Raw genomic sequence first — 57160 nt, 5'->3', positions numbered from 1 at the left:
TACCTTCTTTACGGAAGATATATTCGCCTTCATACTTGATACCCTTGCCTTTGTATGGCTCAGGCTTACGATATTCGCGGATTTTCGCCGCTGTCTGACCGACTTTCTGTTTATCGATACCAGAGATAACGATAGTAGTCTGATCAGGCGTTTCGATCTTGATGCCTTCCGGCACCGGAAAATCGACATCATGCGAGAAACCCAGCTGCAGATTAAGGGAAGAACCCTTCATCTGTGCACGATAACCAACACCGTTGATTTCAAGCTTTCTCGTGTAGCCAGTGGTAACACCCTCAATAAGGTTGCTTACCATTGTGCGCTGCATACCCCACATAGAGCGGGCACGTTTTGTTTCACCAACAGGAGAAACTGCGATCTCGTTGTCCTGGTGAGTAACCTCAACCTCAGGAACAAAGGTCATAGCCAGTTCACCCTTAGGGCCTTTAACCGTCAAGTCAGAGCCATTAAGGGTAACGGTTACGCCTGACGGGATCTGTACAGGTTTTTTACCGATACGGGACATTTGTTTTCCCTTCCTTTAACGACTTAGAATACGGTGCAGAGGATTTCGCCGCCCACATTGCCTTCACGTGCTTCTGCATCAGACAGAACACCTTTTGGCGTGGAAACGATGGAAATACCCAGACCGTTGTGAACACGAGGCAGATCAGAAACTGAGCTGTACACGCGACGACCAGGCTTCGATACGCGATTAAGCGTACGAATAACAGGCTCGCCTTCATTGTACTTCAGCTCGATGCTGAGTTCTGCTTTGTTACCTTCAAGCTCAAGACGCTCATAGCCACGGATGTAGCCTTCGCGCTGCAGCACATCAAGAATGCGCTGGCGAGCTTTGGAAGCCGGTGAACGAACGCTAGATTTGCCAGCTTGCAAACCGTTGCGGATTCTTGTCAGCATATCGCCGATAGGATCAGTCATAGACATGAACGTTCTCCCTTACCAGCTTGACTTGACAATGCCTGGCACCAGACCAGCGGAACCGAGTTCACGCAGGGCGATACGAGACATTTTGAATTTACGGTAGTAACCACGAGGGCGACCAGTTACTTCGCAACGATTGCGAAGACGAGTAGCGGCACCGTTCCGTGGCAGTTTAGCGAGTTCCAGGTTCGCGAACCAACGCTCCTCATCAGGAAGGCTCTTGTCGTTTGCCTTCGCTTTCAGAGCAGCGCGCTTGTCGGCGTACTTGGCAACAAGACGCTCACGGCGCTTGTTTTTCTCCATGGCGCTGATTTTAGCCATTCTAAATCTCCTTGCGAGCCATTACTGCTTGAACGGCATATCGAAACAACGCAGCAGCTCACGCGCTTCGTCGTCGGTCTTAGCCGTCGTACAGATAATGATGTCCATCCCTCTGATCGTATCTACTTTGTCGTAGTTGATCTCTGGGAAGATCAGTTGTTCCTTGATACCCATTGCATAGTTACCACGGCCGTCGAATGACTTAGGGCTAACACCCTGGAAGTCACGAACGCGTGGAAGTGCAATTGTTACCAGGCGGTCCAGGAATTCGTACATGCGGTCAGCACGCAGTGTTACTTTCACACCGATCGGCATACCATCACGAAGCTTAAACGTCGCGATAGACTTACGGGCTTTAGTAACTACAGGCTTCTGACCAGCGATCGCAGTGATTTCTTCAACCACTTTATCGACCTTTTTCTTGTCCGCAACTGCTTCGCCAACACCAACGTTGATAACGATTTTGTCGAGCTTTGGAACCTGCATAGGATTTTTGTAGCCGAACTTCTCAACCAGAGAAGAGCGCACTGTTTCGTCGTAATGCTTACGCAGACGTGCAACTGCCTTAGCCATCAATCACCTCCCCGGATTTCTTGGCAAAACGAACTTTTTTGCCATCTTCGAGAGTTTTGAAACCTACGCGAGTCGGGTTACCATCCTTGTCTTCATAAGCAAGGTTAGAAAGCTGGATTGCAGCTTCTTTGGTTTCGATACCACCCGCACTAACCTGACTTGGGCGGTTGTGCTTCTTGATCAGGTTAACACCTGATACGATTGCACGGCCTTCTGCAGTCAGAATCCTTGTGATTTCGCCACGCTTGCCCTTGTCCTTACCAGCAAGCACAACGACCTTGTCACCTTTTTTAAGCTTAGCGGCCATTGTTACAGTACCTCCGGAGCAAGAGAGATGATTTTCATGTGGTTCTTGGCACGAAGCTCACGAACAACCGGCCCGAAAATACGAGTACCGATTGGCTCGTGGTTTTTGTTAACCAGAACCGCAGCATTGCGGTCGAAACGGATGGTAGTACCATCGTTACGACGAACTTCTTTAGCTGTGCGAACGATGACGGCACGGTGCACATCACCCTTCTTAACACGACCCCGTGGGATCGCCTCTTTCACTGAGACGACGATAATGTCGCCAACTCCAGCAGTTTTACGCTTGGAACCTCCAAGCACTTTAATGCACTGCACCCTCTTGGCACCGGAGTTGTCTGCCACATCGAGGTTGGTTTGCATTTGGATCATGGGTTCAACCCTTCTTTATAACTAAACAAATAGTCGGTATGTGAGGCCTAAGCCTCACCACCAACTACACGCCAGCTCTTAAGTTTTGAGATAGGACGACATTCTTCAATACGAACAACATCGCCAACCTGATACTGGTTACTCTCATCATGAGCGTGGTACTTCTTAGAGCGTCGAATAATTTTGTCAAGCAATGGATGCTTAATTCTGCGTTCTACACGCACAACGACAGTTTTATCGTTCGCACTTGAAACCACTACACCTTGTAATATGCGCTTTGGCATGGGCTTTTCTCCTTACGCCTCAGCTGATTCAGCAATGATCGTCTGGATGCGAGCAATGTCGCGACGAACCTGACGAACACGGGCTGTATTTTCCAACTGTCCGGACGCTGCCTGAAAGCGCAGGTTAAACTGCTCTTTCTTCAAGCCTTCCAGCTCATCACGGAGCTCGTCCTTGGACTTACCACGAAGATCAGTAGCCTTCATTTTATGGTGCTCCTTTTCTATGCCATCCGCTGCACGATGCGAGTCTGAACAGCTAGCTTCGCAGCAGCCCGCTCAAATGCACCACGTGCAACTTCTTCTGATACACCGTCAATTTCAAACATGATGCGGCCTGGTTTAACACGCGCACACCAGTAATCAGGTGAACCTTTACCTTTACCCATCCGAACTTCTGTCGGCTTAGACGTCACAACAACGTCTGGGAAGATGCGAATCCACACCTTACCGGAACGTTTCATGTGACGGTTCATCGCACGACGAGCAGCTTCGATTTGACGAGCTGTTACACGGCCAGGAGTAAGGGCTTTAAGACCAAACTGACCGAAGTTAAGTGCTGTTCCGCCCTTGGCATTGCCGTGGATGCGGCCCTTATGGTGCCGCCGGAACTTTGTACGCTTTGGTTGCAACATTGTGTGTCGCTCCTATGCTTAGCGCTGAGGCCGTGAAGGACGTGATGGTCCACCAGACTGCTGAGCTTCATTCGCCCGGCGCTCGTGAGCCATTGGATCATGTTCCATGATCTCGCCCTTGAAGACCCAAACCTTCATACCAATGATACCGTATGCAGTCAGACCTTCGGCTGTACCGTAATCGATATCAGCACGCAGAGTGTGCAGAGGCACACGACCTTCGCGGTACCATTCAGTCCGTGCGATTTCTGCACCGCCCAGACGACCAGCACAGTTGATACGAATACCAAGTGCACCCAGACGCATGGCGCTAGAAACAGAACGCTTCATAGCGCGACGGAAAGAAACCCGACGCTCAAGCTGCTGAGCAATGCTTTCAGCAATAAGCTGGGCATCAATCTCAGGCTTGCGGACTTCAACGATATTCAGGCTTACTTCTGCCGATGTCAGCTTCGCGATTTTAGCGCGAAGCTTTTCGATATCAGCACCTTTTTTACCGATGATCACACCAGGACGTGCACTGTAAATAGTTACACGACACTTTTTGGCAGGACGCTCGATGACAACTTTAGAAATACCAGCCTGCGGCAATTCCTTTTTCACGAACTCCCGAATTTTCAGGTCTTCGTGAAGAAGCGTGCCATATTCGCCGGCATCAGCATACCATCGCGAATTCCAGGTGCGGTTTACACCCAGACGCAGACCAACGGGACTAACTTTCTGACCCATTATACAGTCTCCTCTACTTCGCGCACAACGATGCGCAGACGGCTGAACGGCTTCACGATCTTGGCAGCGCGCCCACGAGCACGGGCACGGAAACGCTTCATAACAAGCGCCTTACCCACTGTCGCTTCTGCAACCACCAGGTTGTCAACGTCCAGATTGTGATTGTTTTCTGCGTTCGCTACTGCGGACTCCAGAACCTTTTTAACATCGATGGCTGCGCGGCGACGGTTAAACGACAAAGTCGTAATAGCCTTCTCCACTTTCATACCACGGATGCTGGCTGCTACCAGATTCAGCTTCTGGGCAGAGCCGCGAAGCATAGTAGCAGTTGCTACCGCCTCATTATCCGCCACACGGCGTTTTGCTGCTTGCTTACCCATGATTACTTCCTCTTAGCTTTCTTGTCCGCTGCGTGACCCCAATAGGTACGCGTTGGAGCAAATTCGCCAAGCTTGTGGCCTACCATTTCCTCTGTCACATAAACAGGGATGAACTTATGCCCGTTGTATACGTTGAACGTAAGACCAACGAATTGTGGCATAATAGTCGAACGACGTGACCAAGTCTGGATTGTCGCCGAAGATTTACCACTGTCGAGAGCCGTTTCCACCTTTTTGAGAAGGTGCATGTCAACGAAAGGGCCTTTCCATACAGAACGTGCCATGATGGAAACTCCTTAGCGTTTCTTGCGCTCGTGGCGCGACCGGATGATAAACTTGTCGGACGATTTATTCGAACGAGTACGTTTACCCTTCGTTGGTTTACCCCATGGTGTAACAGGATGACGGCCACCAGAGGTACGACCTTCACCACCACCGTGTGGGTGATCGACCGGGTTCATGGCAACACCACGAACATTCGGACGACGACCTAACCAACGATTTCGGCCCGCTTTAGAGAGCTTTTGGTTTTGATTATCAGGGTTTGAAACGGCGCCGACTGTTGCGATACACTCACCGCGCACCAGGCGAACTTCGCCAGATGACAGACGGATCTGCGCATAACCACGGTCACGGCCAATCAACTGCGCATAAGCACCAGCTGAACGTGCGATCTGACCACCCTTACCTGCCTTCATCTCCACATTGTGGATGATTGTACCAATTGGCATGTTTGCCAAAGGCATCGCGTTACCAGGCTGAACGTCAACCTTGTTACCTGCGATCACAGTGTCACCAGGCGCTAGGCGCTGCGGTGCCAGGATGTAAGCAAGTTCGCCGTCTTCATACTTCAGAAGTGCAATGAATGCTGTACGGTTTGGATCGTATTCAAGACGTTCCACCGTTGCAACCATATCCCACTTCGTACGCTTGAAGTCGATCAAACGGTAAGTGCGCTTATGACCACCACCACGACGACGTGATGTAATACGTCCTGTGTTGTTGCGGCCACCAGATTTAGTAAGACCCTCAGTCAGCGCTTTAACCGGCTTGCCTTTGTGCAGACCTTCACGGTCAACAAGAACAAGACCACGCTGGCCTGGAGTATTTGGTTTATATTGCTTGAGTGCCATCGGTTATGCTCCCGTTGTCACGTCGATGCTGTCGCCTTCAGCAAGTGTAACCATGGCTTTTTTGTATTCGGCACGCTTGCCGACTACACCACGGAAACGCTTTACCTTGCCTTCCTGGCGGAGCGTATTGACCTTAGTAACCTTAACACCAAAGATACCTTCAACAGCAGCCTTGATCTGAGGTTTGGTCGCATCGATGGCAACTTTGAAAGTCACCTGATTGTTTTCCGAGCCCATTGTCGCCTTCTCGGTGATAACTGGGCTAACGATCACGTCATACTTATTGAGCGCGCTCATTTCAGTCTCTCCTCGAGGTTGGCAACAGCAGCCTTAGTCAGAACGAGCGTATCACGACGCAGAATGTCGTATACGTTAGCGCCCTGGCTAGGCAGCACGTCGATGTTAGGAAGGTTGCTAGCAGCACGCAGGAAATTTGCGTTTACTTCTGCACCATCAACAAACAAAGCGTTAGTAAGGTTTAGCTTTTCAAGCTTTGCCTTCAGCTCTTTTGTTTTACCTTCTTTCAGCTCAGCTACGTCAAGAACGATCAGCTTGCCTTCAGCTTGCTTAGCAGACAAAGCTGCGCGCAGGCCAAGCTTGCGAACTTTCTTAGGCAGATCAAAACCGTGATCCCGTGGGATAGGACCGAACGCGCGGCCACCACCAACGAAGATGTTTGAACGGCGTGAACCGTGACGTGCTGTACCACCACCCTTCTGGCGACCAAGACGAGCACCAGTACGAGCGATGTCAGAGCGGAATTTAACAGCGTGCGTGCCAGCACGACGCTTGGCAAGCTGCCAATTAACAACTCGGTGCAGAATGTCTGCACGCGGAGCAATGCCAAAGATAGCGTCGTTCAGATCAACGTCGCCAGCTTTTTTCGCATCCAGTGTAAGAACATTTGTCTTCATGATGCTTATTCCTCGTTACCTTCGGCAGGCGCTTTTGGAGCTTCCGCTTCAGCAGGAGCAGCTTCAACAGGAGCAGCTTCTTCTTTAGCAGGCAGCTTGAACGCAGCCGGTGTAGGGACGTTTTCAGGAAGAGCTTTCTTTACTGCGTCAGAAACGAGAACCCAGCCATTTTTGGCACCAGGTACACCGCCACGAACGAGCAGAAGGCCTTCGCTTGCGCGTGCCTCTACGATTTCCAGGTTCTGGACAGTGGTACGGGCATCACCAAGGTGACCAGCCATCTTCTTACCTTTGAATACACGACCAGGATCTTGACACTGACCCGTGGAACCGTGTGAACGGTGAGAGATAGAGACACCGTGCGAAGCACGAAGACCGCCGAAGTTGTGACGCTTCATGGCACCGGCAAAGCCTTTACCTTTAGACGTACCCACAACATCAACATACTGACCAGGGATAAAGTGATCTGCAGTGATTTCTGCGCCAACATCTACGAGAGCATCGTCGCTCACGCGGAATTCAGCGACCTTTGCTTTTGGCTCTACTTCAGCCTTGGCAAAGTGACCACGCTGGCCTTTTGTCACATTCTTCACTTTACGAGTACCAGCACCAAGCTGCAGTGCTGTATAGCCATCTTTTTCAACTGTGCGCTGCGCAACAACCTGAAGATTTTCAAGCTGGAGTACAGTCACAGGAACGTGGTGACCGTTATCATTAAAGATACGAGTCATCCCGAGTTTCTTTGCTATCAAACCTGTACGCATGGGACTTATCCTTGCAGTTTGATTTCAACATCAACACCAGCAGACAGATCGAGCTTCATAAGAGCGTCAACAGTTTGTGGTGTTGGATCTACGATATCGAGCAGACGTTTGTGCGTACGCATTTCAAACTGCTCACGGGACTTTTTATTTACGTGTGGGCCACGAAGAACCGTAAACTTTTCAATGCGAGTTGGCAGTGGAATAGGACCACGTACCAGAGCGCCTGTACGCTTGGCTGTGTTAGCAATTTCACCAGTCGCCTGATCAAGCACGCGGTGGTCGAAAGCCTTCAGCCGGATGCGAATATTTTGCGCGTCCATTGTAATTCACCTTAAAAGACGGCGTCACACCGAAGCGTGACGCCCATTAAAACTATTCGATGATTTTTGCTACGACGCCGGCGCCGACAGTACGGCCGCCTTCGCGGATTGCAAAACGCAGACCTTCGTCCATCGCGATAGGCGCGATCAGATTAACTGTCAGGTTCACGTTATCACCAGGCATAACCATCTCAGTGCCTTCTGGCAGCTCAACGTTACCAGTCACGTCAGTTGTACGGAAGTAGAACTGTGGACGGTAGTTCGCGAAGAATGGTGTATGACGACCGCCTTCTTCCTTGGTCAGGATGTAAGTCTCGGCAGTGAACTTCGTGTGCGGCTTGATCGAACCAACGTGTGCCAGAACCTGACCACGCTCGATATCGTCACGTGCAACACCACGCAGCAGTGCACCAATGTTATCGCCTGCTTCACCCTGATCCAGGAGCTTGCGGAACATCTCAACACCAGTAACCGTAGTCTTGGTAGTGTCTTTGATACCAACGATCTCGATCTCTTCACCAACCTTAACGATACCACGCTCAACACGGCCAGTCGCAACTGTACCACGACCAGAGATGGAGAATACGTCCTCAACAGGCATCAGGAAGGCACCATCAACAGCACGCTCTGGCTGTGGAATGTACTCGTCAACAGCAGCCATCAGCTCAAGAATCTTCTCTTTACCAATGTTGTCGTCACGGCCTTCAAGGGCTGCAAGCGCAGAACCCGCGATGATCGGAATATCGTCACCTGGGAAATCATACTCTGACAGAAGCTCGCGGATTTCCATCTCAACAAGCTCAAGAAGCTCTTCGTCGTCAACCTGGTCAACTTTGTTCAGGAATACAACAAGGGCTGGAACACCAACCTGACGTGCAAGCAGGATGTGCTCACGTGTCTGTGGCATTGGGCCATCAGCTGCGTTCACAACCAGAATAGCACCGTCCATCTGTGCAGCACCCGTGATCATGTTCTTCACATAGTCAGCGTGACCTGGGCAGTCAACGTGCGCATAGTGACGTGCGTCTGTCTCATACTCAATGTGAGCCGTAGAGATCGTGATACCACGCTCACGCTCCTCTGGAGCCTTGTCAATGTTCGCAAAATCTACTGCAGCGCTACCCTGTGCGTCTGCAAGTACCTTAGAAATCGCAGCTGTAAGTGTTGTCTTACCATGGTCAACGTGACCAATCGTGCCAACGTTACAGTGCGGCTTATTACGCTCAAACTTTTCTTTAGCCATTGCCCGTACACCTTTGCAAGCAATGACGCCCAGCCAGCCAGGCCAAAAGGCGCCTTTAATTAATGTCCCGGCAAGGTCACCCTTGCCCGTGATTATCGCATGCCCACCTGTATACGCAGGCATAAATTTGGAGCGGGTGAAGGGAATCGAACCCTCGTCGTAAGCTTGGAAGGCTTCTGCTCTACCATTGAGCTACACCCGCGCACTTTGCCTACCACCAAAAGGGTAAGCCCTCGAAACAACTAAACCTCTCCGCACACCAGTCGTGGGAAGAGGTTTAAGTGGTGGAGGGGACAGGATTCGAACCTGTGTACGCATACGCGGCCAGATTTACAGTCTGGTGCCTTTAACCACTCGGCCACCCCTCCGTACTATGTCTACCGGATGAAGGATTTTCAGAAGCTGAAAACATCACCGCGGTGAGGCCGCAATATGCGCATATCTAACCCTATGTCAACAGCTTCTTGACTACGATTTAATTTTTTTTGTTTTTTGCCCTCTAAATCTAAACCTGATAGGTTCACACCAGCAGAGTGAACAATACAGGAAACAGACGTGGCGAAAGCTTCCAATAAAAAAAATAACAAGCATTCTAAAGGGAAAGCCCCATTGCGCAGACCCGGGAAAAATACATTCAAACCAGAAGGAACCCACCGCGGAACGTCTGTAAATGCTGCACCGAATCCAACAACTAAAGAACCATCTGTCACTGCGCTTCGACCTTTAAAGGCGGACAGTTTTTTTCTGCACGGCAGACATGCTGTACTGGCTGCACTACAGAATAAAAAGCGCGAATGCATTAGGTTGATCGGCACGGAAAAAGCCTTATCAGATAATACTCTGCGCAACGCTCGTCCCGACATTAAAACACAAATCACAGATGGTCGGACAATCGATCAGAGTTTAATGAGCGATTCTCCTCATCAGGGTATTATCCTTGAAGTACGCCCCCTGCCCGCACTGGATCTGAATGACGTTGAAGCTATGCACCATGAAGCGGCTACCGTACTTATACTGGACCAGGTAACTGACCCCCATAATGTTGGGGCGTGCCTCAGGTCCGCGGCCGCACTTGGTGCCTGCGCGGTTGTCACCATGGATAAGAATAGCCCAAAAGAGTCAGGTGTACTTGCCCGGTCTGCATCGGGGGCATTGGATAGCATTCCGTGGATTCGCGTAACGAACCTGTCACAAGCACTCGACACACTCGCAGAGTTTGGATTCTGGCGTCTTGGCCTTGACGGCGCAACAGACAAAGAAATTGGGGCACTGAAGATGGGCAGCAAAGTAGCTATCGTGATGGGCTCCGAAGGAAAAGGACTGCGCCCACTGGTAAAGAAACACTGTGACGTTCTGGGTAAAATTCCTATGACAGGGAAGGTAGAAAGCCTGAATGTTTCGAACGCAGCCGCCATCGCTTTATTTCAATATGGCACTATAGGTTCAGAATAAAAGCTGTTATATTGTCACGCAGGACAAAAGAGTTAGGATGCGCCATGGAAATGGATGAGGTAATCAGAACCCTGAATTTGGCCCCCCACCCAGAAGGCGGGTATTACAGGCGTACACATCTGGTTGAAAGCCCAGATCAGGATCGTGGTTTAATGTCCTCTATCTATTATCTTCTACCTAGTGGGCTGAGAAACGCCTGGCATCTTATTGATGTGCATGAACTGTGGGTCTGGTGCGGCGGTGCTCCTATGGAAATCGCGATTCGAAAGGCCCCTGCCTTACCTAATGAATCAGTAATCATTGGCCCTGACCTGGATGCAGGACAGGAACCACAGTTTATGATCCCCGCTGATTATTGGCAAATTGCCCGTTCTGTTGGTGACTGGTCGCTTGTTACCTGTGTCGTAAGCCCTGAATTTAAATTCTCGGGACATATACTGGCTGACGGGGATTGGGATACCGGCCCTCTCGACATTAAGACCTAAGACGAACACCCTCCTATAAGCTATGCTCCATGCTTAAGGGGCAGTACTCTCGTGCCCCCATAAAAGATTGAACATCCTTTAAAGCCTGTGGTCTGCGATCAATCCTGCCACACCACTCCCCTACGCGCGCTCTTCTAGCCTCTCACTACAATTTGCATCTGCACCCGCGCCCAGCTCAGAGCGCAGCATTATCTGTGCACCACCCCAGAATACTAAACAGCGCCCTTGACAGATACCTAATCTACCCTATATATAACCTCAAGGTTACATAATGTAACATTATTTACCATGACTCTAAGTAGGAAGACTGTGATGCGATTACCTTCGCAAAATATAAAAAAGATCAATCTGCCCGAGTTTCAAGAACAGTTCCTGACGCGAACAGCTATCGGTGTATTCATTGTCGCCCTATCCTATGGCCTTGGTATAGGACAACATTTTGCAGATGCAGCAACCACTGCATATCTAAGCACAGCCAAAACTGTCTTGAGTGTCCTCGTCCTACTTTTACTGTTGCCGTCTTTTCTGCGTTTACTTTGGTTGCGGTATAACCACAGGGCGGAATTTAACAGCACCGAAAGCTATATCGCGGCTGTTGCGAAAAACGCGGGCATGATGACTTTCTCTCTGACCTTTGTTTTTTTGATTGCCCTCGAAGCCGCAAGTCAATCGTATCTGCCGCAGTTACAGCTTGACATGCCACCGTCTTTATACCTGAAAGCCGTACTGTGCTTTTCCCTACTCGTCTTCAGCCTGACCTTCTTCATAGAGGCACGCAAAGCAAATTCTGAGGATGATTAAAATGTCAGGAAAACTAAACAATAGAATACGAGTTTTCCGCGCTGAGCATCATATGAGCCAAGCAGATCTAGCGGAAAAGATCGGCGTTACTCGAAAAACCATCAATACTATTGAGGGAGGAAAATTCATTCCTTCAACGGTTATCGCCTTAAAAATCGCTCAGTTCTTTCAAGTTCCGGTAGAAGAGATTTTCTCTCTTGCCGCCGAATAATCACCACACATCAACGAGGAGTAAGCATAATGAAAAAAGAAACACCAAAAGGTCGGATCATCAATGCAGTAGCATGGGCAACAAGTATGATAGTCGTTGCCGTAATTATTAGCGGCAGTGTCGATAAAAGTACTGCGGGTTTTGTCATACTGATGCAGATAGTTTGTTGGCTGATAGCAGACATGAGCATAACGCGCACAACAGGCGACATGACCTGTAAAAGCCCTTCAAGGGGCTAAATTTGCACTGAAAAGCGCCGGGCAATCGAAAAACTGATTGCCTATGCGGTCACATAAATCGACATAAACGAAAAAAATATTGTCAATTAATCCATATAGTCGATTTATGTGATTAATCTAATCCATTTCCCCATGCAGCAAGTTTGTGGCAGGGTCTCTCTCAGAAACAATTCACTACCGAGAGGAAATATGATGCCAAACGTTCCAGCAACTGTCCCTACTACAATTTTCAAGACCCGTGTGCGCAATGAAGCCCTTGGCGGTCCAAATCCTTTTGAATGGAAAGACCTAAGCACGGATGAGATCTTCAAAGGCAAGAAAGTCGTTCTCTTTTCCCTGCCAGGTGCCTTTACACCAACTTGCTCAACAAGCCATTTGCCACGGTACGAAGAGCTATATGAAGAGTTCAAATCACTCGGTGTGGACGCAGTAGTATGCCTTTCTGTGAATGATGCCTTTGTTATGTATCAGTGGGGCAAATCACAAAATGCCAAGAACGTCTTCCTGCTGCCAGACGGCAGCGGTGAATTCACTCGCCAGATGGGAATGCTGGTGAAGAAAGATAACCTTGGTTTCGGTATGCGTAGCTGGCGCTACTCCATGTTTGTTGATGATGGCAAAATCGAAAAAATGTTCATCGAACCCGGTTTTGCCGATGATTGCCCTACAGACCCATTTGAAGTTTCAGACGCGGATACGATGCTTGCGTATCTGAAATCTAAATAAAATCTTTTTCAAAGATATCAGCTTTCAGAAGAAACAAGTGAATCTAAAACTTACAGAATGACCTGGCAGTGAGGTTACACAAAGGAAAAGGGGCGGCGCCAATGGCACCGCCCCTTTTCAGTTTTGCCATAGATAGAAAACCTAGATAGCAATACTCATTGTATCCATATCGGACAGGGTAATGCCTTCAAGGAAGACAGTGCCGCCACCTGTGTCAATCAACAGACCATCTGTGTCGTCAATTGTTGTCTCGGTTGCAGCAGCTTTAACATCCTCAAGGGACGCAAATTCTGCCACAGCCTTCTCCAGATACAGTGTATCGTCTTCCAGATTGAAGTCCGTCACAACATCATCGCCGTGCTCTTCACCGAAGAAGAAAGTATCCTCTCCCTCGCCGCCGGTTAGTTCATCGTTACCGAGACCACCGAACAAACGATCATGACCTTTGCCGCCGCTAATTGTGTCATCACCAGCGCCGCCAAACACAGTATCGTGTCCGTCACCGCCTTCGATTTGGTCATTACCGGATGATGCATAGACTTTATCATGGCCTTTGCCTGCATCAATCACGTCATTACCGGCACCACCGCCAAGTGTATCTTCAGCGTCTGCACCGACAGCCGTGTCATCGCCTTCACCAGCCCAGACAATATCAGCATGTGCACCGCCGCTTGCTTCGCCTTCGTCGAATTCACCGTCACCATCAAGGTCATCCCAGTCACCCGACACAATCACATCATGTCCCTGGCCACCGAAGAGAGTGTCGCTACCTTCAACACCGTCTTCATCATCAGGAGCACGATCACCTACGATGAAGTCATGACCCTGACCACCACCGATCTTGTCATTACCGCCACCACCAGAGAAGTAGTCATGACCCTGATCACCTTCGCCTGCAAAGATCTCGTCATCATCGTCACCACCGTGAATAGTGTCATCACCGGCACCACCGGTCATGAAGTCGTCACCGCCACGACCGTGGAATTTGTCGTTACCACCATTGCCCTTCAATTTGTTTTTGTCTTCGTCGCCTTCATACTCATCATCATCGTCATCACCGTTGAAATCGCTGTCTTCGAAGTCAAAATATTCGGCACTCAGATCAGCTAGCGTCACACCCAAAAGTGTCAGCGTAGCTGGGTCGTCATCATCGTCATCATCGTCATCATCGTCGTCATCATCCAGGGAAATTACGACATTGCCGTCTACCTCAGTTGCAGCCGCCAGGATATCTTCGAAAGATTCAAACCGATCATCATCATCAAGTTCAATGGTGTCGCCTTCTGCACCGTTGAAGTCTGTGATAGTGAAGGAGCCATTGTCATCCAGACCAAATTCATCTGCGCCGGCACCGCCTGTCAGCGTATCATCTCCACGACCGCCTTTCAGCTCGTCATCGCCGTCACCACCATTGAGGATGTCAGATCCGTTTCCACCTTCAAGTTCATCATTACCAGCGCCGCCAAACAGCGAATCACCACCGTTACCGCCTTCAAGCTCATCATCACCGTCGCCACCGTTCAGGGTGTCTACGCCGTTGCCGCCTTCCAGTTCATCGTTTCCAGCCATGCCGTTCAGCAGGTCATCCCCCTGAAAACCATAAATTTCGTCATCCAGCTCCGTACCGTCCAGAACGTCGCCCTGATTTGTTCCAAGTACTTCTGTCATTACTCTCTCCTTGGTGCCTATGTTTCAAAGCTTTTTTATCATAGAGTTAATAGCCTATCCAGAAATGTGGACAAATTGAGATCAATTTGAGGCAACCTTATGCGCCCACAGTGCAGTTGTAAGACTACCAAGAAAGATTAGCGCTGTAAAATAGAGCGTGCGATCCACGCCCCTTGCGATAAACAAGCGGTAAGCAAATAGCCACCGGTTGGTGCTTCCCAATCCAGCATTTCACCTGCGACATATACATGCGGTAACTTATGCAGCATCAGATTTTCATCCAGCTCGGATAGCGCTACCCCGCCCGCCGAACTTATTGCCTCTTCAAGGGGGCGCATACCCTCCAGGATTACAGGCAGCCCTTTTATCGCCTTTGACAGCGCAGAAATGTCTGACATGACTGAACTGTCAACACACTCATACAATAATGCCAGTTTAACGGCATCCAGCTTCAACACACGTTTCAAGTGCGTGGATAACGATTTCTTCCCTCGTGGTTTTCCAAGTGCTTTTGCTATTTTCCCCTGGCTCCAATCTGGCATCAGATCCACCAGCAGCGATGTCCGGGTTGAAGCCTTCAGTGCAACCCGCAAGTCACGGGAAAGGCGGTAAACTGTGCTGCCTTCAATACCGTAGGCAGAGATAACAAAGTCCCCTTTTTTCGACGCAGTCCCAGCCAGCAATCGTACATTTTTCACGACCTTACCGAAAAAGGTTTGCATTTTAGGTGACCAGTTAACAGTAAAACCGCAATTGGACGGCTCAAACTCATTACATGACACACCTTTTTCCGTAAGTAATGGCACCCAATCCGCATTGCTGCCCAGTCGCGGCCAAGTGGCGCCACCCAGCGCAAGGATAACTGCATCTGCGCTTTTAACAATGGAGCCCTGCGGACCAAGCAAATGGACGGATGAGCCGTCAAGGCCTACGAATTGATGCCGCGGATAAAAAGCGCACCCCTGTTGCTTTAATCTAGCGATCCATGCCCGCAGTAAGGGTGATCCTTTCATCGCCTTTGGAAAAACCATGCCCGAACTGCCAACGAATGTTTCAGCACCTAGCTCGTCAGCCCACCGACAGACCTCCGCAGGGCCAAATGCGTGCAGAAGCCGCTTCATAAAATCCGCCGCCTCAAAATACCGGCTATTAAATGCCTGTAAATCTTCACTGTGGGTAAGATTCAAGCCGCTTTTACCGGCCATAAGGAACTTACGGCCAACCGTAGGCATTTTTTCAAAAATATTCACCGCACAGCCAGCAGCAGAAAGTATATCAGCCGCCATCAAACCGGCTGGCCCTCCTCCCACTATCGAAATGGTTACATTTTTGCCTGTCATTGCCTGCCTGCAACTTTAAAACGGATACCGGAAATAAACACAGGCCCAACCGGTCTTACCCCGTCAGGCCTGTACCCATGGTTAAATCTTTATCCGAATTAAAAGGCTACACCAACTGAAAACATGACTGTTGCATCTGCTTCGCGAAAATTCTGGTCAGTATCAAGATAGCCAAGTCGCAAGCCAATGCCCTGCCACTCGGTACTGATACCCACAGTCCATTCGAGCTTATCATGCGCAAAGGCACCATCCTCAAAGGCGACATAGCCATCAAGTGTAAACGGGCTGGACCCAAGGAGGTGTTCTGCCCCCATCCAAACATAGATATTGTCCCGATTACCGCTATTTTCCTGTGACCACACATAGTTTACACCGACCGAGGCAGCCCCCTGTCCGAGCGGCATAGCATACGTGGAAAATGCCTCCCAGTAATTCACATCATTACCGCCCGGGTAGGTATACCAGATAAGCCCCACGTCAACGGTTCTACCCTCACCTAAGTCATGACTATATCCGGTGATAATATCTATCTCGACATCAGCACCTGCAATATCGTCGACTGTACTGCCCCACGCTGAAACATAAAAACCTGAGCCGTGCTCTAGTGACAGGGCAGCCTGCAACGCCGGATCTTTGTCAGATAAGCTCACACCGCGAAAACGATAGTCATTTACAAGTGTAAGTTCACCACTGACAGACAAGTCCCCTATCTCGGCTGCGTGGACAGCCTGCGGACACAGATAGGCGGCCGTCATAAAGCCAGACATAACCAGACCAAAGTACTTCATAGTCTTTCTCCTCATATGTATCGAACTTTATTCAGTGGTAAGAACCCTGACATCTGATACAAATTTTTCGATCAAATTATTCAGCTTGGTTGAGTTTTGAGCCAACTCTCTTGACGCAGCCTGCACTTGCCCCGAAGCTTCTTTGGTTTCTGACACGCCTTGGGATACACCAATGATGCTGCTACTAACTTGCTGCGTGCCTGTGGCAGCATCCGCTACATTACGGGCAATCTCATTGGTTGCGGCCTGCTGTTCTTCAACCGCTGCTGCAACAGCCGCTGCCAGGGCAGAGGTTTCATCAATTGATTTGCGAATTTCGTGCATCGCAGCCGCCGCATTCTTTGACTGAAGCTGAACGTCATCGATTTGCTGTCTGATCTGCTCTGTAGCTTTCGCGGTCTGACTGGCAAGAGATTTCACCTCACTGGCAACCACGGCAAAGCCTTTGCCGGCATCGCCCGCACGCGCTGCCTCAATCGTCGCGTTCAGCGCAAGCAGATTAGTTTGCTCTGCAATATCATTGATCAGGCTAACGACCTCAGAAATGGCGTTGGAAGATTCCTCCAGACTGCTCATAACTTCTACAGTTGCGCTGGAACGGTCAGCCACATCACGAGTAGCCCGGTTGGACCGCTCCATCTGCTGACCAATTTCGCTGATAGAAGCACCCAGTTCCTCTGACGCACTGGCAACTGTTTGAACGTTTGCAGTAGCCTCTTCTGCGGCAGAGGCAACATTCGCAGCCTGATGATCAGACTCGTCCGCAGTAGCAGACATTGAGCGAGAGGTTGATTCAAGTTCTACGGTTGCCGACGTCACAGCACCCAACATTTGACTGACCTGATTATCAAACTCAAGGATAAGCGCGGTCATTTCGTCTGCTTTTTTCTGGCGCCTCTCTGCCTCGGCTCGCTCGCGCTCAAGCTCTAACCGTTCCTGCTCTTCTTTCTCAAGCCGTTGCGCTTCTTCGGCAGCACGCATTTGCTCTTCATGCTTGCGTGCCTCTTCGCGCTGGCGCTCGCCTTCAATCATGCTTTCTTTAAAGAAATCAACAGCTTTGGAAATCTCACCGATTTCATCACCGCGATCCTGATACGGAATTGTGACCGATGTATCCCCTTTTGCAAGGACGCCCATCAGATCAACCATCTTGCTGAGCGGGTTGGTAATGCCGCGCGCTACAAAGAACATACCGGCTGACAGTATAACGGTAATCCCCACAGCTATGGAAAGCATGGTAAAGCCCATCGACATGATTGGTCGATTAATTTCTTCCATATCTTTTTCGACAATAACGCCCCATTTTGTGCCCAAAAAGTCTAGTGATGAATATGCTGACAACACTTCTACCCCTCGATAGTCTTCGATATTCATCAGACCATCCTGCCCTTTCATAGCAAGATTGGCAGATTCGGTATCAACTCTGGTTTTCAGAATTGACGTCTCCCCTTCACCGTTGAAACGGGAGTCTGAGCGCATAAAGAGATCATCACCAACAAGATAACTTTCACCTGTCTCGCCCATGCCGTCTGATTTCTGCATAATCTGATTGATCCGCGCGATTGGCATCTGAAAGATCAAAGCACCAATCCTGGCACCACTCTCGTCATAAACAGGCGTTGCAATAAAACTGGCCGGGGCACCATTACTAGGCTCATAAGGTGCGAAATCCAGGAAATACTGCTGACCACGATTACCTGTCATTGCAGCACGATAAATTTTACCAAGGTCACTGTCTTTCCACTGTCCAGAATTCAGATTGGTTGCATAGTCAGCTTCTTTAAAAACCGAATACACTAGACTGCCCTGCGCGTTTACCAGAAATACATCATAGTATCCGCGCGTTTGCTGAAGATTATGAAACCACGGATGATGGGTGCTGTGCGCCTGACTGTAGAGAGAGCCGTCGCCTGCATCATATCGTTTGTCCATTTCTGAACTGATATAGAGCGACTGGGCAGCTTCTTGAGGATTTCCATCAAAAGCAGACCATCCTGCCTCAAAATCTTTCAAGGCTGTTGCTACATAAGGATTAGCCGATACCAGCTTCAAATCTTCTTCAATAGTTGCAAGGTATGCGTTCAATTCTGACTTTCTTGAAGACAAGACAGCCGTTAACTTTTCAGAAGTATCTTTATCAATTTGTGATTGTGCAGTCCTAAAACCGGATAGCCCTACACCAACGGCGAGGATCAGAAGTGCTGCGACAACTAGTAAAGGGAGTTTTATTGCAATCTTCAGGTTCTGGTACATCGAAATCATTACTCTATTCCTTAAAACGATGTTTTGACCCCGTGCGCTCATATTTTCGCGCCAAACCTTTAACATCGCCCTAACGAACTGGGGACATATTCATAATACCTAAAAAAACATTCAAACCGAATATCCCCCCTCCTGCAGAAGGCATGTCCCCAAAAAGCAAAAAGCCTCCACAAAGGGAGGCTTTTCATTTCTTTATTATAGGGTTTTAATTATCTGGCCGTCTTTAAATCGCACGCTTGCGCAGCTCAATAGCACCGTAGATAAACAAACCAGACAAGACAACTCCTGACCAGAATGAGAGGTCCGTTACCGACATCACGACCATGTCCCAAAGTGGCATTTCGTGAATACGTGAGAACAGTTCCTTGGGACCATCAACATCACCTTCAAAATGGCGCCAATCAACTCCATCGAGCCATCCCAGGATATGAGTACCAATCCAGTGTGCAATGCGCGCAGTTCCAAACAGCATTTCCTCAAGAATGATCAGAACGACCGGTGGCAGCACAGCATACATAAAAGTCATACGGGGTGCGTAAGCCGATACAATCATCAACCATGAAAAGATCGGCAGCGCCCATAATGCCAGGAGGAAATAGTGCGGAATTGCATGTATCCAGCCCTGTACCATGTAGGAAACTGGCCACATATCCAGCATATTGCCGCCCTGTACCAAAACAGTCAGTCCAAGGATCAGTGCCAGTGCAATTTCAAGCACAATGGTAACACCCAGATAGATGAAGAATACACCGATGACACTCATAAAGAGCTTTGCCAGGACTTCTTGCACATCAGATGTTGGCATAGACTTCCAAAACAGGATTGACCGGTCCCGACGTTCCTCATAGAGACTCCCCAACAAGGAGAAGAACACAACAAAAGGAAATGCAACCCAAACCAGTATTCCAAGTCCCCAGTAAAGGATAGCAACCGCAGCGGGAAGATCCTCTGCTTCTTTGCTGGACTTAACGTGCTCGATCATCTCTGCAAGATTATACTTACCAGCCTCCTGGCCATCGACCATAACACCATTTATTTCCAGAATATGACCTGAACCCAACACTGCAATCGTCGTAATACCTAGCATCAAGAGCGCTAAGATTACCGGCACATATAAATATCCGTTTTTACCATCCAGATATTCACGTTTCACAAGGGCTTTAAACGTATTCATTACCCTTCTCCCTGCATTGTAACCACGAAAATGTCTGCTAGTCCTAACCGGCGTGTTTCACCAAGCGACTTAAGCATTTCGCGATCAACATTCTGATAAACAAAGGTAGACTTGCCAAAACTGGATCCTTTTTTGATCGGACCAAGTGCTTCGGCCTCTTCCTCTTTGCCGGATGTAACCATGACCTCAATGAACTGTTCGGTCAGATTTTCCATGTCAGCAGTCAGAACAATTCTTCCATCACGGATAAACACCACATCTGTCAGAATATTCTCGATTTCCTCGACCTGGTGCGTTGTAATCACAACAGTTCGTTCTTCATCGAAATATTCTTCCAACAAGGCGGCATAGAATTTCTTACGAAAGATTACATCCAGGCCCAAAGTAGGTTCATCCAAAACCAGAAGCTTGGCATCAATTGACATAACTACAGCCAGATGGACCTGAACGATCATGCCTTTTGACAAAGCGCGCACCTTTTTATCCATCGGGACATTGGTTCGGGCAATAAAGTCTTCTGCCTTTGCGCGATCAAACTTGGGATGAATATCTTCCACATAATCAAAGACATCGCTTACCTTCATCCATTTAGGCAGCGTCGCAACATCAGAGATAAAACATACATCCTGCATGAGTTTGGCACGATCTTTCGACGGGTCCAGCCCCAGCACATGTAGGTCACCCTGATAGGAAGACAGGCCAAGAATAGCATTCAGCATGGTTGTTTTCCCGGCGCCATTTGCACCGATCACACCGACAATGCGTCCCAAGGGGATATCAAGATCCACACCTTTAAGCGCCTGAAAGGCACCAAAACTCTTGGAAAGGTTTCTTGCTTCTACAACATTTTCCATTGGTGAAACCTCCCTTTAATTAGAAAGACCACGTTTCAGAAGATCTTCGACGTCAAAATTAAGACGACGAATAGTCTCCAGAACCAGTGGCCATTCTTCTTCTAAAAATTTAGCGCGCTGGGCTTCCATCAACTTGTCACGCGCCCCGTCAATCACGAACATTCCCAGCCCGCGACGCTTTTCAACCAAACCTTCCATAACCAGCTCCTGATAGGCTTTTGATGCAGTAATCGGATTAATTTGCAGGTCAACGGCGACACTGCGAACCGAGGGAAGAGCCTCTCCTTCTTTGAGGGCTCCTTCCATTATCGCATGAACTACCTTATCTCTGAGCTGCCGGTAGATCGGCTGATTGTCCGTCCATTCCGGCGTCATGAACCCAACCTCCTATTCAAAAGTGGCTGCAAAACGCGCAAGTGACGTTGCTTTGGCAGCTTTACGGCTGCGACGAATGGCACGTTTTGACTTTTTGTAACTTGTTGTGAACATTTTGGTTCTCCTCGCTTTATTGTTATCGTTATTGGGACATTCGCCCTTTTTGTCTGTCGTGTAGAGGCTTTGCCTCTTGTTATATGCCGTATCGGCTTTTTAGTAAGTCTGTTAGGGACCACGGCATTTTTGCTCTTGTACCAGTCCCTTCCAGACATTGTTTGCCCTGTTGGGCGTTCCTCGCTTTTTGGCATCTTGTTGATGCTCTATTCTAGTGTGACCGATTGGTCCTCGCTGTCGTGACGGGCTTGTTTTTTCTTTCTCGCCACTTTGCTGTCGTACTCGTTTTTCCTCGCTTTTTGCAGCTGGTATTTTCTACTCTTTGCTGCTGACCGGTCCGTGCCTTTTTATTTTGACTTCTCTCCATACTGCCTCGCCGCAGCGTGGGAGACGAACTGTATTGGCGTTTATCGTCTCGGTGTATTAGTTATGTAGTACACCCAACCTGTGTGTGCAAGTATATTTTTGCACCATAACGACAAAAACAGTTTAACATATTGATTTTAATGAAAATATTTTAACAATTCCAAGGAAGACGTACACAGTACACTGCACTATCAGGTGTGCTACCTGCAGGAAAAACAGTCAGAATCATGTAGCGGCAAGTTGGTCTGATATCAGGCTGACACATGATTTGATATCAAGCTACACCTCGATATTAGCCCGGAAATTTGCGTATTTATAGGTCCGTTTTTGCCCTAATAAATCGCCTCATAAGCGTCACTGTAAGCCCCCATAAAACCCCAGACACTGAACCTACGCAAACCAAATACTCACATAAATTGTTTTTTGTAAATTTTTGGTTGCTCATCTAAAAATAGGAGATATTCTCCTATTCGTCGCTGTAAGCAAGGACTTGGAGTTTGAGAGACCCACACAGAGCCGTGTGGGCTTCTCAATACCGACCAGGCTGTGGACCTGAGTTCAGAGTAAACTACCACCCTGCCCTTACGGGATAGGGTTTTTACAAGTGCTAATCCAAGCTGCCAGTGTAATTCAGAGCGTGTCAGAAGAATCACTGCACCATGAACTGTTAATTTTGTGCGGCGATCAGCTTTCAGCAGGGCTATCAGTTATCTTAGTACTCACACCAGAGCGAAGGAAAACATGGGGGAAAATCATGTCAGAGGCTAACGAACAAAGTCGGCAAATGAAAAGAATTGAGCGCCGCAAAATGGCAACGAAGAAAAGACAAAAAAACCAACTGATAATGGCTGGTGTTATTTTAGGGATTGCGGTCGTGTATTTTGCATATGCTCAAACCCAAAAGCCTCGAAAATTGACCCGAAACTCGATTGCAACGCTAGCCAGCTACTATGACACCTGGAAGCACCCTTCATGGCGGCTGGAAGATGCAAGACAAAGGGGTTTTGAAGTCATCATCCGAGTGACAAAAACGGCACGTCAATCAACAACAGATTACTGGTCTGAAAACAATCTGGAATTGCCTGAAATTTGCCCAAAACGAAACTGGAAATATTGGTCAGAATTGCCGGATAATCGCTATTATCTAAAGGTCTATTTAGGGCAGATAAAAACCGCCTATAAATGCCCAAAAAAATAGCCGTATTCAGTGTCCCACTTAGCCAATTTGTGTTTTTTTTGCCAAACACTCGGAATAGCGCAGAAAATATAGATATAGCGTTAAGTGGGACTCGTTATCAAACCAACTGTCCAGCGACCTCCCGGACCATGTCTAACTTTATGGCTATTGTAAACAGGACATACTTTCGCCCGAAGCCGTTGTCTTCCCTAGCATTCGATGCGTCACCCTCCGTCCCATTATATCCCGTATAATCCCGGCATATCCCGGATACCGGTGTGATCAAATCATCTGTCCCCTTACAAGAAGGGGGTCATACTCAACATATAACACCCTCATCATGTCTAAACTCGATTTAAATTAAATTTACATGGTTATCCCGCGTCGCACGCGAACATTCTCTGCATCTTGTTCTACAATTGCCTCATACACCTCAGGGCAGATCTTCAGCGCACCGCTTTCATCTAGCTGCTTAATTGTTTCAATCGCTTCAAGAGGGTTCTCGAAATTGATCTGTTTATATATATCCTCTTCCAAAAGGTCATATTGCCACCACTGAGACTTGAGTAGTGCCTCGCGCACTTCTTCATCAAAGCGGTATTTGATCAGTTTCGCAGGGTTCCCACCGACAATAGCATAGGGCGGCACATCCTTTGTCACTACACTTCCTGCTGCGACAACCGCGCCTGTTCCAATAGTAACACCACCTGTGATTATTACCCCAGCCCCCATCCATACATCATGTCCGATAAATGTTGTCTTTGGCTCATCGGCAAAATAGCGTTTAAACCCAATATCTTCTGGGGCATTAGGTCCGCCCTCGTACATTATTCCAGAAGTGGTTAGCCATTCTTTGGGGTGATTTGTCAGGCCAATCAGGCTTCGATGGCCAATGGAATTATAACGTCCTAATTTCACGCAGTGCAGCTGTGTACTTGGTGCGATATAGCTATGCAGTCCTATTTGTACTTTATTGATAGAAACAGCATTCCATATGCTGACACCTGGTTCAAAATAAAGCGGTCCTTGCAAAATAAAGGGCTTGCAAGACAGTGTCGTACGCTCACCTAGTTTCGCAGCCAATGTACTACTAATAAACATATAATAACTCACCCGGACGCTAATTATCATCTAGAGCGCAAGGTACCAACAATTCGCTGGAAAACAATGGAATTATCAACAACATGTGGCGCTCGCACGTGATCAACACACAGTATAATAGTCTAAAGGCCAGACAGTTACCTGCCCGGCCTTCTTCTTCTAAAACTCAAATATAGCGTTTACTCTGGCTTCACAAACTTCAGCGTCATCCGATCACTTTCGCCAATCGCCAAATATTTGTCCCGGTTTTCATCACCAGCTGCCAAACGCGGCGGCAGTGTCCAAACACCCTTTGGGTGATCTGCCGTATCTTTCGGATTTGCATTTACTTCGCTCTGATCCATAAGTTTCAGACCAGCAGCCTCCGCCAACTTGATAACATCTTCAACGGCTACATAGCCACCGCCAGTAGCGCCCTTTGCCCGGTGCTCAACAACACCCAGAACACCGCCAGGCTTCAATGCTTTCGCAAATGCCTTGAACGCATCTTCGGCAAACGGATTGTCGCCTGACATCCAGTTATGCACATTGCGGAATGTCAGAACCACATCAGCAGACCCTGCTGGTGCGATATCATATTTCCCTTTTGCAAAAACGGTTGTTTTCACCGCGCCAAATGCTGACGGATTAGAAGCCAGCTTTTCCGCGAAAGCCTTGGCGCCATTTTGCTGGTACGTACTGTCACTGTCACCGTCATAGCTTGCAGCATAATATGTACCGCTGTCTTTTAGATACGGCGCCAGAATTTCCATGTACCAGCCACTGCTGCCTGGCGAGATTTCGACCACAGTCATATCCGGCTTCACGCCCATAAATTTCAGCGTTTCATATGGATGACGATATTGATCGCGTGCTTTGTTTGCGTCGCTTCTGGCTGGCCCTTCAACGGCCGCCTTTAGCCCATCACCGTGATTATCTGCCTGCACACTACCGATGCTAAAAATAGCTGCAGCGAGCGCCCCAGCAACAAATGTTTTTGTTGCTGCTTTTTGAATAAGTGTCTTCATTAGACATCTCCCCTATGTCACTAAGTTTCAGGCACGGAATCCCCTCCCGCGCCTTTTTGATTATTCAGCAGCAATTCCCTGCTGCTGGTTTTGCGTTTGCGATGCCTTGGCGTCTGCCCATAGTCGCCGAAGGGCATGTGGCAGATTACGTCTTGTACTGGACAAGTAAAGCTCTGGATTAGGAAGTTCGTTCACAAGTTCGCGATAACATTTGCCTAATTCGTGATATGGCATGCTCGGAAACAGATGGTGTGTCGCATGAAACCGCAACCCGACCGGCGCCCACAAAGCATCCAAAGACGTACCTGGGATATCTACCGAATCCAGAAATTCCTCTACGCGCCCCATCGGCTTGTCACCCGGATTTCTGTAAGCATGGGCACCCAGGGTACGCAGTGCATTTAAGATCAACGTCAACACTACAATGGTGTACCAGACATAAAACACAGTGATCGGCAACACACCGCCTGCAATCAAACCAACGATGGTCGCAACATACACAAAGGTGAAAAATTCCTGATACCGCCAGTCAGGATCATCCTGCTTGGACGGCTTTGACCGAACATAACTCATATCAATCGTCAAGGAAGATGCCCGCTCCCACAAAAGCTTGCGCATAGGCCAAATAACATAGGAAAGCGGCGTCAAGATCAGATGTCTGATCACTAATAAAAGAGGCAGATAAATTCCTTCAAGGACATAAGCCGGTATCTTCCATGTCGGTCCGGCGCCAAGCGGCAGATATTCTCCATCAATCTTAAGGCCGTAAACCTTGGGCTTGTGATGATCAATATGTACGCCGGTATAAAAATAACTCGGCACCATCATGGCAAAGCCACAGGAAAAATTCCAGAAAAGGCGGAACCATTTAAACGTTCCACGTTTCAAATGCGCTAACTCGTGAATGAAAATCAATGCACGATAAAAAGTAAACACCGCAACTGTTACACCTGCGACCTGCAGCCACGAGAAGGGGGCCGCAGTAACCGCCATATAAAAAGCGGCCCAGGCCAACACAATATGAAAGGAGAAATCCAGCCAGTAAATGTGCGGCTTTGGCTTGGAGAATCGTTTTGCGATTTCTCGTGCTTCTTTCATTGGGAATGCTGCCGCTTTTTCCGCAAGCGTCATCCGAGAGGTATCTAAAGCCATGTTTGTCTCGTTTCTCTTTGTTTGACTGCTTATACCGCCTGGGCCCCTGCCCGGCAAGAAATAGCCTGAACCCGCGACGAAATATCCCAGAAATACGGGCTAAAATGTGTCCTTTTTCATTTGATGTAAAAAAAATGAAAAAACAGGCTTGCACTGGAAAAATTTTGTGATAGAACAGCGCTCGCACACGGCAATCGCGCCGATGCTGCCCTCGAAGACGAAACGTCTGAAAGTGCCGGTATAGCTCAGTTGGTAGAGCAGTTGATTTGTAATCATCAGGTCCCGAGTTCGAATCTTGGTGCCGGCACCACTTTCCCTAATAATTTCAATAAATTACAAGATGTACCCACCTAGGGTATACTGATATATTTTTGCACCGGAAGCATGGCGGAAGCAGATAAACTCACTTTTTCCATCCAGATTGTTAAAGCACAGCGAGCTATTGCATTTCCTCAAGAGTAAACCTCTGTTGCGCTGCCCACTTGAAGTCGGGCTTAGGCTCCACCAACACAAACTTGTTTGCTTTCACATCGTACGAAATAATCACAAGCTTAGAAAACTGCCTTTTTGCCAACATTTTCTTCTTAAAGGCTGCGCTCAACCTATTTTTCTGCAAACACTGTAGAAATTTCACTAACTGGTCGGAGACTTGCTCAACTTCTTCCAAGTTAAGATTCTCTTCAATAAATGAGAATTTAACTGTTCCGATCCCTTCCACTTCAATAAAACAAGAAAATGCGCTAGAACATTGTACATCACTAGTGGATTTATTAGGTGAAGAAACATGCTTTACCGTTTTAACGGACCCGTTGGGTATGAGCTTACTGAATGCCGTTTTCAGTAACAAGTAGTGATCTTGCCCCATTTGGGACAAAAAACCATCAAAATAAGACTTAGCAATAAAGAGAAATACTGCGGTAGGAATAAACCAATCGATAGCGGCAAACATCATTGCTTCGGGCCGCTTTTCTACATAGAGCTTAACGTCCTGCCCCCAAATACCTTCCCTAAACTCATCTATGAATTCATCAGGAAAAGTGTCTAGTACTGAGAATACCAAATCGACGTCTTTTAAATCAATATTGTTATCTGGCTTCACGGTATCACTTCCCTCAATATAACCATTTTAAAGTTGTCGAAGAAACTCAATCGCTTCCTTGGGTAATTTATGTTCGGGTTCCACTTGATTCCAAAAGCTAAATTTTCCAATTAATGAGTCCACGTACATAGGGTCTTTTTCTACTCCACATTGTTTTTTCTCTCTTGTCAAGGGTGTGTTCTCTAACACAGTTACTCGCTACGTTAGCTACGTTAGGTTTGATGATTGTCCCTAATGTAGCTAACGTAGCAGGAGTAGCAGCTATGCGAAGAGCAACGGATTAACAGTGAATGCTTTTGACTTTCTGCCTGCCGATCCGTCGTTGCGCGCATAGTTAATATTTAACCAGCCTTGCTCCACCAAGTCCAAACATGCTCCGAAAATTACGTCTGACTTCCCGTCAAACAAACTATCTTTTACAACCTGCTGCCCCAACTCCCATATCGGGTAAAGCTTTGCACGGCTAATGTCACTTTTGTCACACGGGTTCAGAGGATCGGACTAAACCGATATTCCACTTGTTTCCAATACTCACTCTTCATGGATGAGTGTACCTGTGGGTACGGCTATGGAAAGTGAAGATGAATAACAGTGCCGGCCATGCGGTGTTCAACCTCCAGCCCGATGTCGTGATATTCGCATACCCGCTTAACGAGGGACAGCCCAAGGCCGTACCCGCTGCTGTGATCCGATTTAATATTTTTGACAAACAGCCCTGATTTAATCTGATCGGGCATACCGCCGCCTGTGTCGGATACAGATAATCTGCCATCCTTGAAATGGATGCCAATTGTACCAGCTTCTGTGTACTGAAACGCATTGGACAAAATGTTGGACAAGAGAATTTCCAAAACACCATCCGGGGCGGATACTGAGGCGGACCCTGGAACCTGAATATCCAGTTCAATATCTTTACCGTCCAATTGATAGCTATACTGCAGGATTACATTTTCCAAAATCGGCATCAAGGACTGCGCGACCACACTGTTTTGTTGTTTTTCTCTGACCATGGAAAGTAGCGCAGTGATAGTTAAGTCCATATGGGCATGGGCAATCTTTTGACGGGCGAGTAGATGACGCCTGTCCTCTGCGCTCTGTCCTTCCTTCTCCATCAGTTCACATGCACCCGCAGCAACCGCAAGTGGTGTCCTGAGGTCATGGCTTACATCCCGAGAAAACTGCTTTTCCCGTTCGATGAAGTCATGCACTCGGCGCAAAGAGCCTTCCAGTTGTTCGGCAAGGAGTCCGATTTCATTATTGGGATACTCCTGTGCAAATTTCTTCGGCTCCGCTTCCGGGTCAATCTGGGCAATATGCTGTGCCAACTGCCCCAGGGGACGAATTGTCTTTCGTGCCATGCGGTAGGCCATGTAACAAGCTACCCCTGTTATAATGAGAGCAGTAATACCGTAAAAAATAATCAGCCCGGTGCGCATCGGCCGCACGATCAGCAAACTGCTGACCTCATACACCAGGAAAACATCATTATCTAATCTGGTAAGATGATAATGCCGTCCTTCTTGGCCATAGAATTCTTTTTGCTGAGGGCTTTCCCGCAGAATTTCTCCAATAGAGTCTGGCAGTGTTTCCAGTGAAAAATACAGCTGAATATTTGGATTATCCGGCTGCTCCCATTTGCCAGTGGTTTCATAAACCGACAGAGTTTTTTGTTTTTCCTGCGATAGACCGCGATCAAGGAATTCATCCTCCACCACAAAAAGGAACAGGAAGTTCAGAACAGAAAACACCAGCGCGATCACCAGGGATAACAAGCAAACCTTGACTATAAATTCTGGCTGAATGGACTTTCTTGGCTTCATATGACGCTCAGTTAGTTTCAATATTTAACGCAAAACCAACACCGTGGACTGTTTTCAGCAGCGGTGTATCAAAAGGTTTATCAAGCTGGGCCCTGATCTGATAGATATGCGACCGTAATGCATCGGATTCTGTTGGGTCATCCCCCCAGATTTTCTGAATAAGCTCCGACCGGCTGATTGTTGCCGGGTGTTTCAGTGCCAGAATTTCCAAAATATCAAAACCAATTTTCTTGAGGGGGATCTCCTGCCCTTTCCGCCAGATCGTTTTACTTTTGCGGTCCAGCTTTAACTCGCCAAGTTCCAGCACATGGTCCGTATGCAACAGGTGACGACGGGACAATGCAAGGCATCTGACCTCCAGTTCGGCGAGCGAAAATGGCTTGGTTAAATAATCATCGGTTCCACTTTCAAAACCGGTGATTTTCTCTTCTGGTGTATCCCGCGCTGTCAGCATCAGTATCGGCACGTGCCGGGTGCTCTGATCGCGGAAATTTTTGCAGACGTCATACCCGTCCATTTTGGGCAGCATTAAATCAAGAATGATCACATCATACGGCGATGCAAGGGCCATCGACAGCCCTTGCTCTCCATTAATTGCGAAATCCAACACGTGTCCCTTCGGCTCCAGATACTCTGCGATATTCAGCGCAATAGCTTCTTCATCCTCAATAATCAGAATATGTAGTGGATTATGCGTCATAACTCTTATTCTGCGTTCAGGGACTGAATGAACCGGGATGCCCCTTCGTGGTCCGGATTGGTATCAAGTATCGAGTTGGCAACCGACAGGGCCATCTTCTTTTCCCCAAGCTTAAGCCAGCTTTGTGCCATTTGTAAACGCAAGGTAGGGTGCGCAGACACGTCTGTTTCCAGGGACATAATATCAATGGCAAGAGTAATATCCTCATCCTTTTCTGCCACCATAGAATAATAATACCCATACATGGAGATCAATTGGCCATTAAATTTGCTTTTATCTTCTGTGTATGCTGAGGCTGCGGAGATGCCATTATCCATAATATTCTGTACCAGCGCCAAAGTGACTTCATCTGTTTCCTTCACGCGATCTACAGGCTCGATACCCAGTGAGCGCACGACAGCTTCTGCTACATGTACGGTTGAAGTTGGGTTTTGCCCCGTGATTAAACGCCCGTCCTCTGCCACATGGCTTAGCATCATTGGTGACGACTGGAACAAACCACCCCGTTTCATCAGTTCATCTTCCAGCAGAAACTCGAACTCTTTCGCCCATTTCTTGCCAAAAAGCTTCTCTTCGACATTGGTGAAGCCGTTTACCTTCTTCCCAGCAAGCAGATGAGTGCCATCCGGTAAAGTCACATTCACAAACGCCGCTGGCCCGTGGCAAACCGCACTAACAGTACCCCCGTCCACATAAATATCACGGATAATATTCTGCAGGTTCGTATCGTTATGGAAATCAAACATGGCCCCTTTACCGCCAACGATGAAGATCGCCTCATAGGCATCCGGATTGATGTCCGCCAGCGGCAGGCTGTTATCTAGTTTGGCCATAATCGCTTCATCTTCTAGAACCTTGGCGTTCAGGGGGGCTTTGGGGTCAAACTTATCGGCTTCTGCTTTCCCGCCTTTCGGGCTGGCAACATCAATGGTCAATCCATTTTCCTGGAAAACCAGGAATGCTGCACTAAACTCGTCAAACTCGTAGCCCGGTGCTGTTTCGCCGCCGTCTTTGCCGTGACTACTGATAACCATCAGAACGCTCTTGTTATCTTTCGCCTGATCTGCCGCCGTTGTCGGTGCCGCCACTGTTACTGCAAGCAAAGCTGCCGCAGCAAATTTTACCCTTTTAAAAAGTCCGTTCATTTTAGTTTCCTTCTCGCTGTTTTGACTCGGGTTATTCTTGTCTTGTGTCTTTTGTCATGCGGGATGTGAAATGAATGTGAAATCAGTTTTCACGCAATTGTTCACGCACAGAAATTTCCATAGAACGCCGGGAAATCCAAAGCCCCGTCACCAGCAAGCACACGCTGAAGGCTATAATCACGACGCTATAAAGTCTAAGGTCGGGGTCGTAAGTCATTGATAGCTGGTCCGAATAAATCAGGGTGCCCATAATCCATGTGCCGAAGACAGCACCCCCGGCAGAAACAAGAGCAGTAAGAAGCCATTCATAGGCCGTTACCTTCAGGCAGTCTTCCCTTGTCAGCCCCATACTAAGAAGCAACCCGTTGCGCTTCCGGTCCTTCGCTTCAAAGCCGGAAACAGACGCCAGAACCACGATCAGTGACAGAGTCATGATGATAATGCTGAAACCGGATGTAGCTTTGCTAACCAATGCAAACGTTGCATCCAGCCTGCCTGTAACTTCCCGCAAAGTTACGACATGCAGCGACGGATATTCCTGCAAAAGCGAACCAAGGCGGTTCCAACCGGTCTCTGAAACCTCAACACCCCCCATATGATGGGTCTTTGCCTTCAAATGCTGCCTGGATTGTTCAGGCACCTGAAACCAGAATGTGATCGAAGTACCGCCTGTTTTGAAGGCATGGCTGGCGACGATGGTAAAATCCTCAAAACTGCCATCAATATCAAAAGTGATCGTATCCCCAAGGGAAAGCCCCATATCAGACATCACTTCTTCCTCAACAGAAATTTGTCGCCAGTTCATATCCTGTGGTTGCCACCAGTCCCCGCGTACAAGCCTATTATTATCCGGCACATCCGCAGACCAACTTAACCGAATAGGACGTTTCAGCCGGGCGAGCGCCTCGCTGGGCTGGGTTGCAAAATCATTCAGACGAGCACCGTTAAGCCGCACCACAGAGGCGTTTAAGAAAGGATACAAAGACAGAATATTACTGCCTGTGTCATCAGCCCACTGCTGGATGCCAGGTACCGCAGCATCCGGGGCTTCACTGATAATCAGATTGCCATTTTGCGTTCTGACCTGGCTGTTCATAGTGCCTCTAAGATCCTGCATCAGCCCTACCCCAACCAGAAGCAGCATCAGCGACATACCAAGCCCGATTATTTGCGTTGATTTCACCAGCAGTCGCTCTTTCATCATGAACAGAACAAAAGACAGTAATCCTGGCCGGCGGCGTCCAACCAAATTTCCTGTGGTAAACAGGCTCCATGTCAAAAACAAGAGGAAGGCCAGTGCCGACATCAACGACACAATTACCATGGTTGTCAGGGTCCAATTGTCGGTATAAATCCATGCAAGAACGGCCAAGGCTAGTCCATTCCACAGCGCTGTAATCAGGATAGTTTTTGTGTCCTGCACCTCTCTGATCAGGGACAAAACTGTCGTTCTCGATATTTGAAGTAATATCGGAATTTGCATGATCAAAAACATGCAGAACAACAGGGCAATAGTCCCAAGGATCGCCGCAGGGTCCATCTGAGTATTTATCCCGACAAAGGTTGCCGATAATTCCTTGCTGATCAGCAATTGCAAAAATGCTGCCAGTATCGTGGCCGGCACAATCGCAATCAGAAACCCGAGTAACCATTCACAAAAGGCAAGCATATATCCCTGTCTTCCAGTCAGTCCCATGCTCATCATCACGGCCACCGCGTACCGGCTTGCAGCGAGCTTGGATTTCCCTGCCAGACTTATCGCGATTGAAGCCATAAAAAACAGGATGACGAATGTTAGCCCTAAAAAATTCTCCACACGCGTCCAGTAGCTGGCCAAGGGGTGCTGCCCCTTATGACGGTCCAATACGCTAAACTCTTGCCCCTCGCTCCCCTGCCATGCGTGAATTTCAGAACGCTGATTAATATCAGCCGCAAGCAAATATCGATATTGTTTGCTGTCGGAGGGGAAGGCATCAAACGGAAAGGATGTTTTGCTGACCATTGCCCGCATTTCAACGGTATGTCCTTCCATCAGCCGGTCTGGCTCATGATGCAAAATTGCAGATATTCGAAAGTCATGTCCTGCAAACCGAACAAGCGATCCGACTTGCACTTGCAGCCGGGACGCAACACGGCCACCTATCCATATCTCTGATGGACCAGGGCCCTGTCGCATGCCGTAAGGCTTCTGCCCAACTGCATCACTGACTTGAACCGCCCCCTGCACAGGGTAAGCACCGTCCACTACCTTCAGTGCAACTCGCTCCCATTTATCCCCAAATGTCAGGGACACAGGCAGTATGAGTGTCTCGGAAATTTTATCGCTATTCTCCGCCAGAAAGGCCACATCGTTGTCTGGCAAGGCACGCGTATGCTCCACAACAACATCCGCCCCCAGAAGCGACTTCAAATTATCTTCCAGGTACAACTGAATAGAAGAAATGGTCATGGTCAGCGTGAGCAGAATGACAGAAAGCAATCCCTGAGTCCAAAGTACAAGCATGGTGTTTTTATGCCGGATGTTTGCTGCGAAGTGCTCTAGAACAAGTACAGGCATATTCATGACAGCACCTCCAGGCCGCGGTTCACCAACTCAAAACAGTGGGTTGCTTTTTCTGCCAGTACCCTCGAGTGTGTGACAATGATCAAGCCGCACCCTGTTTCCTGGGCACAGTCCAGCATCAGATCCGAAATCATGGCCCCTGTGCGTACATCCAGATTACCCGTCGGTTCGTCTGCAAATATATAGTCAGGCTCGGAAATAAAGGCACGGGCAATAGCAATGCGCTGTTGCTCCCCACCGCTTAACTGGCTGGGCTTATGATGCGCACGGTCTTGCAAGCCAATGTTTGCTAACCAGTCCGCCGCCTTCTCATCGGCCTGACTTACCCCCTTCAACCGCAGGGGCAAAGCAAGATTGCTCAGCGCATCCATTTCAGGCAACAAATGGAACTGCTGAAAAATAAAACCAATGTGCTTCCGGTACTCTTCCGGTGTGACACTTACCCCTTCTTTAGTGAAGATCACATCCCCTGATGTCGGGCTCTCCAATCCCGCTGCAAGCGATAACAAGCTCGATTTACCAGCCCCGGATGACCCGACAATTGATGTCACACAATCTCTGTGTAGTTTCAGCGAAACATCATCAAATAAATGAATTTTCTCCGCGCCACATTCGAAGGAATGGGACACAGCTTGAAGCTCGATACAAGTCTGTTCGGTCATACGTCTCTCCTTTAGAAGAGACCCTATAGACACCCATGTGAAACATATGTGAAATGGGGGGATAGAAAAAGCCGACACTATTGATGGCGGCAGCTAGAGAGTATGGGCCTACTCCTTTGGTAGACCAAGGTTTTGAATAGCACTATTTAACTGCTGCATCGTGGGTTCTGGCACGCCTTTGGAGCAAATAATGTGAAGAGGAACAGGTTCGCGCAGGTCAGTTGGATAGAAAACATCAAACTGGGTGTCATAAAGCCCGGTTTCATTCGCATAAGCAACCTGATTACCATCTACCATAACATAATCCACACGACCGCTTGCCAAAAGCTTCAACAAATCACTGTCTGATCCACTTATCTGAATGTGATATTCCTTATTAGCCCGCAATATCTCGGCAATACCGTCGCCGTAATTGGCGCCAGCAATAAAACCACCCACATGATCCCGGTCTTTGATCAAATCAATCAACGCGTGATAAGGTTTAAACGTAGCATCCGATCCTTCACGAATTGCCACGCCTGACTGTGAAGACTGGGCAATTGGTAACGTATACTGTCCGGACTTTGCTCTTTCCTCCCGGTAGCTGTAGCCCGTTATACAGAATTGCAGACCCTCTAAGCCCAGACTTCTGATCATTCTATGATAATTGGATGCAATCCACTAAATGCGCACCCCTGCCGCAGAGGCAACCATATTGGCAATAACAACATTTTTGCCTGTTGCCTGCCCATCCTGGCTGTATGAATAGGGTGGGTATTCTTCGTACCAAAAGGCGATAGATGGAACTGCAGCATTAGATACTGCTTCTTCATTCGCCTGCCCATCAGTTTCACCGGCATATGACAAAACTGCGCGCGACAAGAGTGTCATCACAACCATCCCCGTCACTGCAGTAAATTGTCTGTACCTCAATCCAGAATATCCTCTATTAGAGTCTATTTAATAATTATGCCAAAACACGCTTGGGTCAAGTGGATACCTTATCTGGTCAGCAGCCCTTCATGTTACAGGATGACAGCCGACGACAATAGTTATCTTGACTTTTACCCTGAGTAATCATAAATCGCATATAGGTTCAGAACGCCTGCCGCTCGTGGTCTCAGTGACTTTGGTGAAGTTCTGCGAAGGGTAATTTATATCTCCCTGGTTTGATCCCGTTTCTTCGCGCATTTCTGCCGGCGGCAATACGAGCACCTCCCTGAATATGAAATGCCTATGAAAGGAGCACGGGATGTCCCAAGACACCTCAGCTAACAGCTTTACCCATGGTCGGCTGGGCACCATTTATGCCAAGACTGCCCTGCCGATAATTTTTGTAATGGCCATGAATGGATTTCTGGCCCTTGTTGATGCCATATTCCTCGGCGTTTATGTTGGCCCGGAAGCACTGGGCGCAGTAACATTAATGTTTCCTCTTTATATGGTACTTGTTGCTATTGCGACACTGGTATCCGGTGGCATGTCCAGCATACTCGCCCGTATGCTTGGGGCCAGGGATACAGATAAAGCCCTATCCGCAATCGCCGGGGCACACGGTCTGGCGCTTACACTTGGCGGCATTATCATTATCCTATTTGTTTTGTTCGGACATAGTATCACCCTTCTCGCGTCTGGCGGTACTGCTGAACTTGCGACAATGGGACATACCTATCTTGGTATTCTGGTCTATTTCGCCCCCTTCTTCTTTGTCCTGTCTGTCAACTCAGATGCGCTCAGGAATGAAGGTCGGGTTGGGTTGATGGCTATCACCAGTTTATCGGTGTCTCTGGTCAATATTGGCCTGAATTATTTACTGATTGTCTGGCTGGATATGGGTGTTGCAGGGTCTGCGTACGGTACCGTTATTTCCCAGTCTCTGGCGCTAGCGGCCTTGGTCATCTTCCGTATTTGGGGCAATACGCCTCTGAAAATTCAGGCATTTGCAAAACACAGCTTTCTACACGGCTGGCGCCCGATCATGGCACTTGGCACGCCGCAAAGCTTGAATTTCATAGGACTATCCCTTACATCAGGGGCCATTATTTTTGCACTCCAGTGGGTCGAAACGCCTAACTACGCCTCCACGGTGGCCGCTTACGGTGTCATTACGCGGGTCATGACCTTTGCCTTCCTGCCACTTCTTGGCCTATCACATGCTTTGCAGTCTATTACCGGCAATAACTACGGCGCAGAGCTGTGGCAACGCTCAGATCAAAGCTTAAAACTCGGCCTGATCATTGCGTTTATATACTGCCTGATTACACAAGGAATCTTAATTGGGTTATCTGGTCAACTAGGTAGTCTGTTCGTGGCGGATGCAAATGTCATTGCAGAAGTGAACCGTATTTTGCCGATTGTTGTTGCCCTGTTTTTCATTGGCGGGCCACAATTGATGATTGTCAGCTATTATCAGGCAATTGGCGAAGCAGCGCGGGCTGCCATTTTAGGTCTGACCAAACCCTATATATTCTCCGTTCCACTGATATTTCTGCTGGCCGAGGGATTGGGGGAATATGGCATATGGGTTGCTGCACCCACGGCAGAGGTCTTGTTAATTCTTTTAACGCTGTGGGTTCTCTCACGGGCAGCACGGCAACAAAAACGACACTGGGGCGTGTTCACCGCCCAAACACAAGGTTAGTGATCAACCCCTTCTCCCCTGGTGTCTGACCATCAGGGGAGATTGAGTAATGCACGCATCAGTACTGGAGATTTATAATCGGGTGAGTACACTGTCAGGCCATTCGCATTGAAATTATCATGCGCTATTCCAATTTCGGCGAAAGAATAGGAAATGAAAGCATCCTCGCTGTCGGCCCGGACCCCACTTGTTAGACAAGCTGCCACGCCAGCAGCAGCCCATATTTTATTGAATTGTATCATGTGTTTTCTCCCGGTTAGTTTCGGGAAAACACTGGTACGGTTAGTTAGAGAAACCCACCGGAAGTGAGCAGACTGCTCAAAGACAGATGTGAACGGCTCTAATAATGGGTCAGGACCGCAAAACTATAGCGGCTTCAGTGGCCAGGAAACACCGGCAAAACCGCCATTCTCCGTATTTCCAATCGTGAGATTGCCCCCAAGGAACGTGGCAATTTTCTTGGTAATATAAAGCCCCAGCCCCGTCCCGGAATTTGGATGCCGGGCATGATACGGATTTTCTCCCATAAGAAACGGCTCCCCTACCTTATCTACAACATCCTGTGGGAAGCCGGGACCTGAGTCCTCAACTGATATCTGAAGCCCGCTACTGTCTGCACTAGGCGACCAGACGACCCGAACCCACCCCTCTGCAGGAGTATGCTTTATCGCATTGGAAACAAGATTATTAAATAGATGCAGCACCAGGTTTTTATCCAGGTTCATAATTTCTGGCAGCGCTTCATCTATGTCGACTTTCACGACAAGCTGCTTTGCATCAATTGCTGGCTGGAATGAATGCAAGAGTTCTTCAGTAACGTCCCGCAAATGCAAATATTCAGACTTTGGCTCATAACTTTTTGAATCCAATTGTGAAATATGAAGAATATCATCAATCATGGAATTCAACAGCTGACTACTTGTATGAATATCTTTTGCATATTCCAGATATTTCTGCGACCCGATTGGGCCAAACGCTTCTTCCTCTATCATTTGGGAAAATCCGGAAATGGCGTTAATCGGCGTGCGAAGTTCGTGGTTCATTGATGCAATAAAAATCGACTTTGAAGCATTTGCAGATTCTGCTTCTTCGACCGCGCCTTGCAGCTTGAACTGTTGTTCAATCTCATTTGTAACATCGGTTCGGATCGCAATGTACCGGTCAATTTTACCTTGCCTGTTTTTATGCGCCATCATTGTTGATTTGACCCAGTAATAATCACCGTTTTTCTTTTTATTGCGGATGATACCGCGCCAGGTTTGGCCACTACGGATCGTGCGCCACATATCGTCCCAAAACGCCTTGCTGTGATGACCGGAATTGACAATTGCATGGGTTTTCCCGACAAGTTCCTGCGAGGAATAGCCCGTAAGTTCGCAGAAAAAGTCATTCACATATGTGATGATACCGCGGCTGTTTGTAATGCTGACAATACTATGCTCGTCCAGTGCATTTTTCTGATACTGCAACTCAGTGATTAAATGATTATATTGTCGTTGACTGCGCTGGGCCGTGATGATTGTGCTTAGAGTACTGATAATTGGCGTCAATTCTGCCACCAGATCTTTGGTATAATCCTCTGGACGGTTGGCCAGTCCAAACATACCAATTATTGCATCATTGGCGAATAAGGGCACGCCAAGGAACCGGGTGATCGGTCGGTGCCCATGAGGCATATCAACCAAATCCATCTGGTCAGCTATATCATTCGATATAACCGTTTTCCCAGTCAGCACACATTCACCAAAGATATTATCCAGATTACGGACCGCCTGACCCGACCGTATCAAATCATGATAGGTCTCATCACGGCTTATATGAGTGCCTAAACCGTAAGATGCCCGCGTTTGCAAGACACGCTGACCCGTTTCCTGATCCTGTGAAACTTCACCAATGTAGCCGTACTGACTGTCTGTCATTTCTACAACAACAGTTAGCAGGCGTTCAAAAAGTTCTGTCCGGTCACAACCAGACAGAAACGCCTGCTGAATCGATGTAATTTCATCTAACATGCCTGACATCATTTACCCTCGACCAGACCCTCAACAATACATTTGATATCTGGACCTAAAGACTGCGAACGGATGCAACAAACTTGGCAGAACGCTCTTGCAGGTCAGTTACCTGTTCCGTAACATGACCGGCAGCGGATTTTACTTCTTCCGCTCTGTTCATGGTACGAACAGATGTCTCGTTTACCGAAGCAATGCTGTGGGAAACTTCGATCGTACCTTGCGATGCTTCCTGAATGTTGCGGCTAATCTCTAGTGTGGCTGCGGTCTGCTCTTCTGTAGCAGAGGCGATTGCACCGGCAATTTCATTCAGTCCAAGTATCAGGTCTTTTATATTGGCAACTGCCTTCACCGAAGTGTTTGTCTGATTTTGTATATCCTGAATTTGTGCGCCAATATCACTTGTTGCAGTCGCCGTCTGGTTGGCAAGCGACTTCACCTCAGACGCCACAACCGCGAACCCCCGGCCAGCATCTCCTGCTCTTGCAGCTTCAATAGTTGCATTAAGCGCAAGTAGATTAGTTTGCTCTGCAATATCATTGATAAGATTGATCACCTGCCCGATCGCCTGCGAGGCTGCATTCAAACCCATAATAGTTTCGGATGTGTTTGATGCCACGTCTGCCGCCTGATTTGTCTTGGTTGAGGACGTGGAAACCTGCTGCGCAATTTCTTCAACAGAGGCAGACAATTGTTCTGTGGCTGCCGCAACGGTTTGAACATTAACAGTTGCCTGTTCTGCGGCAGCTGCAACGGACGTCGCGCGTTCCTGGTTTTGTAGTGTATGATGAATAAGCCGTTCAGCCGCTTCGTTGGTTTGACTGGACGCCGCATTCAGAGACGTTACAATTGTGCCGACTTCTTTCTCGAAAGTATCAGCAAGATTCGATAACATCGTCTTTCGCTCTGCGTCATTCGCCTTCATTTTTGCAGAAGCCGTATTGATGATTTTCGCCCCGCGACCAAAATCACCCAAAATCCCCTGCGTCAGGAATATTCGGTAGTATTTTTTGTCAAGCGCTGCTTCAAGCGAATTTCCTGCCTCGCGAATATAGGCATCTGTCAGATCAAATGCCTGATTAATCGCGGACAAAGTGGGTGACAGTTCACCGTATTCATCCCAGTAGACAACTCTTGCGCTCAGATCACCTTTCGCTACGCGCAAAGCTACATCCGTTATCTCTTTAAATGCATTTTCATACAAGGCTACTTTATTTTCCATTGCCTCAATATCAGTCGCGCTAAAGCCCTTTGTTGGGTCTTCTTGCTGCTTTGTTGGAAAGAATGAAAACATGTCTATTCTCCTGTTGACCAGATAAATTCGGCATAATCTGTGCCGTTTTTTTCAACCATTTCATGTAGAAGCGCATAGCTTGCAGCCAGTGCCTCTTTCGGGTTGCTGTGCTTTCGTTCTTCTGCAAGCAATTGGTCATATGCCGGAGCAATATCATTGACGCCCGACTTGGATGGTAAACGTCGGTTTGAATGATAACCGTCTATTTCACCCAACTGCGAGTAGCTGGGTGTCACATGGGCAATAACCCAGTAGTATTTACCGGTTTTAGACATGTTTTTGACATAGGCAAAGATCTCTTCACCTTTGCTGATGGTATCCCATAAAAGCTTAAAGACAGCACGCGGCATGTCAGGATGCCTGATGATGTTATGTGGCTGCCCGATCACTTCGCGTGTTGTCATTTCTGCCACTCGGCAGAAAACTTCATTCGCATAAATTATGCGGCCTTTAAGGTCGGTCTTGGAAACAATGATCTCATCCTGACCAAACAGGATTTCTTCATTTGTGGGAACTGCTCTGTTAATCGCCATGAACTACCCCTCTTACGTGCTTACCCGATCGTTTTCAGACAACAGGTATATAATACCAATATGGTTTGATTTGCAGTATTTCAAGGAACAAGCTGGGGTGAGACGAATGTTCACAGACAGCCGGACCCTGTTACACACAACAAGGAGAGTATGATGGCTCAGAAAAAATTTACATTTTGCCAGTGATGCCAATTAGATAGACGAGCAATCCTATCTCTGACACGTTGGCTTTTATCACATCCTCCTTAAACCTCAGAACTATGACCAGATTCATCCAATTAGGTTAACAAAATACTACTTTATCGGTCAGATTGAACAGGGATGTTTCTCAAAACAGAAGATACACTGATCCAATATACTCATTGAGGAGAAACCCATTTCCAGCATTTCTATCTAGAGGTGCTTATGTAAAACTAATATGGGTATTTAAAAAACCATCTCGAGAAGGGTACATCTATGAATTGTAGCCATTTATGCAACTACATTCAGTTACGGGACTTGCAAAAAATCAGAAAATTTCAGGCAGAAAAAAGAAAAAAATTTCAAATTTCACTGAAATAACTGCATTCATTAAAAAGACTCGGCTTAAAATATTCAAATACGTTTCTTACAGACGTGTCCACAGACCTAGTACCCGATAGCCAAAAACACTATCAGCACCTTTTCTAAAATATTATTCGAAAATGCCAGTTTATATGGGATATCTATCCAGTAATGGCCCAAGTGCCTCTTTCAGTGGGTCTAGATTAGCCTCATAATGGCGCCATAGTTCCAATGCGTCTTTATAGACTGGTTGGCGAACCTGCTCCGAGCTAGGCGTTCTAATGGCACGTTTAGTCTCGTAAAACTTAAGACACCCCTCTTCAAAAGGTAATCCGCAATAGTCCAACAGTCGCCGTATCTGATTTTCGGTATCGTCAACCATGTCTTCATATTGAACGCGGTGCACGCGCCCAGGTAAAACACTGTCCCAGTGGTCCATTACCTTCACATAGTCACGATAATAATGACCAATATCTTCCAGTGAATACGTAAACGTCTGCCCCCGGGCAAACAACTGTTTATACCCTGCAAAACAGCCGGCCATTGGGTGCCTTCTGGCGTCGATGATTTTTGCATTGGGCAAAATCATATGGATCAACCCAACATGCAAAAAATTATTCGGCATTTTATCAATGAAAAAAGGGCTGCCGTGTCGCTGTATCATCGTCGTGCGGATATAATCCTGCCCAAGTGCCAGCGCCTGCTCTTCGGTAACGTCTTCCAAAATTTCCGGATACTTGGATGGGCCAGTCAATCGCTCTTTACCGCCCAGTTTACGGGACATTGCAATAATGTCTGTTAATTCCGCAGTACCCTCCACCAATGAATGGGATGATAAGATTTGCTCAATCAATGTTGAACCTGCCCGCGGCAACCCCACGACAAAAATTGGATCGGGTGCTGTATGCCCCCACCCTTTGCGCGTTTCAAAAAATTCCTGCGTCAGCGTGTGAATTTGACGGGCACTGTCATACACATTGCGTCTGGGGTCATATCGGTGCTTCTTTTTGCGAATGGCATTGCCTTTCGCATAGTGCTGGAACGACTGATCATAGTCCTGCCGGTCTTCATACGCCTTACCCAGTGCAAATTCCAAATGGGTACGTTCATCCGGGCTGACCTTATCCTCCTCAAGGCGCGACAGCATCATATTGATATCCGCATCTGTAAATCTGAAAGTTTTCAGATTAGCCAAACTCCAATAAGCCTCCCCGATTGAGGGGCCTACGGTAATGCAGGCACGGTAAGCTGCTACGGCTTCGTCGATACGCCCGACTGATTTCAGCGTATGACCAAAATTCATCTGGGCAGTTACCTGCTTGGGGTATTTCTTTACCAGCGCCTCATAAATCTCCAGTGCAGCCTGATGATCCCCTTTCTGCACAAGTGCAGATCCTTTTAAAATCAAGTAGCTGGGATTGCCTGGCTCGGATTTAAGCAGGGTATCCAGTTCTGTCACAGCCTCCCGGAACTTATGACGTCTGAATAGTGCAATTGCATAACTGTGTCGCGCTAGCGAGAAAGTGGGCGCCAATTCGAGGCAACGTTCAAGCAGGTTTTGCGCGTCTTCAAAACGTCCAACCTTCAAGCCAATATCTGCAAGCACCCGGATGGCCGTTACATTCATTGGGTCTTTCTTCAGAATTGATCGCGCTAGTTCCTCTGCCTTATGCAGGGCCCCATCGGAGAATAAACGCACGGCCTCCGCCGTTTCCGGGTTGGTGGCAGACGCTTTTAAATGAGCCGCATAGGCTGCGTCGCGCTCCTCCTCCATGCCGCAGGCATCATATTGCTCTGCAAGTGATCGCCAGCCTTCAATAAAGGAAGGGTCTAATTCAACCGCCTGTCGCAGGTATCGAGTGGCACGATCACTATTTCCGTTAGCACCGAATACAAGACCAAGTTCACGGTGAATGGAAGCTACTGCAGGATATTTTTCTTCAAGGCCTAAAAGTATTTCCAACGCCGTAGCGGTTTGACCCAGCATTCTGCATGCTGACGCCTTTATATGCAGTGCACCAGCGGTTTCAGGAACCACCTTCAGAATTTCATTCGCTTGCTCCAGCGCCATTTCGGGGGAACGTCCTAACAAACGTGCCGCATGATTCAGAGCCGTTTGAAGGTTACCACTATGTTCTCCATGAGCCACGTAAACCTGCCCTCCCCGACACGCTTTAAAGTCAAATTGTCCAAACGACCAATATTTAAGGAACTATCGCCGTAATACCGTGCCAACATCAATACAAAACTCAGTTTATCAACCAATGGTGTAGCCTGATCGTTGATGTGACTTTTACGCGACACTAAAGTTTCAAAAATTTATGCCCGCTTGCAACTTTATAATAATCATATAGAATTTCCTGGTCTGTCTATAGTTTTTTCTGAGTTTCTGTTCGGGAGTGCACAAAAAAAATACAACTTGAAAATGGGGGAGCATCTCAAGGGAGGGTGTCAATCACTATGAGGACTCTAACACTACAGACCAAGTCAGCCTTGCTGGCATCAACGTTGATATTGCCTACACAGGCCTTGTCAGCACAACAGGATACCGCCAGCTTCAGTCTTGAAGAAATTGTTGTCACGGCGGAAAAACGAACTGAAAATCTACAGGATGTGGCTGTTTCCGTTCAGGTACTTGGCAACACCCAGTTGGAAAACCTGAATGTAAACGGGTTTGATGACTATGTGAAATTCCTGCCAACTGTCAGCTATACGCAGGCTCGGCCGGGACAGGCTCAAGTTTATATGCGAGGTATCGTCAGCGGCAGCAACGGAAACCATTCTGCTTCCATGCCTTCTGTCGGCGTATATCTGGACGAACAGCCAATAACGACGATCAATGAAATCCTTGATCTGCATATGTATGATATTGCCCGCGTGGAAACACTGTCGGGACCACAGGGGACGCTGTTTGGCGCAAGTTCACAGTCCGGTACCCTGCGTATCATTACCAACAAGCCTGTCATTGGTGAATTCTCCGCCGGATATGATGTGGCCCTCGACACCGTCAAGTCCGGTGAAATGGGGTACACTCTTGAAGGTTTTGTCAATGCGCCTATTTCAGACAATGCTGCCATTCGTCTTGTTGGCTGGCATGAAGAAGATGGCGGCTATATTGATAATGTTGCATCGGAACTGACATTCCCTTCAAGCGGCATTACCATCAACAATGATGACTTTGCTGAAAAAGACTTCAACGATGTCACCACAACTGGTGGCCGCGCCCTTCTAAAGGTTGATTTGAACGAAAACTGGACAATATCACCGGGCCTGATCTATCAGGAACAGAAGTCCACAGGGTATTTTTCTCATGACCCTGAAGACGTTGGTGACCTGAAAGTTACCAGCTACACAGACAATGAATATGACGAAGACTGGTATCAGGCATCCCTGACAATCGACGGCAAAATCGGTAATCTTGATGTTGTCTATGCAGGTGCTTACCTGAACCGGGACCGCGTCAGTTATTATGATTACACGGGTTACAGTGAATATTGGGAGAGCTACCTGCAGTATTATTATGAAGATGCTGGCTACTGTCTTTATTATAATGCCGATGGTGGCTGTGCCAATCCGCGCCAGTTTGTAACCGGCGACGAGAAGTTCAAACGCAATAGCCACGAGCTTCGTATACAGTCACCTCAGGATAATCGTCTGCGCTGGATTGTCGGTGCCTTCTACCAGAAGCAGGAACATAACTTCGATCTGCGCTGGACAGTTCCAGACGCTGACCCGGCGGGTACGGTCGTTCTGGAAGATCCGAATACTGTTGTGTGGCAAACACGTCAGGTGCGGGAAGACCGGGAAAAAGCCTTGTTTGGTCAAATATCTTTCGACCTGACAGATAAACTTACCCTGACCGGTGGCTTGCGACTTTTCAAGTTTAACAACACTCTGTACGGCTTTAACGGATTCCTAAGGCACTGTACCGGCTTTTATGTTGACGGAAAGTTCGTGGAAGATCCGGCAGGTGAGCCACAGTACCCCTGTTTTGATACCCGCATTCTTGACGGACAAAGCAAAGGTAGTGGCGAGACATATAAAGCCAACCTGGAATATACCATCAATGAAGATGCCATGGTCTATTTCACCTATTCGGACGGATACCGGCCGGGCGGTGTAAACAGAGCACGTGTCGAAGGTATCCCGGGATATGAGCCAGACTGGGTCGAAAACTTTGAGTTTGGATGGAAAACTCAGTGGATGAATAACAGACTGCGTTTCAACGGGTCTATTTACCATCTGAACTGGACCGATGTGCAGTTCTCATTCCTCGACTTTTCTATTTCGAACCTGACGATTATTCAAAACGTCGGCGCATCCGAGACAGACGGCGCGGAATTTGATCTGGACTTTGCAGCAAGCGAGAATTTAACGCTGTCGCTATCTGCATCCTATAATGATGCCAAGCTGAAGAAGGACTATTTCCAGGATGCCAGTGATCCAGATAGTCTGATTGCAGCCGCTGGTACCCGAATGCCCTTTGTCCCCAAATTGCAGTTCACTGCAACTGCACGCTACACAGAGGAAATCAGGGGTTTACCAGCCTTTGCACAATTGTCCCTGACACACACAGGGGGCAGCTGGAATGACCTTGATACGAACGAGTATCCCCAGTTTGCCTATAACAATGGTAGTTTCAGCCCTGTCACCGTTAATGGTAGAAGCTGGAATGACAGCTACACGCTGGTTAATTTCTCAGCTGGTATAGACGGGGAGAAATGGTCGCTCGGCTTGTTTGTTGACAATGTTTTTGACAAACGCGCAGAAATTCAGCGTGGAGACTTTGTCTACACCGTCTTCCGCAGTGCGACAGATACGGTGCACCAAACGAACCGACCACGTTCTATTGGTATACGGTTTGGACAAAAGTTCTAAACCTGCCACCCAAACATCAAAAAGGCTGTCCATTTTGGGCAGCCTTTTCTCTTACTTCCAGCACTGATTATAGTAGCTGTGATCAATGCATAAAAAATGCCGGAATACCTGAGCATTCCGACACTTAAACTTAGCAATCTGCCTCAAAATTAGAGAGAGATAATATCCGCTGGTGTCAAACCAAGAGCAGCAGCCACTTCATTGAACATCTGGCCTTCACCCTCTGCTGTACGGTCATCAGCTTTAACAACCTTGATCAAAGACCGCATAATCAGTCTTTTATCATCGTCAGAGAGTTTCTTAACCACTGATTTCAGAAACTTACCAATCGCACGATCTTCGATGAATTCGTACCGTGCTGCTACACGCACCTCAGCCGAGGTTACTTCCACACCCAGTTCTTCTTTCATGATTTCCTGAACTTTTTCGACCTCTACCTGACGGATATTTGTGTCAGCATGGGTCATAACTGCAAGTGTTTTCAGGGTTGCGTCTTCGACGACAGAAAGAGACATAGAACGTGCCCTCCAATAAATGTAAAAATGAAAGTTGGCCGGAAGTAAAAACCAAATCGGCCAACAAATCAAACGAATAGTGTATTTATTCAGTTCCGGGTGCCTAAATTATCAGGCAGGTTTACCCAAAGTGCAGAATCCCATCATCAAAGCTGGCCCGCCGAATACTTTTACGGTCCGCAAGATAATTATCCTTATTACGCCAGGGATGCTCAGTGCCTTGTTTTGGCAGTTCTGCAGCCTTGCGCAGGATATAATTTGAAGCCAGTCCCACAATAGGTTCAGACGTGATCTGGCCGTCTTCAAGCTTGGGGTACACTTCTTCAAGATGGTTTGCCTTCATATGATTGAGCAACCGGCAAAGATATTCCGCTGTCAAATCTACCTTCAACGTCCAGGAAGCATTGGTATAGCCAACCACATTGATCATATTCGGGATATTGCCAAACATCATGCCCCTGTATGATACAAGCGCTCCCGGGTTCTGCTTCTCACCGTCCACAAACATGTCAATGCCGCCCAGAAATTGCAGATCAAGACCGGTCGCGGTGACAATTATATCTGCTTCCAAAACCTCGCCAGACGTTAGCTTGATGCCGTTCTCCACAAAACTTTCAATGGTATCCGTGACGACGGACGCTTCTCCGTCTCTGACGGCATGGAACAAGTCATTGTCAGGGACAAGGCACAGGCGCTGATCCCACGGATTATAGGTAGGAGAGAAATGCTTGGCGACATCAACGTCCGGCCCCACTTCCTCTTTGACCTTGCCTTCGAGATACGCCCGCATTTGCTCAGGCTTGGTTTTCGCTGTGCGGAAGATATAGGCCCCCATCAGCATATTCTTCAAACGCGTCATCCGGTACGCGAGCTTGATCGGCAGCCATTTCCGCAAGAATTTGGCAATCGGGTCGGCAGCAGGCCTGCTGATCATATAGGTTGGGGACCGTTGGAGCATGGTGATATGAGCAGTGTCTTTGCACATGTTCGGGATCAGTGTTACAGCGGTTGCACCGCTCCCAATTACGACAACACGCTTGTTGGTATAGTCCAAATCCTCGGGCCAGTGCTGCGGGTGAACGATGGTTCCCTTAAAGTCGTCATACCCTTCAAACTGCGGCAGGTAACCCTGATCATATTTGTAATATCCGGTGCCGGTCACAAGGAAGTTGCAGCTGATCTGATAGTTTTTGCCGCCGGAGGTATCTTCAACATCAGCGACCCATAGCTTTTTCGCAGAATCCCACGCTACCTTGGTAACCTTCTGATTATACTTAATCTTATCGGACAGGTCATACTCATCGACAGTTTCATGGAGATATTTCAGGATGGAATCCGCCGTCGCAATATCATTATCCTCGATCCAGGGCTTAAACCGGTAGCCAAAGGTAAACATATCGCTGTCTGAGCGAATACCCGGATATTTAAACAAATCCCAGGTGCCACCCAGCCTTTCCCGTCCTTCCAGAATAGTAAAAGACTGGTCAGGGCTTTCCATTTTCAAATGGCAGGCAACCCCAACGCCTGAAATTCCTGCACCAATAATCAGAACGTTAACATGATCCATAATGTAATAATCCCCACTTCCTCTCTCCAGTAAGCACCCTAATATAGGTTGGAGCAGAAATACAATAACGTGTCAGGTAATAGTGACACGAAGACAGAAATAGTCGGTACTATACATCCGAAGGTGGTAAGGGACGGGACACTATGAAAATCCCGGTACAGGTAAGGACCCCTAACTGAATATAGATCACATAATAAGGCGCCTGCAGTAGCACGCTTATCAGGATAACAGCTACAAGCGAGCCCACTGCCAAATATTTTCCTTTCCGCGAAATGGCGCCGTACCGTTCCCAGTCCTTGATTGGCGGACCAAAAATATCATGTTCGACCAACCAGTGCCGCAGACGGTCAGAGCCACGAGCAAAACAAAAGGCGGCCAGTAGCAGAAAAGGAGTCGTAGGCAACAGAGGCAAGGCAATACCCAGTATCCCCAGGAACAAAGAGGTAAACCCCGATAATATCCAGATATAGCGCACGACAGTATCCTTTGGCATTTCGTGCAAACTAACACACAGAGTATACGCTGACCACGGAATAGCACCTTACTTAATTAAATGTGATTAATTAGCTTAATTGCCACCAGGTCTGGTGACATTCCTGTCAGGAGCAAACTTGCGGGGCAGAGCCACTAACCGGGACAATTTCATCAATTGTACCAAGACGGGGTCTGAAATAAGATGTATATTTCATGCTGGTATCAAGATCCAGAAACCCCAAAAGCGGCTTAAATTCATAAAATACTTCGGTCACAATCAACATTTGATTGGTCAGTACAATCATATCAGCCGGTATCCCACCTATAGCAATAATAGCGTCTTCATCACCATAGTCACTTGTGCCCGTACCGGTACCGAAGCAACGTTTCCACGCGACGCGGTATTCGTCGGGTGCCGAGGCGGAGGCACCATCACCAATAATCGCCGTCATGACGGCCTTTCCGTCCGCAGATATCTCGTAAGGCCGGGATATTTCATCAAGCGCCGCCATGATATCATTCATTTCAGCTTCGTTCAGTCCCTCATCCAGCTGCGTAAGGAGATTGGACATACTGTAGGCCGCACGAGACATTTTCTGGTGTGCAAGCAGATAGGTAACCATATCGGCTGTACCAAGTAGCATCAGTATCAAAACCGGTGCAACAAGCGCCAGTTCAACCGTAACGACCCCTTGCTGGTTTCGTCGTAATTTCCGATAGAGAGTATGTAATGCCCCAATCATTATATTCTATCCACAATTTACCTGATCTGCAGACGGCGTCCATTTCACGCCGCCGAAAGGTTCATTCTTAATCACAGCCGAAGACGAAAGGCGGATAGTCCGCGTGCCGGTCATAATTTCTCCAATCCAGCCCGACATATAGGGCAGCTCGACACCTACATCCATAACCATGATATTTTCCCCTGCCCCGACACCTGCACCGCCGCGGTCAAGGTCCCAGGCACCATTACCGTTTGCATCAACAAAGCATTCGCCTTCGTCATATTCATTGTTACCGTTGGTGTCGGTATAGATCTCAGGTTCCCCAATATTGGCAAAGGAATCATAAAGCTTCGTCACAATGGATATATTATTGGTAACACCTGCTGCCTTTAATTGGTCCCGCACTAGGTCTTTCAAATATGTTTCCCTGTCCGCATATCCGTCCGGGACATCACCGGTCATAGCAATTCGGGTCGTATAGGTAACAGCACCTTCAATCGCAGAATTGACCATGAACACGCGGCCAAGTTCCATCCCGCCCAGCACAATCAACAGAAATACAGGCAGCGTCAACGCATACTCTACCGCAGCAGCACCATTTTGGTTTGACCAGAAGGCACGACTGTGTTGTAGCCATTTATGCACAAGCTTAATCATGTGACGGATTGTTCCTGCCTGTTATTCTACTCAAATAAAAAGTTACGGAATACTATAAACAAAGTATCCAGCCTTTCGGCAGGAATGTCATATAGTGCATCTTTCTTTCCAGTATATTCAACTATTCTAGAATTTTTTCATCTATTTTACAGTTAATTTTTCTAGTATTGGATATATTTCTTCACTTATCTTAAAGTTTTGTTAATCATACTTTTCTGGTTATACCCTTGCTCGAAACAAATGGCACGAACCATGAAACTGCAGATGTTACGCACTAAACTGTGTACTGGCCTGTTCTCGTTGAAACGCAATGAGGACGGTGCCATCATGATTAAAACGGCACTTCTTCTGGTCCCGTTCATCGCACTACTTGGTATTGGCATAGATATGTCTCGGATATATCTGTACCGGTCGGAGCTTTCCGGTGCTCTCGATTCCGCAGCACTGGCCGGTGGCAAGGCTTTTAATCAGTTTAATGAGGCCGAGCGGGAAGCGCAGATCAGGGCCTTTTTTAATGAGAATTTCCCGACAAATTATATGGGGGGCACACTGGGCGAACTGGACATTGTTCCTGACGAAGCCAATACAACGCTAACAATCACCACCACCGGCATTCTGGATATGACCTTCATGCGGGTATTGGGCTTTGACAAAGTACCGATTACCGTCTCGGCACAGGCAACCAGCAAAACAACAGGCCTTCAACTTGCCATGATACTGGACGCTACTGGTTCGATGGTGGATGACGGCAAAATTGACGACTTACAGGATGCATCCCATACTATGATTGACGCCTTGTTCGGTAACAATCTATCTGATGACAAACTTCAAATCTCTATCATTCCGTATGTAACCGCCGCCAACGTTGGTGGGGCAATCGATCATGACTTCATAGATTTCTCAGATATGCCAAGCAGTTATACCTATGATCGGGATGATATTAGCAAATGGAATGGGTGCGTTGAAGCCCGAGTTACCAATTCTGCCTTAGATTCTGGTGCCATGGATGTTCGTCCTGATTTTTCTGGCCATAAATGGAAACCTTATTTTTGGACACCAGGCCACTCCAACAATGACTATTTTGGCATTGATGGCCTTGTTGTTGTAAATCCTGCTGGTAAAGTTCTCCCTTGGTCACAGGCTGGCCACCCCAAACACAAAAAGTTTAAAGGTAATGGTGGCAATAGAAAATATGACCGCGGCCCAAATCTGGCTTGCCCCCTACCGATGCTCGACTTTTCTGAAACAAGTTCTGAAATTCATGACTATATTGATGAAATCCAGCCAGCATACAGATTGGGTGGTACTGTTCCCATAACAGGTATGGTTTGGGGGTGGCGTCGCCTGCAACATAATCAGGAATATTTCAATAACATCAATGATGTACCTAATGATGATTCCTTGACAGTCAAGGCGGCAATCCTCATGACAGATGGGGAAAATAAGATTGTAAGCAATATATCAGGCCCAATTCCCCATTACGATGGAAAAAGGCGAATGGGCCAAGACAGAACTGATACCATTGATGATGATGGGGACGGTAACTGTCCAGGCTGTAATAACGTGTGGGACAGAGATGACGAAGAATTGGGCATCATCTGGAAAGGCGATTACTCTGCCTATGGCCGTCGTGATCTGGGCCGATTGGACGGTGCAACCACATCAACTTCTGCGATTAACGCGATTAACAAACGCCTTGCCTTTATCTGTTCTGGCATGAAGTCCGATAATATCGTTATTTATACAGTAACCTTTGGATCAGGCGCTACTGATACCAGTCTCCAAAATCTTTATCAGGGGTGCGCCTCTGATCCGGCAAAATATTTCCATGCACCGTCTGCGCTTGAGCTGGAAAACGCGTTTGAAGCAATTGCAAACGACCTGTCCAACCTCCGACTAAGCAAATAAAACACGCATAAGAAAAAGCCGGGAAATCCCGGCTTTTTATATTTCTATTTCGCTTAATCGGCCAGATTAGGGCGCAGATATCTTTCTGCTTCTGCCACGTCTATTCCTCTGCGGCGGGCATAGTCTTCAACCTGATCTTTGCCGATTTTACCAACACCAAAATAGTGACTGTCTGGATGCGCAAAATAAAATCCTGATACGGCCGCCGTCGGTGTCATGGCGAAACTTTCCGTCAATTCGACACCCGCCTGCTGTGTCGCATCAAGCCAGTCAAACAAGGCTGGTTTGGCACTATGATCCGGACATGCAGGATACCCCGGCGCGGGACGAATACCTTTATAGCGTTCCTTGATCAAATCTTCGTTCGTCAGGGTTTCACTGCCAGCATATCCCCAGAATTCTTTCCGGACCCGTTCATGCATATGCTCTGCAAATGCTTCTGCAAGACGGTCTGCCAGGGCCTTGACCATAATTTCATTATAATCATCATGTGCAGCCTTGAACCGGGCGACATGTTCGTCAATGCCGTGCCCCGCAGTTACCACAAAGCCGCCAACCCAATCGTCTGTCCCTTTCGGTGCGACAAAGTCGGCCAGACAATCATTTGCACGGCCTGCACGCTTCTGTACCTGTTGGCGCAGACAATAAATACGGTCCATTTCTGCCGTACGGTCTTCGCTATCAAAAAGAACAACGTCGTCCCCATCGGCATTGGCGGGCCAGAAGCCAACGACTGCCTTGGCCGTCAGCCATTTTTCAGACAGTATTTTTTGCAGCATCTCCTGTGCATCGGCATAAAGACTGCGAGCACTTTCCCCGACCACGGCGTCTTCGAGAATTTGCGGGTATTTGCCAGCCAGTTCCCATGTCCGGAAGAACGGTGTCCAGTCAATCCTGTCTACGAGTGTCTCCAGCGGATAATCATCAAAGACTTTTGTCCCTGTGAAGGTAGGCTTCACGGGCGTGTAAGACAGTTTTTCACGATTGGCACGGGCCTCGGCAATCGGCACAAGGCGGTCCACTTTGGGTTTGGCGAGCCTTTTTTCCCGAATGTCATGATATTCTGCCCGAACATCGGCGATATATTTTCCGCTCAAATCCTCTGACAATAGCGTACTTGCCACCCCGACAGCACGGGATGCATCCAGAACATGCACAAGCGGACCAGAATAGTTTGGCGCCACCTTGACTGCGGTATGTACACGGCTGGTTGTTGCCCCGCCGATCATAACAGGCATGGAATACCCTGCCCGCTCCATTTCCTCGGCTACGGTACACATTTCATCCAGAGACGGCGTAATCAGGCCTGACAAGCCCACAATATCGACCTGATGATCGTTCGCGGCTTTCAAAATTTCTGCCCACGGCACCATCACGCCAAGATCAATGACCTCAAAATTATTACACTGCAGCACAACCCCCACAATATTTTTACCAATATCATGGACATCGCCCTTCACCGTCGCCATCAGGATTTTACCCTTGGGCTTTGTGCCTTCGCCTTTTTCAGCCTCGATAAATGGCTGCAGGTAATTCACGGCCTGTTTCATCACCCGCGCAGATTTCACCACTTGCGGCAAGAACATTTCGCCAGCACCGAACAAATCACCAACGGTATTCATACCGTCCATAAGCGGTCCTTCGATCACCTGAATCGGTTTATCAAACATCTGACGGGCTTCTTCTGTATCCGCCTCGATATAATCTGCAATACCTTTAACCAGTGCATATTCCATACGCTTTGCAACCGGTGCTTCCCGCCAGGTAAGGTCCTCTTTTCGCTCCTTGGCGGTTCCTTTGTAGTCGTCTGCCACGTCAAGAAGACGTTCTGTTGCGTCAGAACGGCGGTTCAGGATCACATCCTCTACCCGTTCGCGCAAGTCATCGGGAATCTCGGAATAAACTGTCAACTGACCTGCGTTGACAATCCCCATATCCATCCCCGCACGGATCGCGTGATAAAGAAAGACACTGTGCATGGCCTCCCGAACCGGATTATTACCCCGGAAGGAAAAAGACACATTGGACACCCCGCCCGAAACCTTTGCATAGGGCAAATGTGTTTTAATCAGGCGCGTTGCCTCGATAAAGTTCACGCCGTAAGGGTCATGCTCCTCAATACCAGTTGCGACTGCAAAAATATTGGGATCAAAAATAATATCCTCTGGCGGAAAACCGACCTCGTTCACAAGGATATCATAGCTGTTTTTACAGATTTCAAATTTGCGTTCGATAGTGTCAGCCTGGCCATCTTCATCAAAAGCCATAACAACAACCGCAGCACCGTAGCGCATGATTGTACGGGCCTGCTCCTTGAACGGCTCGACCCCCTCCTTCAGACTGATAGAGTTTACAACCGACTTACCCTGAACGCATTTCAACCCTGCTTCAATCACGTCCCATTTACTGCTGTCGATCATTACCGGCACGCGCGCGATATCCGGCTCGGCCGCAATTAACTGCAGAAACGTCACCATTGCCTCTTTGGCGTCCAGCATCGCATCATCCATATTGATATCGATGATTTGCGCGCCGCCTTCCACCTGATCGCGCGCGATCGCGACGGCTTCGTCATACTTACCTTCAAAGATAAGTTTCTTGAATTTCGCTGAACCGGCAACATTCGTCCGTTCACCGATATTGATAAATTGTGCTGTTGGCTGGGTCATGGTTTTAAACTCTTAGGCCGTCGCCGACGGGGATGGTGCATTAATGATTGTTATCGGATCAAGGCCGGATAGCTGCATCACTGGCTCATGCTTGGGAATAGAGCGTGGTTTCACGCCTTCCACTGCCTTTGCAATCGCTGCAATATGGTCTGGCGTCGTACCGCAGCATCCGCCAGTGATGTTCAGCAGTCCTGTTTTAGCCCACTCGCCAAGGTGCGCAGCTGTTTGGTCTGGGCTTTCATCATACTCGCCCATCTCGTTAGGCAGGCCTGCGTTTGGATAGGCACATACGCGCGTGTCTGCCACGGCAGAAATACTAACCGCATACGGCCGCAATAAGTCTGCACCAAAGGCACAATTAAGGCCGATACTGAAAGGCTTCGCATGGCGTACGCTGTACCAGAACGCGTCAATCGTCTGACCGGACAGATTACGTCCAGACATATCTGTTACCGTACAGCTAATCATGATCGGCAGACGTACGCCTTTTTCTTCAAACACATCTTCAACTGCATAGATCGCGGCTTTGGCATTCAGTGTATCGAAAACAGTTTCAATCAGGATAATGTCAACACCGCCATCAATCAGGCCCCGCATCTGTTCCCTGTATGCATCCGCTACCTCATCAAAGGTAACTTCGCGGTACCCAGGGCTATTCACATCCGGAGAAATCGACAGTGTTTTGTTCATTGGCCCGACAGAGCCCGCTACAAAACGCGGCTTTTCAGGCGTTTTTGCAGTCCATGCATCTGCTGCAGCACGGGCTACCTCTGCCCCTGCTTTATTGATCTCGTAGGCAAATGCCTGCATGTCATAATCAGCGAGCGAAATACTGGTGCCGTTGAAGGTGTCTGTTTCAACGATATCAGCACCTGCAGCCAGAAACTCCTCATGAATTTCCTGAATAAGGTCCGGTTTGGTTAAAACCAGCAAGTCATTATTGCCTTTAACATCACAGTGCCAGTCCTTGAACCGCTCACCGCGATAATCAGCCTCTGCCAACTTATGGCGCTGGATCATGGTACCCATCGCACCGTCCATAACCAGAATGCGTTCTGCCGCTATTTTCTCCAGAATGTCCTGTTTGCTCATGGTTATTCTCCTGGCGTTCCTGCCGGTGGTCTGTGTCCCAGCATATGACAGATAGCAAAGGTAAGGTCTGCACGGTTGGCTGTGTAAAAATGAAAGTCCCGAACACCGCCTGCATATAACTTGCGCACCTGCTCTGCCGCAATCGCCGCTGCCACCATTTTACGTGTTTCGGGACGATCATCCAGACCATCAAACATCTCGGAAAGCCAAGCAGGTACATTTGCTCCGCAGTTTGCGACAAAAGTCCGCAGCATTGCGCCCGTCGTGACCGGCAAAACACCCGGAACGATTGGCACATCAATACCGTATGACTGGCAGTGATCCAGGAAACGGAAATAGACATCCGGCTCAAAAAACAGCTGGGTGATCGCACGGGTCGCGCCTGCGTCTACCTTCCGTTTTAAATTCTCAAGATCCGCCGCCAGTGTTGGACTATCTGGATGTTTTTCAGGGTACGCTGCGACAGATATTTCAAAATCACCAATATCGCGGATACCCTTGACCAGATCTTCGGCATTCACATAGCCATCAGGGTGCGGGGTGTAGCAGTCAACCCCTTCCGGCGCATCACCGCGCAGTGCCACAATGTGGTTCACGCCGTCATCTTTATACTGTCGGATTACATCATTAACCTCATCGCGTGACGCACCCACACATGTAAGGTGCGCTGCTGTTACAAGGGAGGTTTCCTCAACAATACGTTTTACTGTCCTGTGCGTACGTTCACGTGTTGATCCGCCTGCACCGTATGTTACTGAAACAAATGCCGGGTCAAGGGGCTCTAACTTCTTGATAGACTGCCACAAAGTTTCTTCCATTTTCGGTGTTTTCGGCGGAAAAAACTCGAACGAGATGTTTGCATCGCGCACAGGTTCCGCGAACAGGGATGGGTGCAAAACACCGGCAGACAAACCAGCATGTGACATTATCTTTACTCCTAAAACGCTTACTGCGTTCTTATTTTACTAATTTCCAGACTGTTACAACAAGATCAGAGCCATCAAAATGGCGGGTATCAGCCACCTTCAGTCCCGCGGCCATTGCCCATTCTTCCATTTCTACATCCGCGAAGCCAAGCCGTCTGTGCGCATGGTCTTCCCGCAGTTTTTCAAATGCGTGCGGCGCGAAATCAGCCACCAGCAGTGTACCACCTGGCGCAAGTACACGCGCAGCCTCGGCAAGTGCTTCCTTTGGCTTATCCGCGAAGTGCAGTACCTGATGCAAAATCACGAGGTCTTGCGTCTGGTCAGCAAGGTCAAGGCTGTACATATCCCCTTGCCGCACTGTGCAATTCGTAACTCCGTGCTTGGCTAAATTACTGCGTGCGACCGCCAACATGTCGCGTGATACATCAATTCCAATACCTGCACTGATACGTCCTGCGAAAAGTTCCAGCATCCGCCCGGTACCCGTACCAACGTCAAGAAGAGTAGCATGCTTGTCGGTTTCAACCATACTCAGCAGACAGGCTTCCACCTG

General features: G+C 48.1%; 60 protein-coding genes and 3 tRNA genes (2 of these 63 cut by a window edge). 11 read left to right on the top strand and 52 right to left on the bottom strand.

From position 1 onward, the window contains the following. The 21 genes from rplF to IE181_RS09360 all read right to left on the bottom strand — a co-directional run. Positions 1-523, bottom strand: partial view of a 50S ribosomal protein L6 gene (gene rplF / locus IE181_RS09460; RefSeq protein ID WP_191252312.1) — the 5' portion only. The gene continues 11 nt to the left of window position 1, outside the view; the window shows 523 of its 534 coding nt (coding positions 1-523); the start codon lies at positions 521-523; its stop codon lies beyond the left edge, outside the window. A 23-nt stretch (positions 524-546) separates the two neighbouring features. Beyond that, positions 547-945 (bottom strand): 30S ribosomal protein S8, encoded by a 399-nt coding sequence (gene rpsH / locus IE181_RS09455; RefSeq protein ID WP_191252309.1) that lies wholly within the window; start codon positions 943-945, stop codon positions 547-549. A gap of 12 nt (positions 946-957) precedes the next feature. Next, positions 958-1263, bottom strand: coding sequence for a 30S ribosomal protein S14 (rpsN, locus tag IE181_RS09450; RefSeq protein ID WP_191252307.1), 306 nt, complete (start codon positions 1261-1263; stop codon positions 958-960). Between the two features lie 21 nt (positions 1264-1284). After that, on the bottom strand, positions 1285-1836 hold the full coding sequence (rplE, locus tag IE181_RS09445; RefSeq protein WP_191252305.1) for a 50S ribosomal protein L5: 552 nt from the start codon (positions 1834-1836) through the stop codon (positions 1285-1287). Continuing rightward, complete coding sequence (gene rplX, locus IE181_RS09440) at positions 1829-2143, bottom strand: 50S ribosomal protein L24 (protein WP_191252303.1); 315 nt, start codon at positions 2141-2143, stop codon at positions 1829-1831. The genes rplE and rplX overlap by 8 nt, the downstream gene beginning before the upstream one ends. A 2-nt stretch (positions 2144-2145) precedes the next feature. Then, on the bottom strand, positions 2146-2514 hold the full coding sequence (rplN, locus tag IE181_RS09435) for a 50S ribosomal protein L14 (RefSeq protein WP_191252301.1): 369 nt from the start codon (positions 2512-2514) through the stop codon (positions 2146-2148). 47 nt (positions 2515-2561) lie between these two features. Then, a complete protein-coding gene (gene rpsQ / locus IE181_RS09430; protein ID WP_191252299.1) occupies positions 2562-2798 on the bottom strand; it encodes a 30S ribosomal protein S17 in 237 nt (78 codons plus the stop codon). A gap of 12 nt (positions 2799-2810) precedes the next feature. Beyond that, on the bottom strand, positions 2811-3002 hold the full coding sequence (rpmC, locus tag IE181_RS09425) for a 50S ribosomal protein L29 (protein ID WP_191252297.1): 192 nt from the start codon (positions 3000-3002) through the stop codon (positions 2811-2813). Between the two features lie 17 nt (positions 3003-3019). Then, positions 3020-3430, bottom strand: a complete 411-nt coding sequence (gene rplP / locus IE181_RS09420) for a 50S ribosomal protein L16 (protein WP_191252295.1) — start codon at positions 3428-3430, stop codon at positions 3020-3022. A gap of 18 nt (positions 3431-3448) precedes the next feature. Next, positions 3449-4159, bottom strand: a complete 711-nt coding sequence (gene rpsC / locus IE181_RS09415; RefSeq protein WP_191252293.1) for a 30S ribosomal protein S3 — start codon at positions 4157-4159, stop codon at positions 3449-3451. Then, entirely contained in the window at positions 4159-4539 is a 381-nt protein-coding gene (rplV, locus tag IE181_RS09410) for a 50S ribosomal protein L22 (RefSeq protein WP_191252291.1), read from the bottom strand. The genes rpsC and rplV overlap by 1 nt, the downstream gene beginning before the upstream one ends. A 2-nt stretch (positions 4540-4541) precedes the next feature. Then, the gene (gene rpsS / locus IE181_RS09405; protein WP_191252289.1) at positions 4542-4823 is read right to left on the bottom strand and encodes a 30S ribosomal protein S19; all 282 of its coding nucleotides are present in this window, start codon (positions 4821-4823) and stop codon (positions 4542-4544) included. 12 nt (positions 4824-4835) lie between these two features. Beyond that, positions 4836-5672, bottom strand: a complete 837-nt coding sequence (gene rplB / locus IE181_RS09400; RefSeq protein ID WP_191252287.1) for a 50S ribosomal protein L2 — start codon at positions 5670-5672, stop codon at positions 4836-4838. A gap of 3 nt (positions 5673-5675) precedes the next feature. Next, positions 5676-5969 carry a 50S ribosomal protein L23 gene (locus IE181_RS09395; protein ID WP_191252285.1) on the bottom strand — a complete coding sequence of 98 codons (294 nt, stop codon included), beginning with the start codon at positions 5967-5969 and terminating at the stop codon, positions 5676-5678. After that, positions 5966-6586, bottom strand: a complete 621-nt coding sequence (gene rplD, locus IE181_RS09390) for a 50S ribosomal protein L4 (protein WP_191252283.1) — start codon at positions 6584-6586, stop codon at positions 5966-5968. Before rplD ends, IE181_RS09395 begins: the two co-directional genes overlap by 4 nt. Before the next feature lie 5 nt (positions 6587-6591). Next, positions 6592-7350, bottom strand: coding sequence for a 50S ribosomal protein L3 (rplC, locus tag IE181_RS09385; protein WP_191252281.1), 759 nt, complete (start codon positions 7348-7350; stop codon positions 6592-6594). A 5-nt stretch (positions 7351-7355) separates the two neighbouring features. Continuing rightward, positions 7356-7670 (bottom strand): 30S ribosomal protein S10, encoded by a 315-nt coding sequence (gene rpsJ, locus IE181_RS09380; protein WP_191252279.1) that lies wholly within the window; start codon positions 7668-7670, stop codon positions 7356-7358. A 52-nt stretch (positions 7671-7722) separates the two neighbouring features. Beyond that, positions 7723-8913, bottom strand: coding sequence for an elongation factor Tu (tuf, locus tag IE181_RS09375; protein WP_191252277.1), 1191 nt, complete (start codon positions 8911-8913; stop codon positions 7723-7725). 128 nt (positions 8914-9041) lie between these two features. Further along, positions 9042-9115: transfer RNA gene (locus tag IE181_RS09370), tRNA-Gly, on the bottom strand. An 80-nt stretch (positions 9116-9195) separates the two neighbouring features. Then, positions 9196-9281 (bottom strand) — tRNA-Tyr (locus tag IE181_RS09365). Between the two features lie 27 nt (positions 9282-9308). Further along, complete coding sequence (locus IE181_RS09360) at positions 9309-9623, bottom strand: hypothetical protein (protein WP_191254302.1); 315 nt, start codon at positions 9621-9623, stop codon at positions 9309-9311. Between IE181_RS09360 and rlmB the strand changes: the two genes are divergently transcribed. The 6 genes from rlmB (at position 9523) to IE181_RS09330 (ending at position 12827) form a co-directional block, all read left to right on the top strand. Next, entirely contained in the window at positions 9523-10365 is an 843-nt protein-coding gene (gene rlmB / locus IE181_RS09355; protein ID WP_229819301.1) for a 23S rRNA (guanosine(2251)-2'-O)-methyltransferase RlmB, read from the top strand. The genes IE181_RS09360 and rlmB overlap by 101 nt on opposite strands. 44 nt (positions 10366-10409) lie before the next feature. Beyond that, on the top strand, positions 10410-10850 hold the full coding sequence (locus IE181_RS09350; RefSeq protein ID WP_191252276.1) for a cupin domain-containing protein: 441 nt from the start codon (positions 10410-10412) through the stop codon (positions 10848-10850). Positions 10851-11162: 312 nt separating this feature from the next. After that, positions 11163-11651 carry a hypothetical protein gene (locus tag IE181_RS09345; protein WP_191252274.1) on the top strand — a complete coding sequence of 163 codons (489 nt, stop codon included), beginning with the start codon at positions 11163-11165 and terminating at the stop codon, positions 11649-11651. Between the two features lies 1 nt (position 11652). Continuing rightward, positions 11653-11862 (top strand): helix-turn-helix transcriptional regulator, encoded by a 210-nt coding sequence (locus IE181_RS09340; RefSeq protein ID WP_191252272.1) that lies wholly within the window; start codon positions 11653-11655, stop codon positions 11860-11862. 29 nt (positions 11863-11891) lie between these two features. After that, the gene (locus IE181_RS09335; protein ID WP_191252270.1) at positions 11892-12101 is read left to right on the top strand and encodes a hypothetical protein; all 210 of its coding nucleotides are present in this window, start codon (positions 11892-11894) and stop codon (positions 12099-12101) included. 192 nt (positions 12102-12293) lie between these two features. Then, positions 12294-12827, top strand: a complete 534-nt coding sequence (locus IE181_RS09330; RefSeq protein ID WP_191252268.1) for a peroxiredoxin — start codon at positions 12294-12296, stop codon at positions 12825-12827. Between the two features lie 141 nt (positions 12828-12968). On the opposite strand, the gene IE181_RS09325 is transcribed toward IE181_RS09330, so the two are convergent. The 7 genes from IE181_RS09325 to IE181_RS09295 form a co-directional block, all read right to left on the bottom strand. Beyond that, a complete protein-coding gene (locus IE181_RS09325) occupies positions 12969-14495 on the bottom strand; it encodes a calcium-binding protein (RefSeq protein WP_191252266.1) in 1527 nt (508 codons plus the stop codon). Between the two features lie 137 nt (positions 14496-14632). Then, a complete protein-coding gene (locus IE181_RS09320) occupies positions 14633-15835 on the bottom strand; it encodes a TIGR03862 family flavoprotein (protein WP_191252264.1) in 1203 nt (400 codons plus the stop codon). Between the two features lie 98 nt (positions 15836-15933). After that, complete coding sequence (locus IE181_RS09315) at positions 15934-16623, bottom strand: TorF family putative porin (protein ID WP_191252262.1); 690 nt, start codon at positions 16621-16623, stop codon at positions 15934-15936. Positions 16624-16650: 27 nt separating this feature from the next. After that, positions 16651-18885, bottom strand: coding sequence for a methyl-accepting chemotaxis protein (locus tag IE181_RS09310; protein WP_191252260.1), 2235 nt, complete (start codon positions 18883-18885; stop codon positions 16651-16653). Between the two features lie 223 nt (positions 18886-19108). Continuing rightward, a complete protein-coding gene (locus tag IE181_RS09305; RefSeq protein WP_191252258.1) occupies positions 19109-20059 on the bottom strand; it encodes a hypothetical protein in 951 nt (316 codons plus the stop codon). Continuing rightward, positions 20059-20913 carry an ABC transporter ATP-binding protein gene (locus IE181_RS09300; protein WP_191252256.1) on the bottom strand — a complete coding sequence of 285 codons (855 nt, stop codon included), beginning with the start codon at positions 20911-20913 and terminating at the stop codon, positions 20059-20061. Before IE181_RS09300 ends, IE181_RS09305 begins: the two co-directional genes overlap by 1 nt. A gap of 15 nt (positions 20914-20928) precedes the next feature. Continuing rightward, the gene (locus IE181_RS09295; protein ID WP_191252254.1) at positions 20929-21288 is read right to left on the bottom strand and encodes a GntR family transcriptional regulator; all 360 of its coding nucleotides are present in this window, start codon (positions 21286-21288) and stop codon (positions 20929-20931) included. Positions 21289-22372: 1084 nt separating this feature from the next. On the opposite strand from IE181_RS09295, the gene IE181_RS09290 reads away from it, so the two are divergent. Further along, positions 22373-22966: a hypothetical protein gene (locus IE181_RS09290; protein ID WP_191252251.1), complete on the top strand. Its 594-nt coding sequence runs from the start codon at positions 22373-22375 to the stop codon at positions 22964-22966. Positions 22967-23311: 345 nt separating this feature from the next. Here IE181_RS09290 and IE181_RS14715 read toward each other — a convergent pair whose 3' ends face one another. From IE181_RS14715 to IE181_RS09275, 3 genes are all read right to left on the bottom strand, one after another. Continuing rightward, positions 23312-24046 (bottom strand): DapH/DapD/GlmU-related protein, encoded by a 735-nt coding sequence (locus IE181_RS14715; protein WP_308430910.1) that lies wholly within the window; start codon positions 24044-24046, stop codon positions 23312-23314. Positions 24047-24225: 179 nt separating this feature from the next. Further along, a complete protein-coding gene (locus IE181_RS09280) occupies positions 24226-25053 on the bottom strand; it encodes a class I SAM-dependent methyltransferase (RefSeq protein ID WP_191252247.1) in 828 nt (275 codons plus the stop codon). Between the two features lie 60 nt (positions 25054-25113). Next, entirely contained in the window at positions 25114-26205 is a 1092-nt protein-coding gene (locus tag IE181_RS09275) for a fatty acid desaturase family protein (RefSeq protein ID WP_229819299.1), read from the bottom strand. A 234-nt stretch (positions 26206-26439) separates the two neighbouring features. On the opposite strand from IE181_RS09275, the gene IE181_RS09270 reads away from it, so the two are divergent. Continuing rightward, positions 26440-26515, top strand: a tRNA-Thr gene (locus IE181_RS09270). Between the two features lie 129 nt (positions 26516-26644). Here IE181_RS09270 and IE181_RS09265 read toward each other — a convergent pair. From IE181_RS09265 to IE181_RS09230, 8 genes are all read right to left on the bottom strand, one after another. Next, positions 26645-27304 (bottom strand): hypothetical protein, encoded by a 660-nt coding sequence (locus IE181_RS09265; RefSeq protein WP_191252245.1) that lies wholly within the window; start codon positions 27302-27304, stop codon positions 26645-26647. Between the two features lie 566 nt (positions 27305-27870). Beyond that, on the bottom strand, positions 27871-29124 hold the full coding sequence (locus IE181_RS09260) for a sensor histidine kinase (protein ID WP_191252243.1): 1254 nt from the start codon (positions 29122-29124) through the stop codon (positions 27871-27873). 7 nt (positions 29125-29131) lie between these two features. After that, positions 29132-29824 (bottom strand): response regulator transcription factor, encoded by a 693-nt coding sequence (locus IE181_RS09255; protein WP_191252241.1) that lies wholly within the window; start codon positions 29822-29824, stop codon positions 29132-29134. A gap of 5 nt (positions 29825-29829) precedes the next feature. After that, the gene (locus IE181_RS09250; protein ID WP_191252239.1) at positions 29830-30969 is read right to left on the bottom strand and encodes a type 1 glutamine amidotransferase domain-containing protein; all 1140 of its coding nucleotides are present in this window, start codon (positions 30967-30969) and stop codon (positions 29830-29832) included. Between the two features lie 82 nt (positions 30970-31051). Beyond that, complete coding sequence (locus tag IE181_RS09245) at positions 31052-33532, bottom strand: ABC transporter permease (protein WP_191252237.1); 2481 nt, start codon at positions 33530-33532, stop codon at positions 31052-31054. Next, on the bottom strand, positions 33529-34194 hold the full coding sequence (locus tag IE181_RS09240) for an ABC transporter ATP-binding protein (protein ID WP_191252235.1): 666 nt from the start codon (positions 34192-34194) through the stop codon (positions 33529-33531). Before IE181_RS09240 ends, IE181_RS09245 begins: the two co-directional genes overlap by 4 nt. A 108-nt stretch (positions 34195-34302) precedes the next feature. Beyond that, the gene (locus tag IE181_RS09235; protein WP_191252233.1) at positions 34303-34830 is read right to left on the bottom strand and encodes a transporter substrate-binding domain-containing protein; all 528 of its coding nucleotides are present in this window, start codon (positions 34828-34830) and stop codon (positions 34303-34305) included. Positions 34831-34854: 24 nt separating this feature from the next. Then, on the bottom strand, positions 34855-35064 hold the full coding sequence (locus IE181_RS09230; protein ID WP_191252231.1) for a hypothetical protein: 210 nt from the start codon (positions 35062-35064) through the stop codon (positions 34855-34857). 361 nt (positions 35065-35425) lie between these two features. Here IE181_RS09230 and IE181_RS09225 point away from each other — a divergent pair, with 361 nt between their 5' ends. Further along, positions 35426-36814 carry an MATE family efflux transporter gene (locus tag IE181_RS09225; RefSeq protein WP_191252229.1) on the top strand — a complete coding sequence of 463 codons (1389 nt, stop codon included), beginning with the start codon at positions 35426-35428 and terminating at the stop codon, positions 36812-36814. Between the two features lie 365 nt (positions 36815-37179). Here IE181_RS09225 and IE181_RS09220 read toward each other — a convergent pair whose 3' ends face one another. The 4 genes from IE181_RS09220 to IE181_RS09205 all read right to left on the bottom strand — a co-directional run bounded on the left by IE181_RS09220 (position 37180) and on the right by IE181_RS09205 (position 43345). Then, entirely contained in the window at positions 37180-38835 is a 1656-nt protein-coding gene (locus IE181_RS09220; protein ID WP_191252227.1) for a sensor histidine kinase, read from the bottom strand. A gap of 46 nt (positions 38836-38881) precedes the next feature. Then, the gene (locus tag IE181_RS09215; RefSeq protein ID WP_191252225.1) at positions 38882-40120 is read right to left on the bottom strand and encodes a methyl-accepting chemotaxis protein; all 1239 of its coding nucleotides are present in this window, start codon (positions 40118-40120) and stop codon (positions 38882-38884) included. A gap of 2 nt (positions 40121-40122) precedes the next feature. After that, complete coding sequence (locus IE181_RS09210; RefSeq protein ID WP_191252223.1) at positions 40123-40653, bottom strand: PAS domain-containing protein; 531 nt, start codon at positions 40651-40653, stop codon at positions 40123-40125. 691 nt (positions 40654-41344) lie between these two features. Then, a complete protein-coding gene (locus IE181_RS09205; protein ID WP_229819298.1) occupies positions 41345-43345 on the bottom strand; it encodes a tetratricopeptide repeat-containing sulfotransferase family protein in 2001 nt (666 codons plus the stop codon). Positions 43346-43656: 311 nt separating this feature from the next. Here IE181_RS09205 and IE181_RS09200 point away from each other — a divergent pair, with 311 nt between their 5' ends. Continuing rightward, positions 43657-46074, top strand: coding sequence for a TonB-dependent receptor (locus tag IE181_RS09200; protein ID WP_191252220.1), 2418 nt, complete (start codon positions 43657-43659; stop codon positions 46072-46074). A gap of 149 nt (positions 46075-46223) precedes the next feature. On the opposite strand, the gene IE181_RS09195 is transcribed toward IE181_RS09200, so the two are convergent. The 5 genes from IE181_RS09195 to IE181_RS09175 all read right to left on the bottom strand — a co-directional run bounded on the left by IE181_RS09195 (position 46224) and on the right by IE181_RS09175 (position 50012). Continuing rightward, positions 46224-46589 carry a TerB family tellurite resistance protein gene (locus tag IE181_RS09195; protein ID WP_191252219.1) on the bottom strand — a complete coding sequence of 122 codons (366 nt, stop codon included), beginning with the start codon at positions 46587-46589 and terminating at the stop codon, positions 46224-46226. 121 nt (positions 46590-46710) lie between these two features. Further along, positions 46711-48156, bottom strand: a complete 1446-nt coding sequence (locus tag IE181_RS09190) for a flavin-containing monooxygenase (protein WP_191252217.1) — start codon at positions 48154-48156, stop codon at positions 46711-46713. A 109-nt stretch (positions 48157-48265) separates the two neighbouring features. Next, the gene (locus IE181_RS09185) at positions 48266-48631 is read right to left on the bottom strand and encodes a YbaN family protein (RefSeq protein ID WP_191252215.1); all 366 of its coding nucleotides are present in this window, start codon (positions 48629-48631) and stop codon (positions 48266-48268) included. A 124-nt stretch (positions 48632-48755) separates the two neighbouring features. Then, on the bottom strand, positions 48756-49373 hold the full coding sequence (tadF, locus tag IE181_RS09180) for a tight adherence pilus pseudopilin TadF (protein WP_191252213.1): 618 nt from the start codon (positions 49371-49373) through the stop codon (positions 48756-48758). Between the two features lie 6 nt (positions 49374-49379). Next, entirely contained in the window at positions 49380-50012 is a 633-nt protein-coding gene (locus IE181_RS09175) for a TadE/TadG family type IV pilus assembly protein (protein ID WP_191252211.1), read from the bottom strand. 264 nt (positions 50013-50276) lie between these two features. On the opposite strand from IE181_RS09175, the gene IE181_RS09170 reads away from it, so the two are divergent. After that, positions 50277-51920, top strand: coding sequence for a TadE/TadG family type IV pilus assembly protein (locus tag IE181_RS09170; RefSeq protein ID WP_191252209.1), 1644 nt, complete (start codon positions 50277-50279; stop codon positions 51918-51920). Positions 51921-51973: 53 nt separating this feature from the next. Here IE181_RS09170 and metH read toward each other — a convergent pair whose 3' ends face one another. The 4 genes in view from metH to IE181_RS09150 are tightly spaced (at most 31 nt apart) and all read right to left on the bottom strand, a layout consistent with a single transcriptional unit that may run on beyond the window. Then, positions 51974-54589, bottom strand: coding sequence for a methionine synthase (metH, locus tag IE181_RS09165; protein ID WP_191252206.1), 2616 nt, complete (start codon positions 54587-54589; stop codon positions 51974-51976). A 12-nt stretch (positions 54590-54601) separates the two neighbouring features. Next, positions 54602-55681: a homocysteine S-methyltransferase family protein gene (locus tag IE181_RS09160; RefSeq protein WP_191252204.1), complete on the bottom strand. Its 1080-nt coding sequence runs from the start codon at positions 55679-55681 to the stop codon at positions 54602-54604. A 2-nt stretch (positions 55682-55683) separates the two neighbouring features. Beyond that, the gene (gene metF / locus IE181_RS09155) at positions 55684-56607 is read right to left on the bottom strand and encodes a methylenetetrahydrofolate reductase [NAD(P)H] (RefSeq protein WP_191252201.1); all 924 of its coding nucleotides are present in this window, start codon (positions 56605-56607) and stop codon (positions 55684-55686) included. 31 nt (positions 56608-56638) lie between these two features. After that, positions 56639-57160: the 3' portion of an ArsR/SmtB family transcription factor gene (locus IE181_RS09150; protein ID WP_191252199.1), read on the bottom strand. It continues 402 nt past the right edge of the window; only the last 522 of its 924 coding nucleotides appear in the window; its start codon lies beyond the right edge, outside the window; its stop codon occupies positions 56639-56641.

The organism is Kordiimonas sediminis, assembly GCF_014656395.1.
Classification (GTDB): Bacteria; Pseudomonadota; Alphaproteobacteria; order Sphingomonadales; family Kordiimonadaceae; genus Kordiimonas_A; species Kordiimonas_A sediminis.
The sequence above is the reverse complement of the archived record's forward strand: the minus strand, read 5'-3'. Positions and strand labels throughout refer to the sequence as shown.

What these genes read in the sequence shown, in the direction of transcription:
- IE181_RS09295 (WP_191252254.1), bottom strand. Translation starts at nt 21,288, where the DNA reads ATGACGCCGGAATGGACGGACAATCAGCCGATCTACCGGCAGCTCAGA.
- IE181_RS09275 (WP_229819299.1), bottom strand. Translation starts at nt 26,205, where the DNA reads ATGGCTTTAGATACCTCTCGGATGACGCTTGCGGAAAAAGCGGCAGCA.
- IE181_RS09160 (WP_191252204.1), bottom strand. Translation starts at nt 55,681, where the DNA reads ATGAGCAAACAGGACATTCTGGAGAAAATAGCGGCAGAACGCATTCTG.
- IE181_RS09325 (WP_191252266.1), bottom strand. Translation starts at nt 14,495, where the DNA reads ATGACAGAAGTACTTGGAACAAATCAGGGCGACGTTCTGGACGGTACG.
- rplC (WP_191252281.1), bottom strand. Translation starts at nt 7,350, where the DNA reads ATGCGTACAGGTTTGATAGCAAAGAAACTCGGGATGACTCGTATCTTT.
- rplE (WP_191252305.1), bottom strand. Translation starts at nt 1,836, where the DNA reads ATGGCTAAGGCAGTTGCACGTCTGCGTAAGCATTACGACGAAACAGTG.
- IE181_RS09210 (WP_191252223.1), bottom strand. Translation starts at nt 40,653, where the DNA reads ATGGCGATTAACAGAGCAGTTCCCACAAATGAAGAAATCCTGTTTGGT.
- IE181_RS09330 (WP_191252268.1), top strand. Translation starts at nt 12,294, where the DNA reads ATGCCAAACGTTCCAGCAACTGTCCCTACTACAATTTTCAAGACCCGT.
- rpsS (WP_191252289.1), bottom strand. Translation starts at nt 4,823, where the DNA reads ATGGCACGTTCTGTATGGAAAGGCCCTTTCGTTGACATGCACCTTCTC.
- rpmC (WP_191252297.1), bottom strand. Translation starts at nt 3,002, where the DNA reads ATGAAGGCTACTGATCTTCGTGGTAAGTCCAAGGACGAGCTCCGTGAT.
- IE181_RS09320 (WP_191252264.1), bottom strand. Translation starts at nt 15,835, where the DNA reads ATGACAGGCAAAAATGTAACCATTTCGATAGTGGGAGGAGGGCCAGCC.
- rplX (WP_191252303.1), bottom strand. Translation starts at nt 2,143, where the DNA reads ATGGCCGCTAAGCTTAAAAAAGGTGACAAGGTCGTTGTGCTTGCTGGT.
- IE181_RS09280 (WP_191252247.1), bottom strand. Translation starts at nt 25,053, where the DNA reads ATGAAGACACTTATTCAAAAAGCAGCAACAAAAACATTTGTTGCTGGG.
- IE181_RS09345 (WP_191252274.1), top strand. Translation starts at nt 11,163, where the DNA reads ATGCGATTACCTTCGCAAAATATAAAAAAGATCAATCTGCCCGAGTTT.
- IE181_RS09340 (WP_191252272.1), top strand. Translation starts at nt 11,653, where the DNA reads ATGTCAGGAAAACTAAACAATAGAATACGAGTTTTCCGCGCTGAGCAT.
- IE181_RS09170 (WP_191252209.1), top strand. Translation starts at nt 50,277, where the DNA reads ATGTTACGCACTAAACTGTGTACTGGCCTGTTCTCGTTGAAACGCAAT.
- IE181_RS09230 (WP_191252231.1), bottom strand. Translation starts at nt 35,064, where the DNA reads ATGACACTCTTGTCGCGCGCAGTTTTGTCATATGCCGGTGAAACTGAT.
- IE181_RS09335 (WP_191252270.1), top strand. Translation starts at nt 11,892, where the DNA reads ATGAAAAAAGAAACACCAAAAGGTCGGATCATCAATGCAGTAGCATGG.
- IE181_RS09200 (WP_191252220.1), top strand. Translation starts at nt 43,657, where the DNA reads ATGAGGACTCTAACACTACAGACCAAGTCAGCCTTGCTGGCATCAACG.
- rpsH (WP_191252309.1), bottom strand. Translation starts at nt 945, where the DNA reads ATGTCTATGACTGATCCTATCGGCGATATGCTGACAAGAATCCGCAAC.
- IE181_RS09300 (WP_191252256.1), bottom strand. Translation starts at nt 20,913, where the DNA reads ATGGAAAATGTTGTAGAAGCAAGAAACCTTTCCAAGAGTTTTGGTGCC.
- rpsJ (WP_191252279.1), bottom strand. Translation starts at nt 7,670, where the DNA reads ATGGACGCGCAAAATATTCGCATCCGGCTGAAGGCTTTCGACCACCGC.
- rpsN (WP_191252307.1), bottom strand. Translation starts at nt 1,263, where the DNA reads ATGGCTAAAATCAGCGCCATGGAGAAAAACAAGCGCCGTGAGCGTCTT.
- IE181_RS09255 (WP_191252241.1), bottom strand. Translation starts at nt 29,824, where the DNA reads ATGACGCATAATCCACTACATATTCTGATTATTGAGGATGAAGAAGCT.
- rpsQ (WP_191252299.1), bottom strand. Translation starts at nt 2,798, where the DNA reads ATGCCAAAGCGCATATTACAAGGTGTAGTGGTTTCAAGTGCGAACGAT.
- rplN (WP_191252301.1), bottom strand. Translation starts at nt 2,514, where the DNA reads ATGATCCAAATGCAAACCAACCTCGATGTGGCAGACAACTCCGGTGCC.
- tuf (WP_191252277.1), bottom strand. Translation starts at nt 8,913, where the DNA reads ATGGCTAAAGAAAAGTTTGAGCGTAATAAGCCGCACTGTAACGTTGGC.
- IE181_RS09305 (WP_191252258.1), bottom strand. Translation starts at nt 20,059, where the DNA reads ATGAATACGTTTAAAGCCCTTGTGAAACGTGAATATCTGGATGGTAAA.
- metF (WP_191252201.1), bottom strand. Translation starts at nt 56,607, where the DNA reads ATGTCACATGCTGGTTTGTCTGCCGGTGTTTTGCACCCATCCCTGTTC.
- IE181_RS09215 (WP_191252225.1), bottom strand. Translation starts at nt 40,120, where the DNA reads ATGTTTTCATTCTTTCCAACAAAGCAGCAAGAAGACCCAACAAAGGGC.
- metH (WP_191252206.1), bottom strand. Translation starts at nt 54,589, where the DNA reads ATGACCCAGCCAACAGCACAATTTATCAATATCGGTGAACGGACGAAT.
- rplB (WP_191252287.1), bottom strand. Translation starts at nt 5,672, where the DNA reads ATGGCACTCAAGCAATATAAACCAAATACTCCAGGCCAGCGTGGTCTT.
- IE181_RS09350 (WP_191252276.1), top strand. Translation starts at nt 10,410, where the DNA reads ATGGAAATGGATGAGGTAATCAGAACCCTGAATTTGGCCCCCCACCCA.
- rpsC (WP_191252293.1), bottom strand. Translation starts at nt 4,159, where the DNA reads ATGGGTCAGAAAGTTAGTCCCGTTGGTCTGCGTCTGGGTGTAAACCGC.
- IE181_RS09395 (WP_191252285.1), bottom strand. Translation starts at nt 5,969, where the DNA reads ATGAGCGCGCTCAATAAGTATGACGTGATCGTTAGCCCAGTTATCACC.
- IE181_RS09190 (WP_191252217.1), bottom strand. Translation starts at nt 48,156, where the DNA reads ATGGATCATGTTAACGTTCTGATTATTGGTGCAGGAATTTCAGGCGTT.
- IE181_RS14715 (WP_308430910.1), bottom strand. Translation starts at nt 24,046, where the DNA reads ATGTTTATTAGTAGTACATTGGCTGCGAAACTAGGTGAGCGTACGACA.
- IE181_RS09235 (WP_191252233.1), bottom strand. Translation starts at nt 34,830, where the DNA reads ATGATCAGAAGTCTGGGCTTAGAGGGTCTGCAATTCTGTATAACGGGC.
- IE181_RS09220 (WP_191252227.1), bottom strand. Translation starts at nt 38,835, where the DNA reads ATGTCAGGCATGTTAGATGAAATTACATCGATTCAGCAGGCGTTTCTG.
- IE181_RS09250 (WP_191252239.1), bottom strand. Translation starts at nt 30,969, where the DNA reads ATGAACGGACTTTTTAAAAGGGTAAAATTTGCTGCGGCAGCTTTGCTT.
- IE181_RS09260 (WP_191252243.1), bottom strand. Translation starts at nt 29,124, where the DNA reads ATGAAGCCAAGAAAGTCCATTCAGCCAGAATTTATAGTCAAGGTTTGC.
- rplV (WP_191252291.1), bottom strand. Translation starts at nt 4,539, where the DNA reads ATGGGTAAGCAAGCAGCAAAACGCCGTGTGGCGGATAATGAGGCGGTA.
- IE181_RS09315 (WP_191252262.1), bottom strand. Translation starts at nt 16,623, where the DNA reads ATGAAGTACTTTGGTCTGGTTATGTCTGGCTTTATGACGGCCGCCTAT.
- tadF (WP_191252213.1), bottom strand. Translation starts at nt 49,373, where the DNA reads ATGATTGGGGCATTACATACTCTCTATCGGAAATTACGACGAAACCAG.
- IE181_RS09310 (WP_191252260.1), bottom strand. Translation starts at nt 18,885, where the DNA reads ATGATTTCGATGTACCAGAACCTGAAGATTGCAATAAAACTCCCTTTA.
- IE181_RS09175 (WP_191252211.1), bottom strand. Translation starts at nt 50,012, where the DNA reads ATGATTAAGCTTGTGCATAAATGGCTACAACACAGTCGTGCCTTCTGG.
- rplP (WP_191252295.1), bottom strand. Translation starts at nt 3,430, where the DNA reads ATGTTGCAACCAAAGCGTACAAAGTTCCGGCGGCACCATAAGGGCCGC.
- rplD (WP_191252283.1), bottom strand. Translation starts at nt 6,586, where the DNA reads ATGAAGACAAATGTTCTTACACTGGATGCGAAAAAAGCTGGCGACGTT.
- IE181_RS09225 (WP_191252229.1), top strand. Translation starts at nt 35,426, where the DNA reads ATGTCCCAAGACACCTCAGCTAACAGCTTTACCCATGGTCGGCTGGGC.
- IE181_RS09245 (WP_191252237.1), bottom strand. Translation starts at nt 33,532, where the DNA reads ATGAATATGCCTGTACTTGTTCTAGAGCACTTCGCAGCAAACATCCGG.
- IE181_RS09195 (WP_191252219.1), bottom strand. Translation starts at nt 46,589, where the DNA reads ATGTCTCTTTCTGTCGTCGAAGACGCAACCCTGAAAACACTTGCAGTT.
- IE181_RS09240 (WP_191252235.1), bottom strand. Translation starts at nt 34,194, where the DNA reads ATGACCGAACAGACTTGTATCGAGCTTCAAGCTGTGTCCCATTCCTTC.